This is a genomic window from Streptomyces sp. NPDC096311 (genome assembly GCF_044763085.1).
In the GTDB taxonomy this organism is placed as follows: Bacteria; Actinomycetota; Actinomycetes; order Streptomycetales; family Streptomycetaceae; genus Streptomyces.
This window is the reverse complement of the sequence record NZ_JBIWFN010000009.1, coordinates 200377-257404: the sequence shown is the minus strand read 5'-3', so window position 1 is coordinate 257404 and position 57028 is coordinate 200377. Positions and strand designations below refer to the sequence as shown.

General features: G+C 70.5%; 50 protein-coding genes and 5 tRNA genes (2 of these 55 running past the window's edge). 33 read left to right on the top strand and 22 right to left on the bottom strand.

The features are described from left to right. Positions 1 to 596, top strand: partial view of a hypothetical protein gene (locus ACIRA5_RS24150; RefSeq protein WP_403693614.1) — the 3' portion only. It extends 748 nt beyond the left edge of the window; only the last 596 of its 1344 coding nucleotides appear in the window; its start codon lies beyond the left edge, outside the window; its stop codon occupies positions 594 to 596. Between the two features lie 41 nt (positions 597 to 637). Here ACIRA5_RS24150 and ACIRA5_RS24145 read toward each other — a convergent pair whose 3' ends face one another. Beyond that, positions 638 to 1093 (bottom strand): MarR family winged helix-turn-helix transcriptional regulator, encoded by a 456-nt coding sequence (locus tag ACIRA5_RS24145; RefSeq protein ID WP_403693612.1) that lies wholly within the window; start codon positions 1091 to 1093, stop codon positions 638 to 640. Positions 1094 to 1153: 60 nt separating this feature from the next. On the opposite strand from ACIRA5_RS24145, the gene ACIRA5_RS24140 reads away from it, so the two are divergent. Further along, a complete protein-coding gene (locus ACIRA5_RS24140; RefSeq protein ID WP_403693610.1) occupies positions 1154 to 2191 on the top strand; it encodes an FUSC family protein in 1038 nt (345 codons plus the stop codon). 14 nt (positions 2192 to 2205) lie between these two features. On the opposite strand, the gene ACIRA5_RS24135 is transcribed toward ACIRA5_RS24140, so the two are convergent. Beyond that, the gene (locus ACIRA5_RS24135; protein ID WP_403693609.1) at positions 2206 to 3009 is read right to left on the bottom strand and encodes a response regulator; all 804 of its coding nucleotides are present in this window, start codon (positions 3007 to 3009) and stop codon (positions 2206 to 2208) included. Further along, complete coding sequence (locus ACIRA5_RS24130) at positions 3006 to 4196, bottom strand: sensor histidine kinase (protein WP_403693608.1); 1191 nt, start codon at positions 4194 to 4196, stop codon at positions 3006 to 3008. Before ACIRA5_RS24130 ends, ACIRA5_RS24135 begins: the two co-directional genes overlap by 4 nt. Positions 4197 to 4354: 158 nt before the next feature. On the opposite strand from ACIRA5_RS24130, the gene ACIRA5_RS24125 reads away from it, so the two are divergent. The 4 genes from ACIRA5_RS24125 to ACIRA5_RS24110 are packed head-to-tail and all read left to right on the top strand — an operon-like array spanning position 4355 to position 8119. Continuing rightward, the gene (locus tag ACIRA5_RS24125; RefSeq protein ID WP_403693607.1) at positions 4355 to 5299 is read left to right on the top strand and encodes an ABC transporter ATP-binding protein; all 945 of its coding nucleotides are present in this window, start codon (positions 4355 to 4357) and stop codon (positions 5297 to 5299) included. Further along, the gene (locus tag ACIRA5_RS24120; RefSeq protein WP_403693606.1) at positions 5296 to 6846 is read left to right on the top strand and encodes an ABC transporter permease subunit; all 1551 of its coding nucleotides are present in this window, start codon (positions 5296 to 5298) and stop codon (positions 6844 to 6846) included. Before ACIRA5_RS24125 ends, ACIRA5_RS24120 begins: the two co-directional genes overlap by 4 nt. Continuing rightward, positions 6843 to 7706, top strand: coding sequence for an ABC transporter permease (locus ACIRA5_RS24115; protein ID WP_403693604.1), 864 nt, complete (start codon positions 6843 to 6845; stop codon positions 7704 to 7706). Before ACIRA5_RS24120 ends, ACIRA5_RS24115 begins: the two co-directional genes overlap by 4 nt. Positions 7707 to 7756: 50 nt before the next feature. After that, positions 7757 to 8119 (top strand): DUF4180 domain-containing protein, encoded by a 363-nt coding sequence (locus tag ACIRA5_RS24110; RefSeq protein WP_403693602.1) that lies wholly within the window; start codon positions 7757 to 7759, stop codon positions 8117 to 8119. Between the two features lie 64 nt (positions 8120 to 8183). Here the strand turns inward: ACIRA5_RS24110 and ACIRA5_RS24105 are convergent, their stop codons facing one another. Further along, on the bottom strand, positions 8184 to 8840 hold the full coding sequence (locus ACIRA5_RS24105; protein ID WP_403693867.1) for a class I SAM-dependent methyltransferase: 657 nt from the start codon (positions 8838 to 8840) through the stop codon (positions 8184 to 8186). Between the two features lie 217 nt (positions 8841 to 9057). Between ACIRA5_RS24105 and ACIRA5_RS24100 the strand changes: the two genes are divergently transcribed. The 4 genes from ACIRA5_RS24100 to ACIRA5_RS24085 all read left to right on the top strand — a co-directional run bounded on the left by ACIRA5_RS24100 (position 9058) and on the right by ACIRA5_RS24085 (position 12998). Continuing rightward, positions 9058 to 9993, top strand: coding sequence for an ABC transporter ATP-binding protein (locus ACIRA5_RS24100; RefSeq protein ID WP_403693600.1), 936 nt, complete (start codon positions 9058 to 9060; stop codon positions 9991 to 9993). After that, a complete protein-coding gene (locus tag ACIRA5_RS24095) occupies positions 9990 to 10838 on the top strand; it encodes an ABC transporter permease (protein WP_403693598.1) in 849 nt (282 codons plus the stop codon). The genes ACIRA5_RS24100 and ACIRA5_RS24095 overlap by 4 nt, the downstream gene beginning before the upstream one ends. A gap of 97 nt (positions 10839 to 10935) precedes the next feature. Continuing rightward, positions 10936 to 12306 (top strand): histidine kinase, encoded by a 1371-nt coding sequence (locus ACIRA5_RS24090; RefSeq protein ID WP_403693597.1) that lies wholly within the window; start codon positions 10936 to 10938, stop codon positions 12304 to 12306. Further along, positions 12303 to 12998: a response regulator gene (locus tag ACIRA5_RS24085; RefSeq protein ID WP_403693595.1), complete on the top strand. Its 696-nt coding sequence runs from the start codon at positions 12303 to 12305 to the stop codon at positions 12996 to 12998. Before ACIRA5_RS24090 ends, ACIRA5_RS24085 begins: the two co-directional genes overlap by 4 nt. Positions 12999 to 13099: 101 nt before the next feature. Here the strand turns inward: ACIRA5_RS24085 and ACIRA5_RS24080 are convergent, their stop codons facing one another. Then, positions 13100 to 13711: a YceI family protein gene (locus ACIRA5_RS24080; RefSeq protein WP_403693593.1), complete on the bottom strand. Its 612-nt coding sequence runs from the start codon at positions 13709 to 13711 to the stop codon at positions 13100 to 13102. A gap of 495 nt (positions 13712 to 14206) precedes the next feature. Here ACIRA5_RS24080 and ACIRA5_RS24075 point away from each other — a divergent pair, with 495 nt between their 5' ends. Together ACIRA5_RS24075 and ACIRA5_RS24070 are read left to right on the top strand one after the other, a co-directional pair. Further along, complete coding sequence (locus tag ACIRA5_RS24075) at positions 14207 to 15796, top strand: acyl-CoA carboxylase subunit beta (protein WP_099920491.1); 1590 nt, start codon at positions 14207 to 14209, stop codon at positions 15794 to 15796. Between the two features lie 57 nt (positions 15797 to 15853). Next, positions 15854 to 16048 carry an acyl-CoA carboxylase subunit epsilon gene (locus ACIRA5_RS24070; RefSeq protein ID WP_067370986.1) on the top strand — a complete coding sequence of 65 codons (195 nt, stop codon included), beginning with the start codon at positions 15854 to 15856 and terminating at the stop codon, positions 16046 to 16048. Positions 16049 to 16207: 159 nt separating this feature from the next. Here the strand turns inward: ACIRA5_RS24070 and ACIRA5_RS24065 are convergent, their stop codons facing one another. The 8 genes from ACIRA5_RS24065 to ACIRA5_RS24030 form a co-directional block, all read right to left on the bottom strand. Further along, positions 16208 to 16789 (bottom strand): ATP/GTP-binding protein, encoded by a 582-nt coding sequence (locus tag ACIRA5_RS24065; protein ID WP_026248371.1) that lies wholly within the window; start codon positions 16787 to 16789, stop codon positions 16208 to 16210. Continuing rightward, the gene (locus tag ACIRA5_RS24060; protein WP_054235413.1) at positions 16770 to 17360 is read right to left on the bottom strand and encodes a DUF742 domain-containing protein; all 591 of its coding nucleotides are present in this window, start codon (positions 17358 to 17360) and stop codon (positions 16770 to 16772) included. The genes ACIRA5_RS24065 and ACIRA5_RS24060 overlap by 20 nt, the downstream gene beginning before the upstream one ends. Before the next feature lie 94 nt (positions 17361 to 17454). Beyond that, on the bottom strand, positions 17455 to 17868 hold the full coding sequence (locus ACIRA5_RS24055) for a roadblock/LC7 domain-containing protein (protein ID WP_030948713.1): 414 nt from the start codon (positions 17866 to 17868) through the stop codon (positions 17455 to 17457). 10 nt (positions 17869 to 17878) lie between these two features. Further along, entirely contained in the window at positions 17879 to 21103 is a 3225-nt protein-coding gene (locus ACIRA5_RS24050; RefSeq protein WP_403693590.1) for a nitrate- and nitrite sensing domain-containing protein, read from the bottom strand. 350 nt (positions 21104 to 21453) lie between these two features. After that, a complete protein-coding gene (locus ACIRA5_RS24045) occupies positions 21454 to 22029 on the bottom strand; it encodes an ATP/GTP-binding protein (protein ID WP_054235412.1) in 576 nt (191 codons plus the stop codon). Continuing rightward, complete coding sequence (locus ACIRA5_RS24040; protein WP_054235411.1) at positions 22010 to 22408, bottom strand: DUF742 domain-containing protein; 399 nt, start codon at positions 22406 to 22408, stop codon at positions 22010 to 22012. Before ACIRA5_RS24040 ends, ACIRA5_RS24045 begins: the two co-directional genes overlap by 20 nt. A gap of 111 nt (positions 22409 to 22519) precedes the next feature. Then, on the bottom strand, positions 22520 to 22933 hold the full coding sequence (locus ACIRA5_RS24035; protein ID WP_010984127.1) for a roadblock/LC7 domain-containing protein: 414 nt from the start codon (positions 22931 to 22933) through the stop codon (positions 22520 to 22522). 9 nt (positions 22934 to 22942) lie between these two features. Beyond that, positions 22943 to 26668, bottom strand: coding sequence for a nitrate- and nitrite sensing domain-containing protein (locus ACIRA5_RS24030; protein ID WP_403693588.1), 3726 nt, complete (start codon positions 26666 to 26668; stop codon positions 22943 to 22945). A gap of 598 nt (positions 26669 to 27266) precedes the next feature. Between ACIRA5_RS24030 and ACIRA5_RS24025 the strand changes: the two genes are divergently transcribed. The 10 genes from ACIRA5_RS24025 (at position 27267) to ACIRA5_RS23980 (ending at position 33978) form a co-directional block, all read left to right on the top strand. Next, a complete protein-coding gene (locus ACIRA5_RS24025; RefSeq protein WP_352047765.1) occupies positions 27267 to 27452 on the top strand; it encodes a hypothetical protein in 186 nt (61 codons plus the stop codon). 425 nt (positions 27453 to 27877) lie between these two features. Further along, positions 27878 to 28666 carry a fumarylacetoacetate hydrolase family protein gene (locus ACIRA5_RS24020; protein ID WP_403693587.1) on the top strand — a complete coding sequence of 263 codons (789 nt, stop codon included), beginning with the start codon at positions 27878 to 27880 and terminating at the stop codon, positions 28664 to 28666. Continuing rightward, positions 28659 to 30182 carry a glutamate--tRNA ligase gene (gene gltX / locus ACIRA5_RS24015; RefSeq protein ID WP_403693586.1) on the top strand — a complete coding sequence of 508 codons (1524 nt, stop codon included), beginning with the start codon at positions 28659 to 28661 and terminating at the stop codon, positions 30180 to 30182. Before ACIRA5_RS24020 ends, gltX begins: the two co-directional genes overlap by 8 nt. A 172-nt stretch (positions 30183 to 30354) precedes the next feature. Further along, a complete protein-coding gene (locus ACIRA5_RS24010; RefSeq protein ID WP_403693585.1) occupies positions 30355 to 32592 on the top strand; it encodes a FlgD immunoglobulin-like domain containing protein in 2238 nt (745 codons plus the stop codon). A gap of 36 nt (positions 32593 to 32628) precedes the next feature. After that, entirely contained in the window at positions 32629 to 33360 is a 732-nt protein-coding gene (locus tag ACIRA5_RS24005; RefSeq protein ID WP_403693584.1) for an HAD family hydrolase, read from the top strand. Positions 33361 to 33450: 90 nt separating this feature from the next. Next, positions 33451 to 33522 (top strand) — tRNA-Gln (locus tag ACIRA5_RS24000). Between the two features lie 42 nt (positions 33523 to 33564). After that, a tRNA-Glu gene (locus ACIRA5_RS23995) sits at positions 33565 to 33637 on the top strand. A gap of 62 nt (positions 33638 to 33699) precedes the next feature. Continuing rightward, positions 33700 to 33772, top strand: a tRNA-Glu gene (locus ACIRA5_RS23990). Between the two features lie 32 nt (positions 33773 to 33804). Then, positions 33805 to 33876 (top strand) — tRNA-Gln (locus ACIRA5_RS23985). A gap of 29 nt (positions 33877 to 33905) precedes the next feature. Further along, positions 33906 to 33978: transfer RNA gene (locus tag ACIRA5_RS23980), tRNA-Glu, on the top strand. Positions 33979 to 34078: 100 nt separating this feature from the next. On the opposite strand, the gene ACIRA5_RS23975 is transcribed toward ACIRA5_RS23980, so the two are convergent. Further along, on the bottom strand, positions 34079 to 34723 hold the full coding sequence (locus tag ACIRA5_RS23975; protein WP_388119207.1) for a MerR family transcriptional regulator: 645 nt from the start codon (positions 34721 to 34723) through the stop codon (positions 34079 to 34081). An 82-nt stretch (positions 34724 to 34805) separates the two neighbouring features. On the opposite strand from ACIRA5_RS23975, the gene ACIRA5_RS23970 reads away from it, so the two are divergent. After that, the gene (locus ACIRA5_RS23970; RefSeq protein WP_403693583.1) at positions 34806 to 35339 is read left to right on the top strand and encodes a DUF4188 domain-containing protein; all 534 of its coding nucleotides are present in this window, start codon (positions 34806 to 34808) and stop codon (positions 35337 to 35339) included. A 179-nt stretch (positions 35340 to 35518) separates the two neighbouring features. On the opposite strand, the gene ndgR is transcribed toward ACIRA5_RS23970, so the two are convergent. Continuing rightward, positions 35519 to 36238: an IclR family transcriptional regulator NdgR gene (gene ndgR / locus ACIRA5_RS23965; RefSeq protein ID WP_352047772.1), complete on the bottom strand. Its 720-nt coding sequence runs from the start codon at positions 36236 to 36238 to the stop codon at positions 35519 to 35521. Positions 36239 to 36427: 189 nt separating this feature from the next. Between ndgR and leuC the strand changes: the two genes are divergently transcribed. From leuC to ACIRA5_RS23945, 4 genes are all read left to right on the top strand, one after another. Then, positions 36428 to 37861, top strand: coding sequence for a 3-isopropylmalate dehydratase large subunit (leuC, locus tag ACIRA5_RS23960; protein WP_352047773.1), 1434 nt, complete (start codon positions 36428 to 36430; stop codon positions 37859 to 37861). 6 nt (positions 37862 to 37867) lie between these two features. Next, positions 37868 to 38461 carry a 3-isopropylmalate dehydratase small subunit gene (gene leuD / locus ACIRA5_RS23955; protein WP_075031174.1) on the top strand — a complete coding sequence of 198 codons (594 nt, stop codon included), beginning with the start codon at positions 37868 to 37870 and terminating at the stop codon, positions 38459 to 38461. Between the two features lie 277 nt (positions 38462 to 38738). Further along, a complete protein-coding gene (locus tag ACIRA5_RS23950; protein ID WP_054235400.1) occupies positions 38739 to 38969 on the top strand; it encodes a hypothetical protein in 231 nt (76 codons plus the stop codon). Positions 38970 to 39107: 138 nt separating this feature from the next. Further along, positions 39108 to 39767: an HU family DNA-binding protein gene (locus tag ACIRA5_RS23945; protein ID WP_095852417.1), complete on the top strand. Its 660-nt coding sequence runs from the start codon at positions 39108 to 39110 to the stop codon at positions 39765 to 39767. A gap of 91 nt (positions 39768 to 39858) precedes the next feature. Here ACIRA5_RS23945 and ACIRA5_RS23940 read toward each other — a convergent pair whose 3' ends face one another. Next, positions 39859 to 40062, bottom strand: coding sequence for a hypothetical protein (locus ACIRA5_RS23940; RefSeq protein WP_054235398.1), 204 nt, complete (start codon positions 40060 to 40062; stop codon positions 39859 to 39861). Between the two features lie 90 nt (positions 40063 to 40152). Beyond that, a complete protein-coding gene (gene cofC, locus ACIRA5_RS23935; RefSeq protein WP_403693580.1) occupies positions 40153 to 40800 on the bottom strand; it encodes a 2-phospho-L-lactate guanylyltransferase in 648 nt (215 codons plus the stop codon). 145 nt (positions 40801 to 40945) lie between these two features. On the opposite strand from cofC, the gene ACIRA5_RS23930 reads away from it, so the two are divergent. The 3 genes from ACIRA5_RS23930 (at position 40946) to ACIRA5_RS23920 (ending at position 44054) form a co-directional block, all read left to right on the top strand. Then, a complete protein-coding gene (locus ACIRA5_RS23930; protein ID WP_403693579.1) occupies positions 40946 to 41752 on the top strand; it encodes a lysophospholipid acyltransferase family protein in 807 nt (268 codons plus the stop codon). Then, positions 41749 to 42759 (top strand): NAD(P)H-dependent glycerol-3-phosphate dehydrogenase, encoded by a 1011-nt coding sequence (locus ACIRA5_RS23925; RefSeq protein ID WP_060901226.1) that lies wholly within the window; start codon positions 41749 to 41751, stop codon positions 42757 to 42759. The genes ACIRA5_RS23930 and ACIRA5_RS23925 overlap by 4 nt, the downstream gene beginning before the upstream one ends. Before the next feature lie 137 nt (positions 42760 to 42896). Further along, the gene (locus ACIRA5_RS23920) at positions 42897 to 44054 is read left to right on the top strand and encodes a D-alanine--D-alanine ligase family protein (RefSeq protein ID WP_352047778.1); all 1158 of its coding nucleotides are present in this window, start codon (positions 42897 to 42899) and stop codon (positions 44052 to 44054) included. Positions 44055 to 44111: 57 nt separating this feature from the next. Here the strand turns inward: ACIRA5_RS23920 and ACIRA5_RS23915 are convergent, their stop codons facing one another. Beyond that, entirely contained in the window at positions 44112 to 44606 is a 495-nt protein-coding gene (locus tag ACIRA5_RS23915) for a DUF3515 domain-containing protein (protein WP_403693577.1), read from the bottom strand. Positions 44607 to 44626: 20 nt separating this feature from the next. Next, positions 44627 to 44860, bottom strand: coding sequence for an Lrp/AsnC family transcriptional regulator (locus ACIRA5_RS23910; protein ID WP_028802415.1), 234 nt, complete (start codon positions 44858 to 44860; stop codon positions 44627 to 44629). 206 nt (positions 44861 to 45066) lie between these two features. Between ACIRA5_RS23910 and ACIRA5_RS23905 the strand changes: the two genes are divergently transcribed. Then, a complete protein-coding gene (locus ACIRA5_RS23905) occupies positions 45067 to 46032 on the top strand; it encodes a thiamine-phosphate kinase (RefSeq protein WP_403693575.1) in 966 nt (321 codons plus the stop codon). A 587-nt stretch (positions 46033 to 46619) separates the two neighbouring features. Here ACIRA5_RS23905 and rpmB read toward each other — a convergent pair. Then, positions 46620 to 46805, bottom strand: a complete 186-nt coding sequence (gene rpmB / locus ACIRA5_RS23900) for a 50S ribosomal protein L28 (protein ID WP_003993230.1) — start codon at positions 46803 to 46805, stop codon at positions 46620 to 46622. A 260-nt stretch (positions 46806 to 47065) separates the two neighbouring features. On the opposite strand from rpmB, the gene ACIRA5_RS23895 reads away from it, so the two are divergent. Beyond that, positions 47066 to 48883, top strand: a complete 1818-nt coding sequence (locus tag ACIRA5_RS23895; protein WP_403693574.1) for a DAK2 domain-containing protein — start codon at positions 47066 to 47068, stop codon at positions 48881 to 48883. A 220-nt stretch (positions 48884 to 49103) separates the two neighbouring features. Here the strand turns inward: ACIRA5_RS23895 and ACIRA5_RS23890 are convergent, their stop codons facing one another. Both ACIRA5_RS23890 and ACIRA5_RS23885 read right to left on the bottom strand, forming a co-directional pair. Continuing rightward, a complete protein-coding gene (locus tag ACIRA5_RS23890; RefSeq protein ID WP_403693573.1) occupies positions 49104 to 52196 on the bottom strand; it encodes a tetratricopeptide repeat protein in 3093 nt (1030 codons plus the stop codon). Beyond that, complete coding sequence (locus tag ACIRA5_RS23885; protein WP_403693572.1) at positions 52193 to 54031, bottom strand: HSP90 family protein; 1839 nt, start codon at positions 54029 to 54031, stop codon at positions 52193 to 52195. The genes ACIRA5_RS23890 and ACIRA5_RS23885 overlap by 4 nt, the downstream gene beginning before the upstream one ends. A gap of 166 nt (positions 54032 to 54197) precedes the next feature. Between ACIRA5_RS23885 and ACIRA5_RS23880 the strand changes: the two genes are divergently transcribed. Further along, positions 54198 to 57028: the 5' portion of a helicase-related protein gene (locus ACIRA5_RS23880; RefSeq protein WP_403693571.1), read on the top strand. Its footprint extends 409 nt past the window's final position; 2831 of the gene's 3240 nt are visible here — the first part of the coding sequence; its start codon is at positions 54198 to 54200; its stop codon lies off the right edge, out of view.

The following is a 57028-nucleotide window of genomic DNA, read 5'->3' as shown; positions in this document are numbered from 1 at the left end:
CGCTCGACGCCTACGAACAGGCGAAGTCGTCCATGGCAGCGGCCCGCCGCCCGGAGGACGTACGTGCCGTCACCCAGTCCCTGGAGGACGGCCGCTTCTCCCTCGCGCTCCTGTCCGCCCGTCGCGAGGGCAGGCCCCTGCCCGAACGCCGCGCCCCCTGCTTCTTCGACCCGCGACACGGCCCGTCGGTCGCCGACGCGACCTGGACCCCGGCTGGCGGCGCCCCCCGCGAGGTCCCGGTCTGCGCGGCGGACCAGGCCCGTCTGGCGGACGGCCGCGCCCCGGTGGTCCGCGAGGTCGACACCGATCACGGCCGCCGTCCGTACTGGGACGCCGGTCCGGCCTACGGTCCCTGGGCGGGCGGCTACTTCGGTGGCGGCCTGCTCCCCGGCCTCCTCGTCGGCACCCTGCTCGGCAGCGTGATGGCCACCCCCTCCTACGCGTCCGACTACGGCTCCGGTTACGGAGACTTCGGCGGTTACGGCGGCGGTGACGTCTCCGGCTCCGACTTCGACCCCGGCGACTTCGGCGGCGGTTTCGGGGACGGCGGCGGCGGCGACTTCGGCGGCGGCGGCGACTTCGGCGGCGGCTTCTGAAACGAAGGCTTCTACAGCACAGCCGTCCCGGACAAGGGCTCCTACAGCGCGGCCGTCCCTGACGAAGTCCCTCGAGGCTCGGTATCCGCAAGGCGGTCCATCAGCGCCCCCGCCAGTCGCAACACCTCACATTCGGTCTCGTTCAACGTGCCGAGCGCCTCCGCCAGCCAGGCATCCCGCTCAGCCATGTCATGCTCCAACGCCCGCAGCCCCTCCGCGGTGAGCGTCAGCAGGGACTGGCGCCGGTCCGCGCTGTCGGCCGTCCGCGCGATCAGCCCGTCCGACTCCAGCTCGGCGAAGACCCGGGTCAACGACTGCGGCCGCTGCCGCTCGGCCGCCGCGACCTCGCCGGGCGTCGCCGCCCCGTGCCGACGCAGGTGTCCCAGCACCCCCAGCTGATTCGGACTGAGGCTGCCCTCGCCCCGCTCCTGCCGCAGCCGCCGGTTGAGCCTGACGACACCACGCCGGACCTGGGCCGCATAGGAGAGATGATCCATCCGTTTATCGTAAGCTAAAACTTACTAACCATCACTCTAAATCTCCCTACCATCGGCACTATGCCCGGAAAACACATACGCAATGCTTATGAAGCAGCGCTGACCATGACGGCCGTGCTGCTCTCCTACTCCCTCGCCCTGTGGCTGGAGGAGGCCGCCGCACTGCACACGGACGTCCTCGTCCTCGCGGTCGCGCTGACCCTCACCCTGGCCCGCACCCAACGGACCGCCGATGCCCGCCGACGCCTCATGGCCTGCGTCCTGCTGCCCGCCCTGGCCGGTGCGGCGACCCTGCTCGGCCACCTGATCGCCGACCACTACGCACTCGGCGCCGCGGTGTTCACCCTCGCCATCTCCCTGCCGATCTGGATCCGCCGCTTCGGCACGGTCGCGACGAAGGCAGGCACGCTGATGACCTTGCCGCTGGTCGCCCTGCTCGTCGTCCCCGGCCCCGCGCTGCCGCCCGGGGCCCAGAGCGCGCTGGTGAACTGGGGCTGGTCAGCGGTGATCGGGCTGCTGGCATGCGGCTGCGTCTGGCTGGTCCAGACGTCCGCCGACCGCCTCGGCCCCTGGCACCCCGACCCGGAACCGGACCGCCCCCGACGAGCCTCCCGACTGCGCCCCGTCCCCAGCACCCGCATGGCGTGGCAGATGGCCGCCGCCGTCGCCGCTGCCTTCACCCTCGGACGGCTCCTCTTCGACCACCACTGGCCGTGGATGGTCCTGACCGTGTACGTGGTCGCGAGTGGCAACCGCGGCCGCGCCGACGTCATACGCAAGGGAGTCGAACGCCTGGTCGGCGCCTGCGCCGGCACACTGCTCGCCACCGCGGTGGCCGCCGCCGGCATCACCGGCCGGACCTCCGTCGTCCTGATCTTCGCCGTACTGGCCGTCGCCCTGTGGCTCCGTCCGCTGAACTACGCCTACTGGGCCGCCGGCATGACCACCGCCCTCTCCCTCCTCCTCGGCTACTTCGGCCAGGATGCGCAGGACCTGCTGCCCACCCGTCTCGGGGCGATCGCGGTCGGCGCGGTCCTGGCGGTCGCGTCGGCCTGCTGCGTTCTGCCGATCCCACGCCGCCGGCCCAGCCCCGCCTGACTAACCCCGCCTGACTAACCCCGCAACCCCTGTCCACGCAGTCCCTCCCCTCTCGGTCTCATCCCGCGCTCGCCCTCCCCCCGCGGATCCTGCCGCCCGACCGCCTCCGCAGCCGCCGCACGCGGCACGACCAGCCCCGTCTCGTACGCCGTCACGACCGCCTGCGTACGGTCGCGCAGCCCCAGCTTGGACAGCACCCGGCTGACATGGGTCTTCACCGTCTCCTCGCCCACCTGGAGCCGCGCGGCGATCTCCGGGTTGGACAGCCCTTCCGCCAGCAGCCGCAACACCTCCGTCTCGCGCGGGGTGAGCACGCCGAGCGCCGTCCCCGTCGGCGCCCTGGGCTTGAGCCGGGCGAACTCGGAGATCAGCCGCCGGGTGATGACGGGCGCGAGCAGCGCCTCCCCGGCGGCCACGACCCGTACCGCCTCGAACAGGCGCTCCGCCGTCACGTCCTTCAGCAGGAACCCGCTCGCCCCGGCCGCGAGCGCGTCATACACATGCTCGTCCAGGTCGAAGGTGGTGAGGATGAGCACGCGCGGCGCGTCCCCGGCCTCCGGCCCCATCAGCTCGGCGGTGGCCTGGATCCCGTCCATGACCGGCATCCGTACGTCCATGAGGACCACGTCGGGACGCCGCTCCCGGCAGACCCGCACCGCCTCGGCGCCGTCGCGCGCCGTGCCGACGACGGTGAAGTCCGCCTGGGTGGCGAGAAGTCCCGCGTACCCGGCGCGCACCACCTCGTGGTCGTCGGCCACCACGATCCGCACGGCAGGGACCCGTCCTTCGGCTTCCGGGGCCTCTACGGCTGTCGTCATACGAGAGCCTCCGCCCGCACCGGCAGCCGTGCCTCGACCAGGAATCCACCGCCACGCGCCGGACCGGTGCACAGGGTGCCGCCGACCGTGGCGGCCCGCTCGCGCATGCCGAGCAGGCCGTGCCCGGCGGCCGGGGACGCGGGCCCCGGCCCGTTGTCGCGCACACGGATCGCCAAGTCGTCCTCCCTGTAATGAAGTTCGACATCGACGGCGGCACCCGGAGCATGCCGGCGGGCGTTGGTGAGGGCCTCCTGCACGATCCGGTACGCGGTGACCTCGATGCCCGGGTCGAGCGGGGCGACCGGCCCGCTGACGATCAGCCGCGTACGGGATCCGGAGGCGTCCCGGGACTCGTCGACGAGCTCCATGAGCTGGCGCAGCCCCGGCTGAGGACGCCGGTTGACCCCCGTGTCGGCGTCCTCCCGCAGCACCCCCAGCAGGCGCCGCATCTCCGTCAGCGCGCTCCGCGCGGTGTCCCCGATGGCGAGCAGCCGGGTGGCGCCGTCGGCAGGGAGCCCTGCCGTGGTCAGACGGGCCGTCTCCGCCTGCACGGCGATCATCGAGATGTGGTGCGCGACCACGTCGTGCAACTCCCGTGCGATGCGCGCCCGTTCACCCCGTGCGGCGTGGGCGAGGAGCGTGTCCGCGAAGGCCCGCTCCGTCGCGCTGTGGGCCAGCGCGGCGCTGCGGACGTGGTGCGTGATGCCCGTCGCGGCCGCCGCCGAGGCGAGCGTGGCCACCAGCACGGCCATCACCCGGGTGGTGAGGTCGTCCTGACTGACGAGGGCCAGCACGACGTACGGCACGACGAGTATTCCGCTGAGCCGGGGCGCCCCCGCCCGGCCCAGCCAGTACACCGAGGCGAGCTGGGCCGCCACCCCCGCCAGCGTGAGGGTGCGGAACGGCGCCAGCGCCAGCACGCCCGCCGAGGTCACGGCCACGGCGGCCCCGGCCCGCGCCGGCAGGACCCGGTCGGTGCCGAGTACGAAGGTGAGCGGCAGGGTGGTGCAGACGCCGAGCAGCAGGGCGAGCGACAGGTTCTCGCGCAGGCCCCTGAGTCGGATCAGGACCTCGGCGCAGGCGAGGAGCGCGAGGGCGACCGGGTAGGTCACGGAGGCGGGGAAGTGCCGCAGCAACTTCCGCACCCCCGCGATTCCTTCGCCGCGTCGCGCCGTGTCCTCGCCCATGCCGCCATTGTGCCGTCGGACGCGCCGCGGCGCGTCACCCTGGGGTTTCTCCCTCACACGAGGGACCCGGCCGACGATCCGTCCCTCGTGACAGGGGCGCCGAAGACGGCTCCGTGGCGGGACGACGCCGAGGCCCGCCCGTCCCTAATCTCGCTGGCATGAGCGATGCAACGATCGAAGTCCAGGACCTGCGCAAGCGGTTCGGGCGGACCGTCGCGGTCGACGGACTCACTTTCACCGTCCGGCCGGGACAGGTCACCGGTTTCGTGGGTCCGAACGGGGCGGGCAAGTCCACCACCATGCGGGCCGTGCTCGGCCTGGACACTCCCGACGAGGGGCGCGCCCTCATCGGCGGCCGTCCCTACCACGCCCTGCGGTCACCGCTGTTGGAGGTCGGCGCGCTCCTCGACGCGGCCGCTCTGCACCCCAGCCGGCGCGGACGCGATCATCTGCGCTGGCTGGCGCACTCGCACGGGCTGTCCCTGCGCCGTGTCGACGAGGTGCTCGAACAGGTGGGCATGGACCAGGCCGCCCGCCGCCGCGCGGGCGGCTACTCACTCGGTATGCGCCAGCGCCTGGGCATAGCGGCCGCGTTGCTCGGAGACCCTCCGGTGCTCCTGCTCGACGAACCGGTCAACGGCCTTGATCCTGAGGGCATCCAGTGGATCCGCGGCCTGCTGCGCCGACTGGCAGGGGAGGGCCGCGCCGTCCTGGTCTCCAGTCACCTCATGAGCGAGCTGGAGGACACCGCTCACCACCTGCTGGTCGTCGGCCGTGGCCGCCTCATCGCGGACACCTCCGTCGCCACCCTGCTCGCCGCCGCGTCCGGCGACCGCGTGGCCCTGCGCACGGGCGCCCGCACGGAGGCAATGGAGCTGCTCACCCGAAAGGGCGGCACGGTCGCGGTCACCAGCGCCGACACCCTCACGGTCACCGGTCTGCCCGCGGAGCGGATCGTCGCGCTGCTCGCCTCGGCCGGCGTCCCCTTCGCCGAGGTCGGCGCGCACCGGGCCTCGTTGGAGGAGGCGTACATGGAGCTCACCAGGGACGCGGCGGAGTTCACGTCGACTCCGGACCTGACGGACGGCGAGGTGACCCGATGACCTCGGCCTTCACTCCCTACCGCTCCCCGCTCAAGCCCGCCCGCGAGGGATTCGGGCGCCTGTTGCGCGCGGAATGGAGCAAGTTCTGGACGGTACGCGTGTGGGTGCTGGCGCTCGTCGTGGCGGCCGCGGTCACCGTCGCCATCTCGCAGCTCGCCGCGAGCGGCTCCGTCGACGACTCCAACGAGCACCCGCTCACCGTCGGGCCCGACGGCACCCGCGTCAACGACACCTTCCACTACGTCCACCAGTCCCTCCCGGCGGACGGCGGCGTGACGGTCCGCGTGTCCGACCTGAAGGGCGGCGGCGGCCGGGACCCGGAGCCGTGGGCGAAGGCCGGCGTGCTGGTCAAGGCGAGCACGAAGGCCGGCAGTCCGTACGCGGCCCTGATGCTCACTCCCGACCACGGCGTCCGCCTCCAGTGGAACTTCACACACGACAAGGCGGGCAGTGCCGCGTCCGGCACGGCCCCCCACTGGCTGCGCCTGACCCGCTCGGGCACCCGCCTGACCGGATACGAGTCCTCCGACGGCGTCCACTGGACCAAGGTCGGCGCGGTCACCCTGCCGGAGCTGCCGAACACGGCACAGGCGGGCCTGTTCGTCGCCTCACCGCTGCACAACAATCTGCGCCGCTCGTTCGGTGGCACGTCGGAGACGGCCGGTAGCGCGACCGCAGGGGCGACTTTCGACCACCTGGCCCTGAGCGGTGCCACCGCGACCGGCTCGGCCGCCTGGACGAGCACGGACGTGGGCGCCCCCGATCCGAACGACCCGGACACCCCGCAATCCGGCCCCGCCCGCGCCGAGCCCGGCACCACCGCAGTCTCCGCGACCGGTGTCTACACCCTCACCGGCCAGGGAGACATCGCCCCCGACGAGACCGGCAGCGACATCGTCCAGATGAGCTTCCAGGGCGTCTTCGTGGCCGTCCTCTTCATGGTCGCCCTGGGGACCCTGTTCATCACGACCGAGTACAAGCGCGGCATGATCCGTACGACGTTCACGGCGACCCCGCGCCGGGTGCGGGTCCTCACCGCGAAAGCCCTGGTGATCGGGGGCATCACCTTCGCCGTCAGCCTGCCGACCGCGGCGATCGCCTTCCTTCTGGCCCAGCGCACGATGCGTTCCCAGGGCTTCGCGCCACCCGCCTACCCCGACCTGTCACTCCTCGACTCACCCGTTCTGCGGGCGGTGGTGGGCAGCGCGGCACTGTTGTCCCTGGTGGCGGTCCTCGCCCTCGCGCTGGGAGCGATACTCCGCAACAGCGCGGGCGCGATCACGGCCGTCGTGGTCCTAGTGATCCTGCCGCAGATCCTCGCCTTCGCTCTTCCGCTCCCGGTCGGGCAGTGGCTGCTGCGGGCGACGCCGGCCGCGGCTTTCGCGGTCCAGCAGGGCAAGGCGTACTACCCCCAGGTGCAGCACAACTGCCTGCCGGAGACCGGCTGTTACCCCATGGCCCCGTGGAACGGCTTCGCCGTGCTGTGTGCCTACGCGGCCGTGGCGCTCGCCCTCGCGGCCTGGCGCCTGCGCAGGAGGGACGTATGAGGCGTGCGAGGCCGGCACTCAGCACCCACCCCGCGGGGCCCGCACCCCACCCTCTCCTCCGCACACAGTCCGCACTTCGCGCACTCCACGCCGAGTGGACCAAACTGCGCACGCTGCCCAGCAGTTGGCTGCTGCTGGCCGCGACAGTGGCCCTGACCTTCGCGGTGGGCACGGCCGCGGTGTCCTCGGTCAGCACCCGGGAGTGCGCGAGCGCCGCGGCCTGCCACGAGGACACGGTGAAGCTCGCCCTGACGGGTGTGTGGCTCGGCCAGGCGACCGTCCTCGTCCTGGGCGCCCTGTCGATGGGGGCGGAGTACGGCACGGGCACGGTACGGACGACGCTGACGGCGATCCCGCGCCGGGCGACGGTCCTGGCGTCGAAGTCGGCGGTGCTGGCCGCGGCGACGGGTATCGCGGCCGGCACGGCGATCCTCGCCTCCCTCGCCACGGCCCGCTGGATTCTCCCGGCCAACGGCTTCACCCCCGAGGCGGGCTACCCCCTCCTCTCCCTCACCGACATCCCCACCCTCCGGGCTGCCCTCGGCTCCACCCTCTGCCTGATCCTCGTCGCCCTCCTGGGCCTGGGGCTGGCGGTCCTGCTCCGCGACAGCGCGGCAGCGATCACCACGGGCCTGGGAGTCCTCTACGTGGTCCCGCTCATGTCGGACCTCCTGGGCTCACCCACCTGGAAGGACCGCCTCGAACGCTGGGCCCCCATACCGGCTGGTCTCGCCATCCGCGCGACGAAGGACCTCGCCCGCCTGCCGATCGGCCCCTGGCCGGGGCTGGGGGTGCTGGCGGCATACGCGCTGGGGGTGCTGCTGGTGAGCGGCGCGATATTCACACGCCGGGACGCGTAGCCGGGAAATCCGTGGCCCGCAGGGCGCCTTCACACCTAGCCTCGATCCCCATGAGCACCCTACAGACGATCCACGACGTACCCGTGATGATGTGTGCCGCCGAGGGCGAGGTCATCGGAAGCGAGGGCGACGTCCTGGATCTCATCGGCAACGCGTCCTACCAGGGTGCCCAGTGGGTGGTCATTCCCGCCGAGCGGTTCGACAAGGCCTTCTTCCAGCTGCGTACCCGCGTGGCCGGTGACATCGTCCAGAAGTTCGCCAACTACCGGATGGCACTGGCCGTCCTCGGCGACATCTCCCGTCACATGGAGGCCAGTTCGGCGCTGCGGGACTTCGTCCGTGAGTGCAACCGGGGGCGGCAGACCTGGTTCCTCACCGATGTCGAGGAACTACGGGAACGCCTGAAGGGCTGACGAGTGACGGGCTGACGGCTGAAGGGCCGGGCCTGTTGCGCCGTGGCGTTGTCGGCATCCGGCCTCATGACCGTTCCGGCTTTCGGGCGAGGAACGTGGCGACCGTCCTCTTGGCTCCCTCGCCGGGCTCCTGCACCAGCCGCGCGGTGACGACGAGCCCGGCCCGCTCCAACAGCTCGGCAACCCGGTCCGGCGGCAACAGGTAGGACTCGAAGGACACCGGATGGCCGCCGTACGCCTGCGTCGGACGCAGACGTTCTCCGGCTCCCACGTAACCGGCGATCATCAGACGGCCGCCGGGCGCGAGCGTGCGACGGAATTCGGCGAACACGACGGGCAACAACTCGGGTGGCGTGTGGTGGACGGAGTAGTAGGCGAGGATGCCGCCGAGCTCGTCGTCCTCGAGGGGCAGCTCGGTCATCGACCCGACGGTGAAACGCAGACCCGGGTGGGCCCGACGGGCCAGCTCGACCATCCCGGGCGAGAGGTCGATGCCGAAGACGGACACCCCCAGGTCGGCGAGATGGGCCGTCACCCGGCCGGGCCCGCATCCCAGGTCCGCGAGGGCGCCGATGTCGGCCGTCCGCACCATCTCGGCGAACGCGACGAGCATCGCGCGCGACAGCGGATCCAGCTGCGCCGGGGTCTTGACCTGTTCGGCGTAGTCGGCGGCGACCCTGTCGTACGACTCCCGGACGGCGGCGAGGTAGGCGAGATCCATCACACGGGCGACTGTAGGGGAGGGCCCTCGACCTCCGTAACCACCAGGGCGTATGCGGGAGGTGACGTCATCCCCCACGCGTGGCCCCGTGGTACCTCGGTACTACCTGCCGCACCCCATTGAGCTCCCGGGTACCACGGATCCCGGTCCGCGGGCCCCTAGCGTGGCGAGTGAGCAGTCTGGCGGGGTCAGGCCCCCCGAGCGTGAGGGAAGAGCGATGATCGAGGCACATCAGCTGACGAAGCGGTACGGGGAGAAGACGGCGGTCGACCGGCTCGACTTCGTCGTCAGGCCCGGCACGGTCACCGGCTTCCTGGGCCCGAACGGCGCGGGCAAGTCCACCACCATGCGCATGATCGTCGGACTGGACGCGCCGTCCGGCGGCAGCGTGACGGTCAACGGCAAGCACTACGCCGAGCACACCGCGCCGCTCCAGGAGGTCGGCGCGCTGCTGGAGGCCAAGTCGATCCACCCCGGCCGCTCCGCGTTCGACCACCTGATGGCGCAGGCCTACACCCACGGCATTCCGCGCCGCCGGGTGGAGGAGGTCATCGAGCTGACCGGTCTGCAGTCCGTGGCCAAGAAGCGCGCGGGCGCCTTCTCCCTCGGCATGGGCCAGCGGCTGGGCATCGCCGCCGCGCTCCTCGGCGACCCGGCCACCATCATGCTCGACGAGCCCGTCAACGGACTGGACCCCGAGGGCGTGCTGTGGATCCGCAACCTGCTGACCGGACTCGCGGCGGACGGCCGTACGGTCTTCGTCTCCTCGCACCTGATGAGCGAGATGGCGCTGGTAGCCGACCACCTGATCGTCGTCGGCCGCGGGCGCCTGCTCGCCGACACCACCGTGCAGGACCTGGTCCAGCAGGCCGGCGGCGACACCGTGACCGTGGCCTCCGATCAGTCGGCCCGTCTGCGCGAGGTGCTGGCCGGCCCCGGCGTCGAGATCACCGGCGAGGTCGGCTCCGAGGAGCTGCACGTGACGGGCCTGTCGGCGCGGGCCATCGGTCTCAAGGCCGCCGAGCACGGCATCCCCCTGTTCGAGCTCAGCTCCCGGACCGTCTCGCTGGAACAGGCGTTCATGGACCTGACCCGTGACGCCGTCGAGTACCACGCCACCGCCACCGTCGAGGCCCCTGGGAGGGCGGCATGAGCACCATCACCGTCACCGACAGCTCCGCGCCCGCACCGGCGCGGACCGTACGTCCCGCGTACAAGGTCACCGGCCGGCGCGTGCTGCGCTCGGAGTGGGCCAAGCTGTGGTCCCTGCGCTCCACCTGGATCACCCTCGGTCTGGGCCTGCTGTTCCTGGTCGCGTTCGGCGTGATCGCCGCCGCGCACTACAAGTCCCAGATCAACTCCGGTGAGCGGCTGCGCCCGGACGACGCCACGGCCACCGCGCTCAGCCTCTCCGTGTTCGGCACGAACTTCGCCCAGCTGGCGCTCGGCGTCCTGGGCGTCCTGGTCACCGCCGGCGAGTACTCCACCGGCATGATCCGCTCCACGCTGGCCGCCGTCCCGCGCCGCCTGCCGGTGCTGTGGTCCAAGTCGGCGGTGTTCGGCCTGGTCGCCCTCGTCGTCTCCACCCTCGGCGTCTTCATCGCGTTCGTGATCACCAGCGGGATCGTCTCCGGCACCCCGGCGGCCCTCACGATCTCCCACTCCGGTGTCGTGCGCAGCCTGCTGGGCGCGGGCCTCTACCTCGGCCTGGTCGGCGTGATCGGCACCGCTCTGGGCGCCCTGCTGCGCTCGGTCGCCGGCGGCATATCGGTCCTGGTCGCCTCGCTGATGCTGATCCCCGGCCTGATCTCGCTGCTGCCCACCTCGTGGCAGGACAACATCAGCCCGTACCTGCCCAGCAACGCGGGTGAGTCGATGTTCGCGCTCACCCACGACTCGACGACCCTCGCGCCCACAGCCGGGCTCCTGGTCTTCCTCGGCTGGACCGTGCTCGCTCTGGTGGGCGCCGCCTACCGCCTCCTGCGCACCGACGCCTGACGCCTGATGAAGAGGCACCCGGAGAGACACGCGGACAGGGAGGCGGCCGGACACACAATGGACAGGTGACACCCATGAACGCGGACGAGTGACCCCCATGAGCATCGACGACACCGCCCACCCAGGGGCACCCTCCGACCTGCCCCTCGCGGAGGCGGAGCTCCCGTGGAACCACCCCCTGGCCCATGGGCTGTCCCGGCTCGGCCGACGGCTCAAGCAGGGCGACCGGAACCATCCGTGGGTCCTGGACACGGGTGTGATCGTGGTCGTGGCGCTGATGTTCTGCGTGCCGGACCTGGTGCACGACGACGACGGCCGACGACACGCCTTCGACACCCAGGTCACCCACCTGCCCTGGCCGGTGACCGTCGCCCTGCAGGCCGGACTGGTCCTGCCGCTGCTGTGGCGGCGGCGAAGGCCGGCACTCGCCTTCGCGGTGATCGCCGCGGTGCTCTTCCTCCAGGTGGTGCTGGGAGTCTGGCTGCGCGCCGACGTCGCCCTGCTGATCGCCCTCTACAGCCTGGTGCTGCACGGACAGCTGCGGCGGCTGCCCGTGGCCTGCGCGGTCACCGCGACCGCCCTCGGCCTGGTCGCCCTGCGGCTGCCGTCCGCGGTGTCCGTCCTGGACGCGCTGTTCTTCCTGTTCAGCATGATCACCGCGGCGGTCGCGCTCGGTCTGGCCGTACGGATCCGCCGCGCCCAGCTCGCCGTCCTGCGTGACCGCGCGACCCGCCTGGAGATCGAACGCGACCAGCGCAGCAAGCTCGCCGCCGCCGCCGAACGCACCCGGGTGGCCCGCGAGATGCACGACATCGTCGGCCACAACCTCTCCGTCATCATCACGCTCGCCGACGGTGGCGCGTACGCGACCGACATCGCACCGGAACGCGGCAAACAGGCCCTGCTGCTCATCGGTGACACCGGGCGTCAGGCGCTGGGTGAACTGCGCCGCATGCTCGGTGTGCTGCGCGAGCAGACCCAGACCCCCGCCGCGCCCCAGCTCAGCCCCCAGCCGGGCATCGCGGACATCGACGCCCTGTGCGCCCGGATCCGCGCCGCCGGTCCCCAGGTCGTCTACCGCACGGGCGGCGAGCTGGACACCCTGGACCGCGGGGTCCAGCTGACGGTGTACCGCATAGTGCAGGAAGCACTCACCAACGCCCTCAAGCACGCGGGCCACGACACCCGTGTCGAGCTCGCGGTCGGCGTCAAGGACACGCGGCTGCACATCGAAGTCCACGACACCGGCCGGGGCGGCGGTACCGTCCCTCCCGGGCCGTCCCAGGAGGAAGGACACGGACTCGCCGGCATGAGAGAACGCGCAGCCCTCTACAGCGGGACCGTCACCGCAGGGCCCGCCCCCGGCGGGGGATGGACGGTGCGGGCCACCCTCGACCTCTCCCCGCCGGCCGAGACCCTGGCCGGGACCGATGTCATCCCGCCGGCCGCCACAGGCGGTGCGGTGTGACCACCGTGCTCATCGTGGACGACCAGCCATTGCAACGCCTCGGCTTCCGGATGCTCCTGGAGAGCACCCCCGACACCGAAGTCGTCGGCGAGGCGGCCCACGGCGCCGACGCCGTGCGCAGGGCCGCCGAACTGCGCCCGGACGTGATCCTCATGGACGTACGGATGCCCGGCATGGACGGCATCGAGGCCACCCGTCGCGTGGTCGCCTCCGGTGACCGCTCCCGCGTCCTCATCCTGACCACGTTCGACCTGGACGAATACGCCCACGCGGCGCTGCGCGCGGGAGCCAGCGGATTCCTCCTCAAGGACGCCCACCCCGAGGAACTGCTGGCCGGCATCCGCGCGGTCGCGGCGGGCGACGCGGTGATCGCCCCGGCACTGACCCGCCGCCTCCTCGACGCCTACGCCAAGCACCTGCCCCGGGATTCGTCCGGCGGGCCGGGTGCGTCGGGTCCAAGGGTGGCGGAAGACCCACGCGTGCGCGCTCTCACCGAACGGGAGTACGAGATCTTCGTCGCCATCGGCCAGGGCTGGAGCAACAGCGAGATCGCCGAGCGTCTGGTCGTCGCGGAATCCACCGTGAAGACCCATGTCGGCCGGGTCCTGGCGAAGGTGGGAGCCCGCGACCGCGTCCAAGCGGTCATCCTCGCCTACGACCTCGGCCTCGCCCACCCGAACCCACCCGACTAGCGGGGCGGCGGGGCGGCGTACGCGGATATGCCGAGCGCCCGCCCTCCCGCTGGGGGAGTCAGAGGGCGGGCGCGCTCAGGGCACCGGCGTGAGCCGAGGACTCAGGCGTTCTTGATCGCCGAGATGTCGAAGGTCAGCTTGATCTTGTCGGAGACGAGGACGCCACCGGTCTCCAGGGCCGCGTTCCAGGTGAGGCCCCACTCGGAGCGCAGGATCTCCGCCTTGCCCTCGAAGCCGACGCGCTCGTTGCCGAAGGGGTCCTTCGCGGAGCCGTTGAACTCCAGGTCGATGGAGAGCGGCTTGGTGACGCCGAGGATCGACAGGTCGCCGGTGATCCGGTAGTCGTCGCCGCCGAGGGCCTCCGCCTTGGTGGAGCGGAAGGTCATCGTCGGGAACTCGTCGGTCTTGAAGAAGTCGGAGCTCTTCAGGTGGCCGTCACGGTCCGCGGAGCCCGTCTCGATGCTGTCCATCTTGACGTCGATCGTGGCGGTGGACTTGGACGGGTCCGTGCCGTCCAGCTGCAGGGTGCCGTCGAAGTCCTTGAAGTAGCCCTTGACGTTCGTCACCATGGCGTGACGGGCGACGAAACCGATCTCCGAGTGGGACGGGTCGATCGTGTATGCGCCGGTGAGCGCGGCGAGTTCGGGGCTCACAGCGGCGGGGGCCGTGGTCGCGGCGGGGGTGTCGGTGGTCTTGCGGCCGAAGATGCCCATGACGTGCTCCTAGGGGGACGGGTCGCGGTTTCGTCGGGAAGCCGAAAACCGCGGCAGAGAGTTTGTTGAAGATTCAACGAGGTCAACAAGGGAGACAGTAGACCTATTCCGTTCAAGTTTCAACATCATCCGCCATGTGTTTACGACGTTACGTTGCGCTTCGCCGACCCGCTTCCCGGCGGTCACTCCCTGCTCTCCCGTGGCAGTCCGCGTATCCTCGCTCCACCTGCACAGGGGTCGGGCCGAAGGCGCGGTGTACTCCGAACGGGTCCCGTTCAAGGCTCCGTGTCACTCTAGGGATGGCATGGGCCCCTCACGAATGTGAGCGGGCTCTCAGCCCGCGACTTTGTGTGACCTCTACAAGCCAGATGCCCTCTGAGCAGTCAGATCGCCTGCATGCCGTCACGGTTCTGTTCAGGGGTACCAGGAAAACGGGCCGGAGACTGTACGGAGTCGACGGCCCGGTTTTCTTGTTCGACTTCGTATGGTCGCTACATGACCGTTTTGGATGAGGCCGCACCCTCAGGCGAACCCACGGACGCACGCGGGCGCGTGGCCGAACTGCACGCGATCCGTGCGGCGGCGCTGCGAGGACCCAGCGAGAAGGCGACCGAGGCGCAGCACGCCAAGGGCAAGCTGACCGCCCGGGAGCGCATCGAGCTGCTTCTCGACCCCGGGTCCTTCCAGGAGGTCGAGCAGCTGCGCCGGCACCGGGCGACCGGGTTCGGCCTGGAGGCCAAGAAGCCGTACACCGACGGTGTCGTCACCGGCTGGGGCACGGTGGAGGGCCGTACGGTCTTCGTCTACGCGCACGACTTCCGTATCTTCGGCGGCGCGCTGGGCGAGGCCCACGCCACGAAGATCCACAAGATCATGGACATGGCCATCGCGGCCGGTGCGCCGCTGGTCTCCCTCAACGACGGCGCGGGCGCCCGCATCCAGGAGGGCGTGAGCGCGCTCGCCGGCTACGGCGGCATCTTCCAGCGCAACACCAAGGCGTCCGGCGTCATCCCGCAGATCTCGGTGATGCTCGGCCCGTGCGCGGGCGGTGCGGCGTACTCGCCCGCGCTGACGGACTTCGTGTTCATGGTGCGTGAGACCTCGCAGATGTTCATCACCGGCCCCGACGTCGTCAAGGCGGTCACCGGTGAAGAGATCACCCAGAACGGGCTCGGCGGCGCCGACGTCCACGCGGAGACCTCCGGTGTCTGTCACTTCGCCTACGACGACGAGGAGACCTGCATCGCCGAGGTGCGCTACCTCCTGTCGATGCTCCCGCAGAACAACCGCGAGAACCCGCCGCACGCGACCTCGCAGGACCCCGCGGACCGCCGCTCGGACGTCCTCCTGGACCTGGTCCCGGCGGACGGCAACCGGCCGTACGACATGACGAAGGTCATCGAGGAACTCGTCGACGACGGCGACTACCTGGAGGTCCACGAGCGCTGGGCCCGCAACATCATCTGCGCGCTGGCCCGTCTGGACGGCCAGGTGGTGGGCATCGTCGCCAACCAGCCGCAGTCCCTCGCGGGCGTGCTGGACATCGAGGCCTCCGAAAAAGCTGCGCGCTTTGTCCAGATGTGTGACGCTTTTAATATTCCGATCGTCACCCTCCTGGACGTTCCCGGATTCCTGCCCGGGGTTGACCAGGAGCACGGCGGGATCATCCGGCACGGCGCCAAGCTGTTGTACGCGTACTGCAACGCGACGGTGCCGCGGATCTCGCTCATCCTGCGCAAGGCGTACGGAGGTGCCTACATCGTCATGGACAGCCAGTCCATCGGGGCCGACCTCACCTACGCCTGGCCCACCAACGAGATCGCGGTGATGGGTGCGGAAGGTGCGGCCAACGTCATCTTCCGCCGGCAGATCGCCGAGGCCGCCGACCCCGAGGCCATGCGCGTACGCATGGTCAAGGAGTACAAGGCCGAACTCATGCACCCCTACTACGCGGCCGAGCGGGGCCTGGTCGACGACGTCATCGACCCGGCGGAGACCCGCGAGGTGCTGATCCGCTCCCTGGCCATGCTGCAGTCCAAGCACGCGGACCTGCCCTCCCGCAAGCACGGCAACCCCCCGCAGTAACCCTGCGGATCCTCCGCGGTACCGCCGCGGAAACCTCTCTCACGGAGACTGAAACCTATGGACACCCCTGACATCCGCGTCGAGAAGGGCCACGCCGAGCCCGAGGAAGTCGCCGCCATCACGGCCATCCTCCTGGCCCGCGCCGCCGCCCAGCCGGACACCACCCCCACCCACCGTGGCCGTGCGAAGGCCGGCTGGCGCCGCCTGGAGCGCGAGCCCGGCTTCCGTGCCCCGCACAGCTGGCACGGCTAGCCCGCGGCGCCTCAGCAACGGGGAAGGGCCCGCTCTGTGAAGAGCGGGCCCTTCCCTTTGTCTTTGTCCCAGGGCGAAGGACTCCCAGAGCGAAGGAAGGGGCGCCCTGTCCACCGTGTGGAGAGGGCGCCCCTTCCGTTGCTTCGCCGCGCGGAGGCGCTACCGCAGACGTGCCATCAGGGCGTGCTCGACCAGCGTGATCAGCGCCGACTTCGCGTCGGCGCGATGCCGGGCGTCCGTCGTGATGATCGGCGTGTCGGGGCCGATCTGAAGGGCTTCACGGACCTCGTCCGGGTTGTAAGGCTGGTTGCCGTCGAAGCCGTTGAGGGCGATGACGAACGGCAGGCCGCTGTTCTCGAAGTAGTCGACCGCGGGGAAGCAGTCGGCGAGACGGCGGGTGTCGACCAGGACGATCGCGCCGATGGCGCCGCGGACCAGGTCGTCCCACATGAACCAGAAGCGGTCCTGACCGGGGGTGCCGAACAGGTACAGGATCAGGTCCTGGTCCAGGGTGATGCGGCCGAAGTCCATGGCGACGGTGGTCGTCGTCTTGTCTCCGGTGTGCGTGAGGTCGTCGATGCCCGCGGACGCGGACGTCATGACGGCCTCGGTGCGCAGCGGGTTGATCTCCGAGACGGCCCCGACGAACGTGGTCTTGCCCACGCCGAAGCCGCCCGCCACCACGATCTTCGCGGACGTGGTGGAGCGGGAAGGCCCTCCGCTAGAGCTTGCGAAGTCCACTGAGCACCCTTTCGAGCAAAGTCACGTCTGGCTGGCCGCCGGCGTTCTCGTCGCCGCCGGGCTGATGGATGGCGACCAGGCCCGCCTCCGCCAAGTCGGCGACGAGAATCCTGGCCACACCGAGAGGGATCGTCAGCAGCGCCGAGATTTCGGCCACCGACTTGATCTCCCGGCAGAGGTTGCAGATCCGCTGATGTTCGGGCAACTGGCCCTGCATCTGGTGCGGTTGTGCGGTGGTGTGCACCAGCGCCTCGATGGCGAGCTGGTAGCGGGGCCTGGTGCGGCCGCCCGTCATCGCGTACGGGCGCACCAGAGGGTTGTTCGACGATCCCGCGGGCGCCGCCTCGGGGGTGCGTCGCTGAGGCTGCACAGGCTGAATGCGCGGCGCCGGCGGCTGGTCGTACGGCGAGGGGCCGGGGCCCTGCGGTGCGTACGGCTGCTGGCGTCGGTGACTCGGCGCGGAGGGGAAGTTGTATCGGTTCGGGTTCTGTGAACCGTCACCCTGGCCCTGCCCCTGGCCGGGGCCGTACGACCAGTTGCCCGAAGACGAACCGCCTGGGGGTGTTGCCACTTTCTCCTCCTCCGACTGTGCCGGGCACCCATCACTGTGGGACCGCGTCCCGAAACCTTACGGCCCCGGGACGCCAAAACGCACGGTCTGTCTGTTAGTTGAGAAGGCTCCCTTGGAGCTCCGCTCGAAGATCGGGGGTCAGAACCGTACCGGCACGGTCCACCAGAAGGGCCATCTCGTACCCGATGAGACCGATGTCCGCTTCGGGATGTGCAAGGACCGCGAGCGAGGAACCATCAGAAATGGACATGAGGAAGAGGAATCCTCGCTCCATCTCCACAACTGTCTGGTTCACGCTGCCGCCCTCGAAGATGCGGGACGCGCCCGCGGTCAACGAGGTCAGCCCGGACGCGACGGCCGCGAGCTGGTCGGCGCGGTCACGGGGAAAGCCTTCGGACATCGCCAGAAGGAGTCCGTCGGCGGAGACCACCACCGTGTGGGACACCCCGGGGGTGTTGTCCACGAAGTTGGTGATCAACCAGTTGAGGTTCTGCGCCGCCTGGCTCATCGGGCTCACACTAACGCTCCTGGTTGTAGGTGCTGTCAGGACCGAAGCCCTGGCCGTTCGTGTCACTACCTGCATTGCGTCCCTGCTGGACACCGCGGCGCAGGTTGCTCAGCCTGCCCCGGATGTCCTCGGGAGCGCGGGAGACCTGGGGGCCGCCCTGTGGGGTCGTTTCCGCGGTTCCCTCGACCAGATTGGCCTTGGGCACCCGCCGGGGAAGACCGGACGAGGTGACCCCGCCCGCCTTGGGCTTCTTGAGCTGCTCGGCGCGCTGCCAGCGGTTGTCGTTGGACGTACGCCAGTCGTCGTCGCCATTGCTCGCGGTGGCCGCAGGCGGTGCCTGAACCCCCTGGGTGCCCTGGTCCACGGGCCGCTGGCCGTTGGTGCCACTCGCGGAGGATCCGCGGCGCGGCAGCCCGGCGTCGGTCAGCGCATGGGGGGCGGAGGAGGTCGGTCCCGGACGGCTGAAGCCTACGCGGTCCTGCTCACTCACGTCAGCGGCCTGCGAAGAGTCCGCTTCGGGAGCGTACTCGGACGGGTAGCCGCTCCGGTACGAGTCCTGCTGCGGCCAGTCGTCCTGGTAGGACGGCTCGTCGAAGGTCGAGAAGGTGTCCGAAGCGGAACTCCGGGCTCCCGTGTGCTCCTCCTGGACCGGCTCCGCATACGCGGGTTCCGGGTAGCCGCCGTTCGACGGGAAGTACGTCTCGTCGTACGTCCCCTGCTGCGGTTCCTCGTACCCCGTCTGCTGGTCGTACGAGGCCTGCTGCTCCTCGTAGGCACCCTGGCCGTTGTCGTACCCGGGCTGCCCGTTGCCGTAGGCGGCCTGAGCGTCGTCGTACGCGGGCTGGGGGGCCTCGAAACCCTCCGGGTACCTCGGCGGCTCGATGGCCTCCGGCTGACCCTGTGCCTGGGCCTCCAGGGCCGCACGGCGCTCCTCACGCATCAGCGAGCGCCCCACGGGGTCCAGCTCGCGGATGTCGTCGGGGACCTCCGTGTAGCGGCTGTCGTCGAATCCGAGTTCGGCGGCGGTGCGCATCGGCTGGGCCTGGGACTGGAAGGCTTGCTCCGGCTGGAAGCCCTGCGGCTCCGGGATGATCTGCGAGACGGTGAACTCGTCGCGCTGGAGCTGCTGTTCGCCGCCGCCACCACCGTGGGTGATCGCGTCGGGGAGCATGACGAGGGAGGTCGTACCGGCCTGCTCGCCGGAGGGGCGCAGCTGGACGCGGATGCCGTGCCGGTCGGACAGCCGGCCGACCACGAACAGGCCCATGCGCTGCGAGATCGCGGCGTCCACGGTCGGCGGGTTGGCCAGCTTGTGGTTGATGTCCGCGAAGTCCTCGGCGGTGAGGCCGATGCCCTTGTCGTGGATCTCGACCATGATGCGGCCGTCGGGCAGCCGGGTCGCGGTGACGCGGACCTTGGTCTGCGGGGAGGAGAACGTGGTGGCGTTCTCCAGGAGCTCGGCGAGCAGGTGCACGAGGTCGGTCACGGCACGGCCGTGGATCTCGGCCTCCGGGACGCCGGAGAGCTCGACGCGCTCGTACTGCTCCACCTCGGAGGAGGCGGCGCGCAGGACGTCCACGAGGGGCACCGGCTGGTCCCAGCGGCGGCCGGGCTCCTCGCCCGCGAGGACGAGGAGGTTCTCGCCGTTGCGGCGCATACGGGTCGCGAGGTGGTCCAGGCGGAAGAGGTTCTCCAGCTGGTCCGGGTCGGCCTCGTTGTTCTCCAGGTCGGTGATGAGGGTCAGCTGGCCCTCGATCAGGGACTGGTTGCGGCGCGACAGGTTGGTGAAGATCGCGTTGATGTTGCCTCGCAGGAGGGCCTGCTCGGCGGCCAGCCGGACGGCCTCGCGGTGGACCTGGTCGAAGGCGCGGGCGACTTCGCCGATCTCGTCCGTGGTGGTGATCGGGATCGGTTGGACGCGGGTGTCGACACGGCCCGGGTCGGTGCGCGAGAGCTGGTCGACCAGCATCGGCAGACGCTGCTCGGCGACCCCGAAGGCCGCGTTGCGCAGCTGGCGCATCGCGCGGCTCATCTGGCGGGCCATGAGCCCGGCCAGGATGAAGGCGGCGAGCAGGGAGATGACGACGATGGCGCCGTTGATGTAGGCCCGGCGCTGGGCGTCGGAGGCGATGTTTCCGGCTTCGGTGACGGCCCGGTCGATGAGTTCGTTCTCGACCTGGCTGTAGCCCTGGAACTTGAGGGTGGCGGCAGCCATCCACGTCTCGGGGGTGATGCCCTGCGCGGCGAGCTGGGTGGGCGTGGCGCCGCTGGCGATCGCCTGGATCATCCCGTCCATGGCGGGCGGCGTCACGAAGGTGCCGCCCGCGGCCTCGGTCTTGCTCTTGGCCGCGGCCAGCTGGCTCTTGCCCTCGGCGGTCTTCTGCTCCATGACCGTGCTGAGCCGGGCGGCGTCCGCCTCGGTACCACCGGCGACGTACTCCTGAAGAGCGATGTTCTCCAGGTATGCGTACGAGGTGAAGGAGGTGACCTGCAGTGCGTGGTTCTTCGTGTCGGTGCTGGGCTTGACCAGCAGGTGGGTGCCGATCGAACGCTGCAGCGACTCGGCGCCCTTGCCCAGTCCGATGGCGTACACCGTACGGCCGTAGCTCGTGATGTTGCCGGTGCCCAGGCCCAGCTCGTTCGAGAACTCCGAGAGGAGATGCTCGATGGTGACGTAGCCCTCTTCGGTCTTCACCGGGTCCATGGACTTGGTGAAGGCGGCCTTGCGGATCTGGTCCAGCTGGGGCTCGGCCTTCACCACCAGGCTCAGCCGACGCTGAAGACCCGCCGTGGACGGCATGCCGACTACTTCCTTGTGGAAGGCGTCGGCCATCTGGTCGGTGGTCGCGCGGACCTTCTTGACCGTGGCGTTGTTCCGGTAGCCCTTGAGCAGTGGCTCGGCGGACACGTCGCGCTCGTTCATCAGAGCCTCGGCGTAGTCGCTGGCGGCCGCCACGATCTTCGCGACCTTCTCGGCGTCGCGGGCCTGCTGCCAGGTGTCGATCGAGCTCTTCACCTGGAAGCCGCCCATGATGAGGCCGACGATCACGGGTATGAGCAGGATCGCGTTCAGCCTGGTGGGTACGCGCCAGTTACGGGGGGACAGACGACCGCCGCTCGGCGCGGGCGCCGGCGTGGGCTCCGCGACGGGCACCTGTGCGGGCGCCGCGCCGCGCGGCGGCGGGGTGAAGTTGCCCCGTGCCGACGGCTCGGGACCGTTCTTGCTTCGCCTCACTCGACCAACAACCTCTCGGCGTCGGCACCTACGTTGTGCCGCGGTGTCTCCAGCGCCCTTGACTACTGGGCAGTTCAGCGCATTCCAGCACGTCAGGCAGCGCCCTTCCAAACACTCGGAACCGCTCGTTCCGGGTGACGTATCCCCTAGATAAAACGGTCATAAAGAGCGAGCCCCGTCAAAAGACGGGGCTTTTGTGAGCGCAGCGACACCGAACGACCGCGATGCGTGTCGGTGTCCACCGAATTCCATGTCGAAACGTTATGAACACTGTGGCCGACCGTGTCAAACGACACAGCCGGCTCCAATGTCCCTACGACAACTGTCTTATGAAGCTGTCGACTTGAGTGCTACCGCAGACGTGCCATGAGCGCGTGCTCGACCAGCGTGATGAGTGCGCTCTTCGCATCCGCACGGTGCCGGGCGTCCGTCGTGATGATCGGGGCGTCCGGTCCGATCTGGAGCGCCTCGCGCACCTCTTCGGGGTTGTAGGGCTGATGTCCGTCGAAGCCGTTGAGGGCGATGACGAACGGCAGGCCGCTGTTCTCGAAGTAGTCGACCGCGGGGAAGCAGTCGGCGAGACGGCGGGTGTCGACCAGGACGACGGCACCGATGGCGCCGCGGACCAGGTCGTCCCACATGAACCAGAAGCGGTCCTGACCCGGCGTACCGAAGAGGTACAGGATCAGGTCCTGGTCCAGGGTGATGCGGCCGAAGTCCATGGCGACGGTGGTCGTCGTCTTGTCTCCGGTGTGGGTGAGGTCGTCGATGCCCGCGGACGCGGACGTCATGACGGCCTCGGTGCGCAGCGGGTTGATCTCCGAGACGGCGCCGACGAACGTGGTCTTGCCCACGCCGAAGCCGCCCGCCACCACGATCTTCGCGGAGGTGGTCGTCCGACCTCCGTCAGAGCTTGCGAAGTCCACTGAGCACCCTTTCGAGCAAAGTCACGTCCGGCGCGCCGCCGTTGTTCTCATCGCCGCCAGGCTGGTGAATGGCGACGAGTCCGGCCTCCGCGAGGTCCGCGACGAGGATCCTGGCCACGCCCAGCGGCATGGACAGGAGGGCCGACACCTCGGCCACCGACTTGACCTCACGGCAGAGGTGGCAGATCCGCTGGTGCTCGGGGAGCAGCCCCATCAACTGCGCGGGGTCGGCCGTAGTGCTGATCAGTGCCTCGATGGCGAGTTGGTACCGCGGCCGGGTCCGGCCGCCGGTCATCGCGTACGGACGTACCAGCGGCTGGTCGCCCTCATCCCCGTACGGCTGTGCGTACGGATCATGAGAGGCGGTGGGCGGGGTCATGAATCCTCCGGGCGGGACAGCAAGTCGGTCATTCGTGCCGTCTGTTGGGGCCGGTGGGGGGATTGTGGCGGCCGGACGGTGATTTCGTGCAGTCTCTAGAACCAGGGCCCTTTAGTGGAGCAGACTTCCCTGGAGTTCAGCGCGCAGGTCCGGCGTGAGTACGGCACCCGCCCGGTCGACGAGCAGCGCCATCTCGTAACCGACAAGGCCGATGTCGCACTCCGGGTGGGAGAGGACCGCCAGGGACGAGCCGTCCGAGACGGACATGAGGAAGAGAAAGCCGCGCTCCATTTCGACGACCGTCTGGGCCACCGTGCCGCCCTCGAAGATCCGGGAGGCCCCGGCGGTCAGCGAGGTCAGGCCGGAGGCGACGGCCGCAAGCTGGTCGGCGCGGTCGCGTGGGAATCCTTCGGACATGGCCAGAAGGAGCCCGTCGGCGGACACGACGACGGTGTGGGACACCCCGGGGGTGTTGTCCACGAAGTTGGTGATCAACCAGTTCAGGTTCTGTGCCGCCTGGCTCATCGGGCTCAACTAACGCTCCTGCTGGTGAGTGGGGCTGGGGAAGCTGCCGGTCTGGCCGGTACCGGCCTGTCGACCCTGCTGAATGCCCCTACGGAGATTGGTCAGCCGGCCGCGTACGTCATCAGGCGCACGGGAGACCTGCGGACCGGTTTGGTGCTGTTGCTGCTGTGCCGTGCCCGCGACGAGGTTGGCTCGCGGGACGCGGCGCGGCAGGCCTGAGGTGGTGACCCCGCCCGCCGACGGTTGACGGACGCGTTCTGCCTGCCGGACGAGGTCGTCGTTCGGCGAGGTGCGCCAGTTGGCGGAGGCCGGTGCGGCGGCCGGCCGTTGCGGTGGTGCTGTGGGGGTCTGAGGCGGCTGCTGCGCGGGCTGCGAGCCGTTGGTGTGGACGCCGTTGTTCTGGGCGCCGTGGTGAGCTCCGTTGGGGGAGCCGTTCTGGGAGCCGTTCGCCTGACCGTGGAACCAGTTGGTCTCCAGCGTGTCGTACAGCGGCGTACGTCCGTCACCCGGCCCCGTCGCCGGCGGCAGCGCCTCGGGCTCCTGGGGCCGCGTGGGCCGCTGCTGCGGGGGCGCCGGACGCTCGAACTGGCCGGTGGACGAGGGGTCCTGGCGGTTGCCGTAGCCGGGCGTCGCGAACTGGCCGGTCGACGAGGGGTCCTGGCCGTTGCCGTAACCCGGCCGGGCGAACTGGCCGGTGGACGACGGGTCCTGGGAGGCGCCGTAGCCCGGGGTCGCGAACTGGCCCGTGGTCGACGGGTTCGGGGCGGCCGGAGCCGTGCCCGAGGAGCCGTACACGTCGGGGCGGACGAACTGACCGTTGTTCTGCCCGTTGTTCTGCGGCGTGTTCATGCCGGGGCGCGGGGCGTCGAAGTCGGGACGGGGGAACCCCGAGGTGGCTGCGGGACCCTGGCGGTCGTCGATCCGCGGCATCTCCGAGGTCGCCGCCGGGTCCTGCCGGTCGTCGATCCGGGGCATGCGCGAAGTGGAGTCGGGTTCCTCGTGACCGCGCGGGGTGTCGAGGGACGCGCGCGGCACCGGCGGCTGTGCGTTGTCGTCGCTCCAGCTCGGCCGGGACTGCTGCGGGCTGCCACCGGGCAGCTCGGCACGCGGACCACCGCGTCCGGGCAGCTGCGGCCTGCGACGGCCGCCGCCCTTGTTGCCCGCGGGCTGCTGCGGAGGAGTGGCCGCGGGGCCGCTGTTGTCACCGAAGTCGAAGCCCTGGCGGGGCGCGGGTCCGTCGCCGAAGCCTTGGGGGGTACCGGTTCCGGCAGCCTGCAGGCCCTGCGGTCCCTGTCCGAAGGCACCCGCACCGGCCGGGGCCGGCCTGCCCTGGTTGCCGGGACCCTGCGGTCCACGCGCCGCACCCGGGGCACCCGGGCGACCGCCCTGGTTGCTGCCGGGGAGCGCAGCTCGCGGACCCTGACCGGCGCCGACCTGTCCGCGCTGCGGCGGGGCACCGAGCAGACCGCCACCACCGGCGGGGGCACCCGCCCCGAGGGACGGACCGCCACCCTGGCCGCCGCGGCGGGCCGCCGCGACACCGGCCGAGGCCTGTGCGGCGGCCGGACCACCGGAACCGCCCGGACCCGGCTTGCCCGGAGCCTTCTTGCCGCCCTGGGCGACATCGACGGGGAGCATGACGAGCGCGGTGGTGCCACCGGAGTCGGACGGACGCAGCTGGATGCGGATGCCGTGCCGCTGCGACAGACGACCGACCACGAACAGACCCATGCGGCGGGAGACGGAGACGTCCACGGTGGGCGGCGAGGCGAGCCGCTCGTTGATCGCGGCCAGGTCCTCGGGGGAGAGGCCGATACCGGTGTCGTGGATCTCGATCAGCACGCGGCCGTCGGGCAGCGCGTGACCGGTGACCTTGACCTTGGTCTGCGGGGAGGAGAACGAGGTGGCGTTCTCGAGGAGCTCGGCGAGCAGGTGCACGAGGTCGTTGACTACCCGGCCGGCGACCTGCGTCGTCGGGACCGAGGACAGCTCGATGCGCTCGTACTGCTCCACCTCGGAGGCGGCGGCGCGGAGCACGTCGACCAGCGGGACCGGGCGGGTCCAGCGGCGGCCGGGCTCTTCACCGGCGAGAACGAGGAGGTTCTCACCGTTACGGCGCATGCGGGTCGCGAGGTGGTCGAGCTTGAAGAGGGAGGACAGCTGGTCCGGGTCGGCCTCGCGGGACTCCAGCTCGGAGATGAGCGAGAGCTGACGCTGGATGAGGCCCTGGGAGCGGCGCGAGAGGTTGGTGAACATCGCGTTGACGTTGCCTCGCAGGAGGGCCTGCTCGGCGGCCAGTCGTACGGCCTCGCGGTGCACGTCGTCGAAGGCCGCGGCCACCTGGCCGATCTCGTCCCGGGAGTGCACACCGACGGACTCGACGGAGGTGTCGACGTCCTGCGGGTCGGACTCGGAGAGCTGCTTGACCAGCTCGGGCAGGCGGTCCTGGGCGACCTTGGTCGCGGTGTCCTGGAGCCGGCGCAGCGAGCGGATCATGGAGCGGGCCACGACGAAGGCGCCGACCAGCGAGACGCCGAGGACCAGCAGGATCAGCGCACCGGAGATGATCGCTTCCTGCTGGGAGGCGTTCTTCAGCTCACGGGCCTTCTGCTCCATCTGGTTGAGCAGCGTCAGCTCGATCTTCGACATCTGCTCGATCTTGGCCGTGTCGTCGTCGACCCAGTCCCTGTACGAGCGCTGGTCCTGGGTCCGCAGACCGCCCGTCGAGCCGAGCACGCGGTTGGCGTACGCGTCGGCCGACTGGATGGTCGGGTTGCCCTGGTCGATCGGCTTGGTGAGGTCTTCCGCCCCGGAGCCGTAGATGCTCGCGAAGCTGGTGCGCTCGGAGGCCTCGCTGTCCTGCGCGGAGTTCGCGTACAGCCGGTCGTTCTCGGAGAGGGTGCCGAAGGTGGTGTTGTTCGCGGGCAGCGCGGCGGCGATGACGGCGCGCTGGACGGAGGCGTACTCCTTGGCCGAGGAGAAGGCCGACAGGGCGCGGGTGCGCGAGATCATCTCCGGGTTGCTGGTCGCCTCGGCCATGTCCTGGGAGAGGCCGATCAGCTGGGTGATGAGGCGGTGGTACCCGTCGACCGTCTGCGAGGAGTTCTTGGAGTCGCTGTAGGCGCCGTTGCGGATGGTGCTCAGCTTGTTCAGCTCGCCGGCGATGGCCACGAGGCTGTCACGGACACCGGTGAGCTGTCCGTTCGCGCTGGCGGTGTCGATCTCCTGCGTGCCCTGGATGAACTGCTGCTTGGCGACGTCCGTCGCGTCGCGGACACCCTTGACCGTGATGTCGTTGGGCTTCGCGCCGTGCGCGAGCGGGCCGGCCGACTGGTCGCGCTCCTTCTGGAGGGCGGCGGCGAGCTCGGTCGCCTGCTGGGTCATGTCGGTCAGCAGCTTCATGTTGTCGAGCTGCTGGATGTCGTCCATCGACTGGTTGATGCGCAGGGCACCCAGGGTGGTGGCGGCGACCACGGGGAGCGCGAGCAGCGACACCAGACGCGTGGAGATGCGCCAGTTGCGCAGAGCTATTCGGGGGCCGGGGCCGGGGGGACCCTGCGGCTTCGCGGGTGGTTGGTCGGGAGTCGTCGCGCCGGGGCGCGCGGAGCGCTCACCGCCGCCGAGCTCTGATTGTCCCGGGTTCTGGGCGTGCTGGGGCGAGGAACCGCGGTCGGTCCCGCCGTGCGGCTCCGGCTCCGCCGAAGCGCTGCCATCCCTCTTGAAACGTCCCTGCACTAGCGTCGCAACCTCTGGACCAGGCGCCCCTCCGCGAAAACGGCGGGACGGTGTCGGCGTCGTTCAGGGGCGCAGATACGCCCCCAGGTGTGGTCGTGAGTGACCGGCGCTGCTCCCCCTTCCCGCCGCCACCCGGCGCTGAGTCGCGCCCCCTGTGCGCCGGTTGGATCCCGCGGCGGTCCGTGGAATTCCAGCACAGTGCAGGATCTCCAACAAGGCCCATGTACCAGGCTGTGACCACCGTGACAGCTTGTGAGGGATGCGTTACGAGACGTAGAAAGTGATCTCATACATAAGGGGCGTATGCCTACGAGCCATGGGCGCGCGAGGGGTGTCCCAGTCGCGATGATCAGGAGCGGAATGTTGGGTTCAGTAGAGCAATGTCCGTTTCGTCGCGACGAGTTGGCGGCCTGAATTGACCGGTTTGCCTGCTAGTAAGTGAGGAAACTCACATGGCGATCATGCGGTCTTCACGGCTCCGACCGGGAATTGCATGTTTAGCCTGACGCTTTACAGGGATGGCAAATCCGACAACCCGCGCCGACCAGGCGGTCCTTGACCTCCCGCGGCGCCCACCACCACGAGGTCTAGGACAACAGTGAAGACGACGATGATGTTCCGCAACATAGCCAACCCGCGACGCACCACGCTGGCGCACCTCGAGGACGCCGACGCGCTGCAGACGCCGGAGCAGCCGGAGCACTCGGTCGACCTCCCCGCCCAGACCGCCAACCCCCGCCGCACCATCCTGATGGAAGCCCCGGTCACGGCCGCCGCCGAGTAGTACGCACGCGGAGCGCCGCCGACTCACCGCGGCGACGGACGGCCGCCACCCACGGCGTGCGGCCGCCATCCACGGCGTGCGGCCGCCATCCACGGCGTGCGGCCGCCATCCACGGCGTGCGGCCGACCGGCAAGGCGGCTGACCGCCGGGCACCACCCGCGCATCGCGGTTCTCCGGCACACGCGGCCGAGGGGCGATGTCACCCGCGGCCGAAGGCCGGTGTCACACGCGGCTTGCGGCCCACCGGCAGCGCGGCCAGGGGCCGACCGCCACCCGGTCGACGGCCGCCCGCTCCATGTCGTCGGGGGGCCGATGTCGCACACGGCTTGCGGCCCACCGGCGGATATACGCGAGGCTCGCCCCCCTCCCCGCGTTAGCCTGGAGCGTCAGACTCCAGCCAGCTCAGTGAGGGGCGCAAGGATCCCGTGCGCATCGCCAGGTTCTCCATCGACGGCAACGTCGCTTTCGGCGCGGTCGAGGGCGACAAGCCGGACGAGCTCGTCCTCGACATCATCAAGGGCATTCCGTTCGCGGACTTCGAGCTCTCCGGTACGAAGGTCCCGCTGAGCAAGGTGCGGCTGCTGCCGCCGGTGCTCCCCAACAAGGTCGTGGCCTTCGGCCGCAACTACGCGGAGCACGCGAAGGAACTCGGCAACGAGGTGCCCGACGCCCCGTTCGCCTTCTTCAAGCCGTCGACCTCGGTGATCGGCCCCGGCGACGAGATCCAGTACCCCTCCTTCTCCAGCGAGCTGCACCACGAGGCCGAGCTCGCCGTGGTCATCGGCCGCATGTGCCGCGAGGTCCCGCGCGAGCGCGTCAAGGACGTCATCCTCGGTTACACCTGCGCCAACGACGTCACCGCGCGCGACGTCCAGAAGCGCGAGAAGCAGTGGGCCCGGGCCAAGGGCTTCGACAATTCCTGCCCGCTCGGCCCCTGGGTGGAGACGGACCTCGACCTCGCCGCGATCGCCGAGGGCATCACGATCCAGTGCACGGTCAACGGCGCGCAGCGCCAGCTCGGCCGCACCAGCGAGATGATCCACTCCATCGAGGACCTGATCGTCAACATCACCGAGGCCATGACGCTGCTCCCCGGCGACGTGATCCTCACCGGCACCCCGGCTGGGGTCGGTCCCCTGAACGTCGGCGACGAGGTCGCCGTCACCATCGAAGGCATCGGCACTCTCACCAACAAGGTGATCAAGCGTGGCTAACGCGAACTCCCCCAAGTCCTCGACTCCGCTCGGACAGGGGGTGCCCCCACGCGTACGTTTCTGTCCGTCCCCGACCGGCAACCCCCACGTGGGCCTGGTCCGCACCGCCCTGTTCAACTGGGCGTTCGCCCGGCACAACGAAGGCAGCGGAGCCAAATTCGTATTCCGCATCGAGGACACCGACGCGGCCCGCGACTCCGAGGAGTCGTACAACCAGCTGCTCGACTCGATGCGCTGGCTGGGCTTCGACTGGGACGAGGGCCCGGAGATCGGCGGCCCGCACGCGCCGTACCGCCAGTCGCAGCGCATGGACATCTACAAGGATGTCGCCCAGAAGCTGCTGGACGCAGGCCACGCGTACCGCTGCTACTGCTCCACCGAGGAGCTGGACGCCCGCCGCGAGGCCGCCCGCGCCGCCGGCAAGCCCTCCGGCTACGACGGCCACTGCCGCGACCTCACCGACGAGCAGACGGCCGCCTACGTGGCCGAGGGCCGCACGCCCATCGTCCGCTTCCGGATGCCCGACGAGGCGATCACCTTCACGGACCTGGTCCGCGGCGAGATCACCTACCTCCCGGAGAACGTTCCGGACTACGGCATCGTCCGGGCGAACGGCGCACCGCTCTACACGCTGGTCAACCCGGTCGACGACGCCCTGATGGAGATCACCCACGTCCTGCGCGGTGAGGACCTGCTCTCCTCCACCCCGCGGCAGATCGCCCTCTACAAGGCGCTGATCGAGCTGGGCGTGGCCAAGGAGACCCCCGCCTTCGGCCACCTGCCGTACGTCATGGGCGAGGGCAACAAGAAGCTCTCCAAGCGCGACCCGGAGTCCTCGCTCAACCTCTACAGGGAGCGCGGTTTCCTCCCCGAGGGTCTGCTGAACTACCTCTCCCTGCTCGGCTGGTCGCTCTCGGCGGACCGCGACATCTTCTCCATCGACGAGATGGTCGCCGCCTTCGACGTCACGGACGTGAACCCGAACCCGGCCCGCTTCGATCTGAAGAAGTGCGAGGCGATCAACGCCGACCACATCCGCCTGCTCGACGTGAAGGACTTCACCGAGCGCTGCGCCCCCTGGCTGCGAGCCCCGTTCGCCCCCTGGGCCCCGGAGGACTTCGACGAGGCGAAGTGGCAGGCGATCGCCCCGCACGCCCAGTCGCGGATGAAGGTCCTCTCCGAGATCACGGACAACGTCGACTTCCTGTTCCTGCCGGAGCCGGCCGTCGACGAGGCCTCCTGGACGAAGGCCATGAAGGAGGGCAGCGACGCCCTGCTCCGCACGGCCCGCGAGAAGCTGGACGCCGCCGACTGGTCCTCCCCGGAGTCCCTCAAGGAGGCCGTCCTGGCCGCCGGTGAGGAGCACGGCCTCAAGCTCGGCAAGGCCCAGGCACCGGTCCGTGTCGCCGTCACCGGCCGCACCGTGGGCCTGCCGCTCTTCGAGTCCCTGGAGATCCTGGGCAAGGAGAAGACCCTGGCCCGCGTCGACGCCGCACTGGAGCGGCTCACCGCATAGGCACATGGTGTACGCACAGGGGGGCGGTGTCCGGTTCGGACGCCGCCCCCCTGGTGTGCGCCGATCCGTCACCCGGAGTTCACCATTTCCGTCAACTCCCGCTCTGGCGGAGCAGTTGTATGTCCCCCGTGCTCATGATGCGTCTGTGCACCATGTCTCAGGGGAGGGGAACGTGACCCGTTCACGAAGACTTGCCGCAGTGGCCCTCAGTGGGGTCGTGGCCCTGTCGTGCGCCGTGCTCACCACGCCCGCGCACGCCGCGCCGAGTGTCGACACACCCGTGGCCACCGTCCAGCTGAGCAGCACGCTGCCGACCGAGATCGACTACACCTGGGCGGGATCCTCCGGGTTCCGCTACCGGCTGCCCGAGAGCTCGGGAACGCTCCAGTGGGCCGACTACCCGGGTGTCACGCCGCCTGCGCACGCGGGCCCGGACGACCTGACCAGCGGCACCGACGTCATCACCAGCGTCTCCGGCGCCACCGTGACCCAGCAGCACCGCTCCACCGGCGTGAGCGCCACGGTCACCGTCCCGTCCGGCCAGACGTACCGGGCCGCCTCCGGCTGGAGCGTGCTCACCCAGGACGCCGCGGGCGCCCCGCACGTGCTGCGTGCCGCCGCCGACGGCACCACCACCGATCTTCCGGTGACCGGGCTCCCCGACGCTGCCCAGCTGACCGGCACTTTCGTCACCGGCGGCTCGGTGCGCCGCCTCGCCGTCGTCTACACCCTCGACGGCGCCACCGACGTGGGGCTCGTGGACCTCGCGGACGGGACCTTCCGTACGTACCTCACCGGCGTCGGCAACGCGCCCCGGATCGTCTTCAACGACCGCTGGGTGGTCAACGGCACCAAGGCGATCCGCGTGGACTCCGCCCCCGGTACCGCCCCCAGCACCATCACGGCGTCTTTCCTGGGCGAGGCGCAGGCCGTGGTCGGCGACCAACTCCTCACCGGCAACGCGATGTTCCTGCCCGGCGGCGCCACCCCCGAACTCACGGCCGTCTCGCTCACCGACAACACGGCCCACACCCTGCTCGCCAACTCCAAGGGCTCCTTCCTGGCCACCCCGGACGGCGGCGCCCTTGCCACCGCAGGACCGTCGAGCGTCGACTGGCATGTGTACCGGGTCACCCCCGCCGGGGACGGCTCCGCCACCACCGAGAAGGCGCTCGACCTGCCCGCCGCGCAGGCCGCGCTGGACGGCATGACGCTCGCCGGGGGCGAGCTGCTGATGTACGGCAACACGACGCACACCGGCGGCATCTACGGCTTCTACGGCATCCCGCTGGACACCGCCGGCAGGTCCACCGGCCTGCAGTCCCGTCACGGCCCGACACTCCAGGGCTCGACCTGCCCGGGCGGCGACGCCGCGTGCCCGCAGCTCGAAGCGCTGGGCGACGGCCGGGTGGCCTACCTCTGGACCGACGCCCAGGGCGAGGAGCATGTCCTGGCCGTCGGGCTCGACGCGACGACCATCGCCGACGAGCCCACCGGCGACGCGGGCGGCCGCATCGGCACCGGCACCGGGCGCTACGTCCTCTACAACGGCGGCACCCCCGGCAGCCAGCGGGTCGCCGACTTCCCGCGCGGCGCCACCGCCGGCGGGACCGCGCTCGACCGCACCCGCACCGCAGCCGCGGTCTGGGGCCAGCGCCTGTGGACCCCCGGCAGTACTCAGGGCACCGTCGTGGCGTACGACCTCAAGGCCAAGAAGAACGTCGCCACCGTCGACACCGGGGCCCCCTGCACGCCCAGCGAGCTCCAGGCCGTCAACGCCTGGCTGTACTGGAGCTGCGGCTCGGCCGGCCCCGCGGGCGTCTACGACCGTGCCGCGAACCGCGCCATCACCGTTCCGTCCGGGCAGGCCCGCCTCGCCGACGGCTATCTCGTCCGTGAGAACCGCACCACGCACGAGCTGCTGCTCACCGACTTCCACACCGGCACGGCGACCACCCGGACCGTGGCCGTGCTGCCCACCGCGGACCAGAACACCGGCGGCAGCACCGGCCGCTGGGCGGTCGACCGGTTCGGCGGCAACGTCGCCTACCTCACGGACAGGCGTCAGGTGGCGATCGTCACGGCGGGCGTGCCGACCTCGGCGCTCGCCCAGATGGAGGCACAGACCGACCCGCAGCCGGGCGGCCCCACCACCGCGAACCCCTGGCGGCCCGTGTGGCAGCTGAACAAGCCCTCGACATGGCGGCTGACCCTGAGCAACGCCTCCGGCACCGTCGTGCGCACCCTTACCGGCGCCTCCACCGCCGCCGCGGTCCGCCCCGCCTGGGACGCCCGTACGGACTCCGGCACTTTCGTTCCGCCCGGTACCTACACCTGGAAGCTGACCGCCGAGCCGCGCGACGGCCAGGGGCCGGCCCTCGCCCTGACCGGTACGACCACTGCCGGCTGAGGGACAGCCACCCGCGCCCGGGGATACGGTCGGTGCATGAGCATCGACGCGGTGGTCTGGGACATCGACGACACGATCTTCGATTACACGGCCGCGGACCGGGCGGGCATGCGGAACCATCTGGCGGCCGAGGGCCTGCTCGGCGGCGCGTCCGTCGAGCAGGCCCTCGCGCGCTGGCGCGAGGTCACCGACGCGCAGTGGGCGCGGTTCTCGGCGGGTGAGACGGACTGGCAGGGCCAGCGCAGGGAACGCGTCAGGGTGTTCCTGGAGGAGCCGCTGAGCGACACCGAGGCCGACGCCTGGTTCGACCGTTACATCACACACTACGAGTCCGCCTGGAGCCTTTTCCCGGACGTCCTGCCCGTCCTGGACAGCCTCGTCGCCAGCCACCGGCACGCGGTCCTGTCCAACTCCAGCCTCCTCGTGCAGGACCGCAAGCTGCGGGTCCTCGGTGTGCACGACCGCTTCGAGGCGATCCTGTGCGCCGCCGAGCTCGGCGTCTCCAAGCCCGCCGCGGCCGCCTTCCACGCGGCCTGCGAAGCCCTGGAACTGCCGCCGCACCGGGTCGCCTACGTCGGTGACCACCCGGAGATCGACGGACGGGGCGCCGCCGAGGCCGGCCTGCTCTCCGTCTGGATCGACCGGGACGGCACTCGCACCGCCGCAGGCGGTCCACCCATGGGTCCGCACCGGATCGCCTCGCTGGCCGAACTCCCCGCGATCCTCGGCGTCGATACCCGTTTTGGAGCGCCGTCCACCTTCAGGTAATGTTCTTCCTGCGCCACCGAGTGCGGGCCGAAGGGCCGGGACTCGGAGGCGCTAGCTAAAACAAGATCCCCGCAAGGGATTGAGTTTCAGTGGCCTATGGTGTAATTGGCAGCACGACGGTTTCTGGTTCCGTTAGTCTAGGTTCGAGTCCTGGTAGGCCAGCTCGCAGAGCTCATCTGCAAACGCGGAGATCAACTCCGCAACGCCCCCGTTGTGTAGCGGCCTAGCACGCTGCCCTCTCACGGCAGTAGCGCCGGTTCGAATCCGGTCGGGGGTACAGATCCTTCCCAGGAAGACAGTCCGGGTCGCACCCGCTGTCTCTCATGCAGGATCGCTAGGGCCCCCGTTGTGTAGCGGCCTAGCACGCTGCCCTCTCACGGCAGTAGCGCCGGTTCGAATCCGGTCGGGGGTACTGGTCTAAACCATTTATGGTCTAAACCACCATGGGCTATGGTGTAATTGGCAACACTCCGGTTTCTGGTACCGTCATTCTAGGTTCGAGTCCTGGTAGCCCAGCTCGGATCTGCGGAAACGCAAGATCCAAGGCCCCCGTTGTGTAGCGGCCTAGCACGCCGCCCTCTCAAGGCGGTAGCGCCGGTTCGAATCCGGTCGGGGGTACAGAGTCCTACGGGCCTCCACTTCGGTGGGGGCCCGTAGGCGTTTCCGAGCCGGCCCGCGCGCCGTCGTACGGCCCGACGCGCCCGGCCCGTACGACCGCTCACTCGATGCCGTACCGCCGCGCCGACTCCTGCTCCTGCGCCAGCCGGTGCAGCGCCCGCAGCACCGGCTCGAAGAGCACGGCCGAGGCGACCGCAGTCTCCACCCGCTCCGCGTCGGATGTGTGTGTCTCCAGGTAGTCCAGGTCCCGCATCGCCACCTGGTGCATCAACTCCGCGTACGGCGCGAGGAGTTCGGCGTCCCAGGAATAGCCGAGCCGGATCAGCGTGGCCACCGCCGCCACCAGCGAACGGTGCACGGGGGAGAGGGGCGCGAGCTCCCGTGCGGTCTCCCAGCCCAGGTCCGCCAGTAGTTGGTCCACCTCGCGGCGTGCGGACCGGACGGCCGGGTCCTGATCGTCGGGTTCGGGCTCCTGTGGCAGCGCCCACAGGGCCGCGCCGAGCCGGATCGTCCGGCCCAGGGACTCGTCGTCGACGTGTCCGAGAATCTCCCGGGCCGTGGCCACCGGCACCCGGCCCACCTGGATCAGTGCCCGCACCAGCCGCAGCCGGCGCAGATGGCTCTCGTCGTAGTCCGCCGTCGTCGTGTTGACCTGGCGCCCGGGAGTCAACAGCCCTTCCCGCAGGTAGTACTTGATCGTCGCGGTGGACACCCCGCTCCGCTCGCTCAACTCCGACAGCCGCATCTCTTGCGCCCTTCCTTGGGTGGCGGCACTATCCAAGCATGGCGCCATTGGATAGCGCCGCTCGCCAATGGAGGGGGACGAGATGTCCGGTACCCGGGTGACCGCAGGCCGTACCACCGCAGCAGCCCAGGGGGACGTGGTCGTCCTGCTGATCGGCATGCGCGTCAACCACTTCTGGGCGGTGCACCAGTGGGTACCGGTGTTCTTCGCCATGCTGCGCATGGTGCGGGACCTGGAGAAGGACGGCAGCCGAGGTCTGCTCGGCCGCGTTCTGCTGACGGCGTCACCACGGACGTACTACGTCGTCCAGTACTGGGAGTCCAAGGAGAAGCTGTACGCGTACGCGTCGGCGCCCGACATGTTCCATCACAAGGTGTGGGCGATCATCAACCGCAAGGAACGGGCGGGGAAGGTGCGCCAGCACGTGGGGATCTGGCACGAGGCGTATGTGGTGCCGGAAGGGTCGTACGAGTCGATCTACGCGGACATGCCGCCCTTCGGGCTCGCGGCCGCGTACGGGGCGTTGCCCGTGGAGAAGCGGGGGCGGCGGGCGGCGGACCGGTTCGCTCATCGGTCGCCCAAGGCGGGAGCGGAGGCCGGGGGAGTGGCGGGTTGACCGGATGGTGAGGGCCCGCTGCGGCTGATTGAGCGGCTCCCCGCGCCCCTGGGGGGTGACGGTCGATCGGGCTGTGCGGGGACGAGAGGAGAGGTGTTCGGGGGATGAGCCTGCCGCGGCGTTGAGGCCGGCTCGTCCCCCGGTGTCGTACTGGACCGGTGTCGTGCTGGAGGTGTCGCTCAGCCGCCCGTGCGGCGGAGGGCCTCGGAGAGGCGGGCGGCGGCGTCGATGACCGCCTGGGCGTGCATACGGCCAGGGTGTCGGGTCAGGCGCTCGATCGGACCGGAGACCGAGACGGCGGCGACCACCCGGTTCGAGGGTCCGCGCACCGGCGCGGAGACCGACGCGACCCCCGGCTCGCGCTCGCCGATCGACTGGGCCCAGCCCCGGCGCCGTACGCCCGAGAGCGCCGTGGCGGTGAAGCGGGCGCCCTGGAGACCGCGGTGCAGACGCTCCGGCTCCTCCCAGGCCATCAGGATCTGCGCCGAGGAACCGGCCTTCATCGTGAGCGTCGAACCGACCGGGACCGTGTCCCGAAGGCCGGACAGGCGCTCGGCCGCGGCGACGCAGATGCGCATGTCGCCCTGGCGGCGGTAGAGCTGGGCGCTCTCGCCCGTGACGTCGCGCAGGTGCGTGAGCACCGGGCCGGCCGTCGCGAGGAGACGATCCTCGCCCGCGGCCGCGGCCAGCTCGGCGAGGCGGGGGCCGAGAATGAAACGGCCCTGCATGTCACGCGCCACCATGCGGTGGTGTTCAAGTGCCACGGCGAGGCGATGTGCCGTGGGTCGTGCCAGTCCGGTCGCCGCGACCAGTCCCGCGAGGGTGGCCGGACCGGACTCCAGAGCGCTCAGGACAAGGGCTGCCTTGTCCAGAACGCCGACGCCGCTACTGTTGTCCATGCAACGATACTCGCGTCTCACTCTGTGAAACGCAAGTTCAATTTTCGGTGGAACGCGCCACCCTTGTAGACACAGCGGCCCGCGGACCAACGGGCCCGGTGGAGGGCGTCCGGACGAGGGGTACGGACGCCGCCGCCCCGGAAATCTCTAGTTGGGCCGGCGCCACACAGGCCGGCCGGAGGGAAAGCGATGGGTAGGACACTCGCGGAGAAGGTCTGGGACGACCATGTCGTCCGGCGCGCCGAGGGCGAGCCCGACCTCCTCTTCATCGATCTGCACCTGCTGCACGAGGTGACCAGCCCGCAGGCCTTCGACGGCCTCCGCCAGGCGGGGCGTCCCGTGCGCCGTCTCGACCTCACCATCGCCACCGAGGATCACAACACCCCGACCCTCGACATCGACAAGCCCATCGCGGACCCGGTCTCCCGGGCCCAGTTGGAGACCCTGCGCAAGAACTGCGCCGAGTTCGGTGTACGGCTGCACTCGCTGGGTGACGTCGAGCAGGGCGTCGTCCACGTGGTGGGACCGCAGCTGGGTCTGACCCAGCCCGGCACCACCGTGGTCTGTGGCGACTCCCACACCTCCACGCACGGCGCCTTCGGCGCGCTGGCGTTCGGCATCGGCACCTCGCAGGTCGAGCACGTGCTGGCCACCCAGACGCTGCCGCTGGCCCGCCCCAAGACCATGGCCATCACGGTCGACGGCGAGCTGCCCGACGGCGTCACCGCCAAGGACCTGATCCTGGCGATCATCGCCAAGATCGGTACGGGTGGCGGCCAGGGCTACATCCTGGAATACCGCGGCTCCGCCATCGAGAAGCTCTCGATGGAAGCCCGGATGACCATCTGCAACATGTCGATCGAGGCCGGCGCCCGCGCGGGCATGATCGCCCCCGACGAGACCACCTTCGAGTACCTCAAGGGCCGTGCACACGCCCCCGAGGGTGAGGAGTGGGACGCCGCGGTCGCGTACTGGAAGACCCTGAAGACGGACGAGGACGCGGTCTTCGACGCCGAGGTGGTCATCGACGGCCCGTCGCTGGCGCCGTTCGTCACCTGGGGCACCAACCCCGGCCAGGGAGCGCCGCTTTCGGCGTCCGTCCCCGACCCGGCTTCGTACGAAGACGCTTCGGAGCGCATGGCCGCCGAAAAGGCCCTGGAGTACATGGGGTTGACCGCCGGACAGCCGCTGCGCGACATCAAGGTCGACACCGTCTTCGTAGGTTCCTGCACCAACGGTCGCATCGAGGACCTGCGCGCGGCCGCCGCGATCGTCGGGGGCCGCAAAGTCGCCGACGGCGTACGGATGCTGGTGGTCCCCGGCTCCGCGCGGGTCGGTCTGCAGGCCGTCTCCGAGGGCCTGGACGTGGTCTTCAAGGAGGCCGGCGCCGAGTGGCGGCACGCGGGCTGCTCGATGTGCCTGGGCATGAACCCCGACCAGCTGGCCCCCGGTGAGCGCTCCGCGTCCACCTCGAACCGCAACTTCGAGGGCAGGCAGGGCAAGGGCGGCCGTACGCACCTGGTGTCGCCGCAGGTCGCCGCCGCCACCGCCGTACTCGGCCACCTGGCCTCCCCGGCCGATCTCGCCGACTCGTCTGCCGCCCGCACGCCCGCTGGAGTCTGAGAAGTCATGGAAGCATTCACCACGCACACCGGCCGGGCCGTTCCGCTGCGCCGCAGCAACGTCGACACCGACCAGATCATCCCTGCCCACTGGCTCAAGAAGGTGACCAGGGACGGTTTCGAGGACGGGCTGTTCGAGGCCTGGCGCAAGGACTCGTCCTTCATCCTCAACCAGCCCGAGCGCAAGGGCGCCACGGTCCTGGTCGCGGGCCCCGACTTCGGCACCGGCTCCTCTCGCGAGCACGCCGTCTGGGCGCTGCAGAACTACGGTTTCAAGGCCGTCATCTCGTCCCGTTTCGCGGACATCTTCCGGGGCAACTCGCTCAAGAACGGCCTGCTCACGGTGGTTCTGGAGCAGAAGATCGTGGACGCGCTGCAGGAGCTGACGGAGAAGGACCCCGAGGCCGAGATCACGGTCGATCTGGAGGCCCGCGAGGTGCGCGCCGAGGGCATCACCGCCGCCTTCGAACTCGACGAGAACGCCCGCTGGCGGCTGCTGAACGGGCTGGACGACATCTCCATCACCCTCCAGAACGAGGGCGACATCGCGGAGTACGAGGCCAAGCGGCCGTCGTACAAGCCGAAGACGCTCCAGGTCTGACGCCCGGGCCGCTTCGCGGCTGAGGCAGGGCTGATTTCAGCCACCGCAACACCCCTCTGTACCCCCAATCGTGGACGGTTGGGGGTACAGCTGTGTCTGCCCCCGGACGCCCCCGGATCGCCCCTTCGGGGGGCTTCAACTCCCCTAGTTACAAAGGAGATTGCCTGGGTACGCGCCTCTTGGGCGCGCGGTGCTCCGGGGTGCTCAGGACCCTCTCCAGGGGCGGCAGTTACCCCCTGGGCAGGCGACAACTCGCCCCAGATGGCACAATCTGTGCATGGAACACGACGGCCAACTCGAGCTCTATGCGGCAGTCGCGGCCCAACTGAAGGAAGCGCACACAAGAGTGCGCGCACTGCAAGTCCCGGAGGGCGTACGGATGGCGCTGACCCGGAAGCTGCTGGTCATTACGGCCGTGGCCAAGCACGATCTCGCCGACGCGACAAGGCGGCTGGAGCGGTTCACCACCGACCTCGACGAGGGTCGATTCCTCGAAGGGGATCGCTGAGGAACTCCGCGACAGCCCGAGTTCGTTGCGGCACAAGGGTGATTAGCCCGTTTCGTGTTTGATTTGCGGTATATATCTGCCTAACGTGCGAAAAAGCTTGAACGCATTCGTTCGGGCAATGTCTCCGAAGGGGAAGACGTGAACAAGGCGCAGCTCGTAGAAGCGATTGCCGACAAGGTCGGCGGGCGTCAGCAGGCCGCCGACGCGGTCGACGCCGTACTGGACGCGATCGTCCGTGCAGTTGTCGGCGGGGACCGGGTCTCGGTCACCGGCTTCGGTTCCTTCGAGAAGGTCGACCGTCCGGCTCGTTACGCCCGCAACCCGCAGACCGGTGAGCGTGTTCGGGTCAAGAAGACCTCCGTGCCGCGCTTCCGCGCCGGTCAGGGCTTCAAGGACCTGGTGAGCGGCTCGAAGAAGCTCCCGCGTGGTGGCGAGGTCGCGGTCAAGAAGGCGCCCAAGGGCAGCCTGACCGGCGGCGCCGCGGCGACCGTGAAGAAGGCCGCGGCCAAGAAGGCCACCACCGCCAAGAGGGCGACGGCCGCGAAGAAGACCACCGCCGCCGTGAAGAAGACGGCCGCGAAGAAGACCACCACCGCGGCGAAGAAGACCACGGCGACCGCCAAGAAGACGACCGCCAAGAAGACCACGGCGACCGCCAAGAAGACCGCGGCGAAGAAGACCACCGCCAAGAAGGCGACGGCCAAGAAGGCCCCGGCGAAGAAGGCGACCGCCAAGAAGGCCCCCGCCAAGAAGTCGGCGGCTCGCAAGACCACCGCCAAGAAGGCCACCGCCCGCTAGCAGCAGGGGCGCAGGGCAACCCACGCGCCGGGCCGGACTCCCACGGGGAGCCCGGCCCGCGGCGTGTCCGGGACCTGGCGCGAGGGCCTGGTCAGAAGGTCTGGAGCGTCACCAGGGTGATCCGGCGGGCTTCGCCGTCGCCCTCGGTCTCGATGCGCACGCGCTGTCCCGGGCGCAGCAGCCTGAGGCCACCGGCGTCGAACGCCGCGCCGTCGAAGGGCACCGGCGTGCCGTCGTCGAGCAGCACCTGCCCGCTACGGGTATCGGGGTCGTACGTGTACGCGGTCGCCTGCATACCGAAAGCCTATCCAGCGCCGGTGTACGCCGCCGGTGGGTCCGGCGGACCGGGCTTCGGTGCACGCCGGTTCACGCGGCCGAAGGGCGTTCAGGCGCCCGGTTGGCCCGGGATCAGGAGTTTCGCCGCCAGTGTGGCCGTGCGCGGGCCCACTCCCAGGGCGAGCGCCGCGCGCAGATCGTCGCCGGTGTCCACGTCCTGGCGTACGGAATCCACCGCGGTGAGGAGGAGTTCCGCTGCTCCCGAGGCGCGATGACGGGCTCGGGAATCGATGCCGAAGGCGGGATGCAATTCACGGCCGGGAGATGCGGCCAGCAGAGTGGTGCCGATTGCGGCCGCATCGGAGAGAAAAGCACGCGGGAATTCGGCGGCGGCATCGAGTACCCGGGCCAATTCCAGGGGGCGCAACGCGGGCAGATCGGCGTTCAGGGCGGCCACGGCGCATTCGGGACTTCGGGTGCGTACGGCCGCCGTCCCGTGCGCCAGCGCGACGTTCAGACCGCCGCCCGGCTCGTCCGGCACGATCCACGCCCCCAGCGCGGCCAGCTCCCGCCCGGCCAGCGCGTCGTCCGTGACGACCGCCACATCATCGACCGCCGCGCAGGCCAGCGCGGCAGCCACGGTGTCCTGTGCGAAGGCGAGGGCGAGTCCGGGGCGCACCGCGTCGGCGGCGGTGTCCGAGAGCCTGCTCTTGGCCCGCGCCAAGGCTTTGAGGGGGATGACCAAGGTCCACTGCACGAGCGCTCCGTTCCTCCCTTGTCGCGCCCATTGTGACCCGGCACCCCTGGCGGTCCGGACGTCGGGGCGTACGGTGTTCTCGACAGACAGGCGGCCTGGGGCGACACTTGTGCGGCCCCCCAGGCCCTAAGAGGAAGGTGTCCGCGTGCCCCGCCGCAGAATCGGCTTCTGGTACCGCTTCGCAGCGGTCCTCTGCAAACCACCACTGGTGGTTCTGATCAAGCGGGACTGGCGCGGAATGGAGAACATTCCGGCTGAGGGCGGATTTATCACCGCGGTGAACCACAATTCGCATGTGGACCCGTTCGCGTATGCCCACTATCAGTACAACACCGGGCGTGTTCCGCGTTTCCTGGCCAAGGCCGGGCTTTTCCGGAAGGGATTCGTGGGGGCCGCGATGCGCGGCACCGGACAGATCCCCGTGTACCGCGAGAGCACCGACGCGCTGAGCGCGTTCCGGGCCGCGATCGACGCCGTGGAGCGCGGCGAGTGCGTCGCGTTCTACCCCGAGGGCACCCTCACCCGTGACCCCGACGGCTGGCCGATGACGGGCAAGACCGGTGCCGCCCGGGTCGCCCTGCAGACCAAATGCCCGGTGATTCCGGTCGCCCAGTGGGGTGCGAACGAACTGCTGCCGCCGTACGCAAAGAAGCCCAACCTCCTTCCGCGCAAGACCCACCACGTTCTCGCGGGCCCTCCGGTGGACCTGTCGCGTTTCTACGACAAGGAGATGAGCCCGGACCTCTTGAAGGAGGCCACCGAGGTCATCATGGCCGCCATCACCGCGCAGCTGGAGGAGCTCCGCGGCGAGAAGGCCCCTGTGACGCCCTACGACCCGCGCCAGGTACGGATCGAACAGCGCAGGCGTACCAGGGCCCAGGAGCAGGCTCAGGAGCGGGCACAGGCCCAGCAGCAGGCGCAGGCACAGCAGGAAGAGGGGCAGAGCACGTGAGCAAGCCGGTCAAGGCGGCCGTCTTCGGGACCGGATCGTGGGGTACGGCCTTCGGCATGGTGCTCGCCGACGCGGGGTGCGAGGTCACCCTGTGGGCGCGGCGCGCCGAGCTCGCCGAGGCGGTCAACTCCACGCGTACGAACCCGGACTACCTGCCGGGCGTCGAACTCCCCGAGAACCTGCGGGCGACGACCGACGCCGCCGAGGCCGCGCGTGACGCCGACTTCACCGTGCTCGCCGTGCCCTCGCAGACCCTGCGCGGGAATCTCGCCGAGTGGACGCCGCTGCTGGAGCCCGACACGGTCCTGGTCTCCCTCATGAAGGGCGTCGAACTCGGTTCCGCGATGCGGATGAGCGAGGTGATCGAGGATGTCGCCAAGGTCGGCGCCGACCGTATCGCCGTGGTCACCGGACCGAACCTGGCCCGTGAGATCGCCGCCCGGATGCCGGCCGCCGCCGTGGTCGCCTGCACTTCCGAGGCGGTCGCCCAGCGTCTCCAGGCCGCCAGTCACAACCCGTACTTCCGCCCGTACACCAACACCGACGTGGTGGGCTGCGAGCTGGGCGGCGCGGTGAAGAACGTGATCGGTCTCGCCGTCGGCATCGCGGACGGCATGGGCCTGGGCGACAACGCCAAGGGCTCGCTGATCACGCGCGGACTCGCCGAGACCACCCGGCTCGGCGTCGTCATGGGCGCCGACCCGCTGACCTTCTCCGGACTCGCGGGCCTCGGCGACCTGGTGGCCACCTGCTCCTCGCCGCTGTCGCGCAACCACACCTTCGGCACCAACCTCGGCAGGGGCATGACGCTCCAGGAGACCATCGCGGTCACCAAGCAGACCGCCGAGGGCGTCAAGTCCTGTGAGTCGGTGCTGGATCTGGCCCGCAGGCACGGTGTCGACATGCCCATCACCGAGACGGTCGTCGGCATCGTCCACGAGGGCAAGTCGCCGGTCGTCGCCGTCAAGGAGCTCATGGGGCGCAGCGCCAAGGCCGAGCGCCGCTGAGGAGCCACGCCGCGGCGCCGGGAACCTACGCTCCGCAACGGCTCGTACGACGCTGAGCGACCACCCGTGCGACGCTGGACAACGGCCGCGGTGGGGCGCTGACTCAGCGCCGTACCAACGGGTACTCTCAACGCGATATGAGCACCGAGAACCTCTCCCAGAGCCCTGAGCAGCCGCCTCGCAAGCCGCGCGTGGCCGTCGTCTTCGGCGGCCGCAGCTCCGAACACGGGATCTCCGTGGTCACGGCCGGCGCCGTCCTGCGCGCCATCGACCGGACGAAGTACGACGTCCTGCCGATCGGCATCACCCGGGACGGGCGTTGGGCGCTCACCGCCGACGAACCGGACCGGATGGCCATCGTCGACCGGCGCCAGCCGGACGTGGAGCAGCTCGCCGAGTCGAACGAGGGCGGCGTGATCCTCCCCGTCGACCCGGCCAACCGCGAAGTCGTCTACAGCGAGCCCGGATCGGTCCCCAAGGCCCTGGGCGAGGTCGACGTCGTCTTCCCCGTGCTGCACGGCCCCTACGGCGAGGACGGCACCCTCCAGGGCCTCCTGGAGCTCTCCGGAGTCCCGTACGTCGGTGCGGGTGTGCTCGCCTCGGCCGTCGGCCAGGACAAGGAGTACATGAAGCGGGTGTTCACCTCCTTCGGGCTGGCCGTCGGCCCGTACGTGGTGATCCGGCCCCGCGAGTGGGAGCGTGACGAGTCCGCCGCCCGCAAGAAGATCATCGACTTCGCGGGTGAGCACGGCTGGCCGCTGTTCATCAAGCCCGCGCGTGCGGGCTCCTCGATCGGCATCACCAAGGTCGACTCCCTCGAAGGCCTCGACGAGGCGATCGAGGAGGCCCAGCGCCACGACCCGAAGATCATCGTGGAGGCGCTGCTGCGCGGCCGCGAGATCGAGTGCGGGGTGCTGGAGTTCGAGGACGGTCCGCGCGCCAGCGTGCCCGCCGAGATCCCGCCCGTGCAGTCGCACGCGTACTACGACTTCGAGGCGAAGTACATCGACTCGACCCCCGGTCTCGTGCCCGCCCCGCTGACCCCCGAGCAGACCGCCGAGGTCCAGCGGCTCGCGGTCGACGCGTTCGAGGCCGCCTCCTGCGAGGGCCTGGTGCGCGCGGACTTCTTCCTCACCGAGGACGGCGAGTTCGTGATCAACGAGATCAACACCATGCCGGGCTTCACGCCCATCTCCATGTACCCGCAGATGTGGCAGGCGAGCGGCGTGGCCTACCCGGAGTTGGTGGACCGCCTGATCGGGGCGGCGCTGCGCCGCCCGACGGGGCTTCGGTAGACCTGGGGCACCGGGGCTCCGCTCCAGGGCACACGCCCCCGCGCGCACGTGTGTACGTCAGTCGGCGATCCCTTCGGGGATCGCCTTCTTGATGGGCGCGGCCAGGTCGACGAGCGCGTTCGACCCGTCCCGCTGGACCCACTTCTTGGGCACGCTGACCTCGACGTACGCGCGCCGCAGGCTCGTGGTGAAGCGGTACGACCCGTCGTCCTGCTTCTCCATGAGCCAGCCGACGCCGTTCACCTCGCCGCTGAGCGCGTTCTGGTCGCTCATCTTCGCGGGTCGTTCGACACCGCAGCGCAGTATGATCGCCGGGCTTCCCCAGCCCGCGGTCAGCGCGGACCGGGGCTCGGGATCGTTCCGGTCGAGGCCGTCGATCTTCTTCGGCAGCACCTTGTCCAGGTTCTGGCACAGCCCGGTGACCTTCGCCCCCGGGCTGGGAACCGCGGCCGATCCGCCGTCGTCTGCTGAGGAGCAGCCTGTCGCGGCGATCAACAGGGCGAGAACGGGCAGCCCGAGGTGAGTGGTGTGCCGGTGACGGGAGAAGTTCACCGGCCAAGGGTAGACGGGGGCTAGAGGTGCACCACCGGACAGGTCAGCGTACGGGTGATGCCGTCCACTTGCTGGACTTTCGCGACCACCATGCGGCCGAGTTCGTCGACAGTGTCGGCCTGGGCGCGCACGATCACGTCGTACGGTCCTGTCACGTCCTCGGCCTGGATCACCCCCGGGATCTTGCTGATCGTCTCGGCGACGGTCGACGCTTTGCCGACCTCCGTCTGGATCAGGATGTAAGCCTGTACCACGGAACCTCCAGGGCGGCCACGAGGATCATGTGGGGAAAAGGAACGCCACGGTATCGCGTCGCCGCTCGCCACGGGGAGACCCGCGGTGGCTGGGGCTTGCGCGCCGGGGTGCACGGACTGCACAAGTTGACGGTCAACTCGACCGTACCGAGGACAGAGACGGCTCGCGACCGGGCACGGGTAGCGGCAGAGGGAGCAGTACGATCATGAAGGGCACCGTGGGCGAGTTGGGGGAGTTCGGGCTCATCAAGGAGCTCACCTCGCGTCTCACCACCACCCCGGCGGTCCGGGTCGGCCCCGGCGACGACGCCGCGGTGGTGGCCGCGCCCGACCGCAGGGTGGTGGCGAGCACCGACATCCTCCTGGAGGGGCGGCACTTCCGCCGCGACTGGTCCACGGCGTACGACGTCGGGCGAAAGGCGGCCGCGCAGAACCTCGCGGACATCGCCGCGATGGGCGCCGTGCCGACCGCGCTGCTGCTCGGTCTGGTCGTCCCGGCCGAACTCCCGGCCACCTGGCCCTCCGAGATGATGGACGGGCTGCGCGACGAGTGCCAGGTCGCGGGCGCGTCCGTGGTCGGCGGCGATGTCGTGCGCGGCGACACCATCATGATCTCGATCACCGCGCTCGGCGATCTGCGCAACCACGAGCCGGTCACCCGGGGCGGCGCCCAGCCCGGTGACGTGATCGCCGTGACGGGCTGGCTGGGCTGGTCCGCGGCCGGGCACGCGGTGCTCTCCCGCGGCTTCCGCTCACCGCGCGCCTTCGTCGAGGCCCACCGTCGCCCCGAGCCGCCGTACCACGCGGGCCCCGCCGCCGCCGGGCTCGGAGCGACGGCGATGTGCGACGTGAGCGACGGGCTGATCGCCGACCTGGGCCACATCGCCGAGGCGAGCAAGGTGCGCATCGACATCCGTTCGGGCGCGATCGACATCCCCTCCCAGATGAACGACATCGGCCAGGCCGTCGGTGTCGACCCCATCCAGTGGGTGCTGTCCGGCGGGGAGGACCACGCGATCGTGGCGGCCTTCCCACCGGACGTGAAGCTGCCCGCGCGCTGGAAGGTGATCGGCGAGGTCCTCAACCCCTCGGCGCTGCCCCAGGTCACGGTGGACGGCGCGCCCTGGACCAGCAAGGGCGGTTGGGACCACTTCGGGGACATCGAGTCGTAGCCGCCCACCCCGTCGGAGCAAGGCCGCGGCTCGGGAGTGGTCGCCCTCGGTGAGGGCCGCGGTTCCGTCGTGGGAGAGCCGCTCGAAGCGGTGGGCGTCGACGGCGTCGGGGGAGACGGCGATGCGGTAACCGGTGGGGTCGGCGTCGATCCCGGTGTCGGGGCCGGGCCGTCTGCGCAGCCGGGAGACCTGGGACTGGAGGGCGTTGGCGGCCCCGGCCGGCGGATCGGCGCCGTACAGACCGTCGGTCAGCCGCTCCGTGGAGACGGTCCGGCCGGCGTCCAGGAGGATCAGGGTGAGCAGCGCGCGGGGGCGGGGGCCGCCGGGGTCCAGGGGGCTGCCGTCCGTGGTGCGGATCTCGAGGGGGCCCAGGATGCCGAAGCGCATTCGGCAGATCTGGCAGGTCCGCAAGCCGGGGGCTACGCGCGCGTGGGACACCCCATGCCCGATACGGCACAGCGGAAGGCAGCATGAGGACAACGAAAAACCGGCCCACCGTGAGGTGGACCGGTTTCTAGCGAACCAGCAGTGGCCGCGCGCATGCGGGTCCCCCCTGCTCGCGGAGTCGAGAGCTTGGGGGAGTTGCCTCAGCGCGAGACCTTGCCGGCCTTGATGCACGAGGTGCAAGCGTTGACGCGCTTCGGCGTCCCGCCGACCACGGTACGGACGCGCTGGATGTTGGGGTTCCAGCGACGGGACGTACGGCGGTGCGAGTGCGAGATGTTGTTGCCGAAGCCCGGCCCCTTGCCGCAGACATCGCAGTTGGCAGCCACGGGTCACTCCAAAGACTTCAGATGCTCTTACGGTTGATCCCGGCATGCCGGAATCAAGATCTAGGATCTGAGTGGCGGTGCCAGGGGGAAGACCCGATCGAATCGGGCAACTGGAGCAGCATACAACGACTGCGTCCGGAGAACGAAACTACCATGGCTGCCCCGGGGCCCACCCCGGCCCTCCTTGGGGTCCCCCTACCGCCAGTAACCCATTCTGGGACTACGCTGCGTGCCACGTCCAGATGCTCAAGGAGGCGCAGGTGCCGCAGGTGCCGCAGACATTGGATGCTCTCGCGGTGCGCACCTGGTGCGGCCTCGCGCTGGAGGCGCTGGGGCGGGCGCGCGAGGAGATCGACGCCATCAATGTCTACCCGGTCGCGGACGGGGACACCGGGACGAATCTGTATCTGACGGTGGAGTCGGCGACAGCGGCGGTGGAGGCGGTTTTCGCGGGCTACGAGACGGTGACGGGGGTCGGTCCCACGGGGTCCGCCGCCTCCGCGGCCGTTTCCACGGCGGTCACCGGGGCCGGCCTGCCCACTCTCGCCGACGCCGTGCGGGCGATGGCGCACGGGGCGCTGATCGGGGCCCGCGGGAACTCCGGGACGATCCTCGCGCAGCTGCTGCGCGGCATGGCGCAGGTACTCGCCGCCGACGGTGCGACCGGTGGTGCGACCGGTGGTGAGACCGACGGTGCGACCGATGGTGAGACCGCTCACACCGACGGACAGGCCCTCCGGCTGGCCCTCCGACAGGCCGCCGACTCCGCACGCGAAGCCGTCGCGCACCCCGTGGAGGGCACGGTCCTCACGGTCGCCACGGCCGCCGCCGAGGCGGCCACCGGCACGGAGGGCGACTGCGGCACGGTCGCGTGCGCGGCGTACGAGGGAGCACGGGCGGCCCTCATGGCGACCCCCGGCCAGCTGGCCGTGCTGGAGCGCGCCGGTGTGGTCGACGCGGGTGGGCGGGGGCTGCTGGCGGTGCTCGCGGCACTGGCGGAGACGTTCACGGGGGAGTCCCCGGGTGCCGGACGGGTGGCGGGCGAGGTCCACACGCGCGTGAATGGCGTGGACGGCGGAGTGGACCGTGTGGACGGCGTGGGCCCTGTGGATGTGAACGGCGTGTGCGTGGACGGCCGGCCCGGGGAAGAAAGCCCGGCCTTCGAGGTGACCTACCTGCTGGAGGCGGAGGACGCGGACGTGGCGCGGCTGCGGGCCCGGCTCGACCGCCTCGGCAACTCGCTCGTCGTGGTCGGCGGGGACGGGCTGTGGAACGTCCATGTGCACGCGGACGACGCCGGTGCCGCCGTGGAGGCGGGGGTCGAGGCCGGGCGGCCGTACCGGATCCGGATCACGCACTTCGGGCTCGGCGACGCCCACACGGCGGGCGCGGCCGGGCGGCCGCCCCGGGAGCGGGCGCAGCGGGCCGTGGTGGCGGTCGTGCCCGGCGAAGGGCTGGCCGGGCTGTACGCCGAGGCCGGGGCGACCACCGTGCTCGCGCGGCCCGGGGAACCGCCCGCCAGCGGGGAACTCGTCGAGGCCGTACGCCGGGCCCACGCGCGCGAGGTGGTGCTGCTGCCCAATGACGCCGACCTGCGTCACACCGCGGCGGCCGCCGCCGAGCAGGCCCGTACGGAGGGCGTCCGGGTCGCGCTGATCCCGACCCGCTCCGCGGTCCAGGGCATCGCCGCGCTCGCCGTCCACGAGCCCGAACGCCGCTTCGACGAGGACGTCGTCGCCATGACTTCGGCGGCGGGCGCCACGCGTTACGCCGAGGTCGCCGTCGCCGAGCGTCAGTCCTGGACCATGGCCGGCATCTGCCAGGCGGGCGACGTCCTCGGGCTCATCGACGGCGATGTCGCCGTGATCGGCTCCGACATCACCGCCACCGCCGAAACCGTCCTCGACCGCATGCTCGCCGCCGGCGGGGAGATGGTCACCCTCGTCCTGGGCGACGAGGCTCCCGGCTCCATCGCCGCCCACCTCGAAGCGCGGGTCCGGGAGTCGTACTTGGCCGTGGACACGGTGGCGTACCGGGGCGGTCGACAGGGCGCGTTGCTCCTGATCGGGGTGGAGTAGCCGCCGGGGGGTGCGCCGTTCCTCTCGGCCCGAGCGGCCTCGTCCTCAAACGCCGGACGGGCTTCAGGCTTTTAGGAGCGCGGGGAACTGCGCGACCAACCCCCACTCACCCGCAGACAAAAATCCCACCTGGGGGTCTGGGGGCGGAGCCCCCAGGGACGGGACGGTGGCGGGGGCGAGCCCCCGCCACCGTCCCGTCCCTCGTCCCGCGGCTTCCCCCTCACGCCTTCTCCGTCACGCCCAGCATGTTCTCCGCCTCGGCCCGACGTGCCTCCGCGGTCTCCCCGTCCACACCCGCGTACGCGGAAAGCACCGCACGCGCGCGTGCGGCCGCCGCCGCGGGCCGGAGCAGATCGGCCTCCAGCCACCCCGCCGCGAGCTCGGCCCCCGTGCGCGCGTCGAGGGCATCGTCTCCGAGGGACGCGAAGACGGAGATGGCCCGCGTGTACTGGGCCAGAGCCTCCTCCGCGCCCTCCGGAACGGAACGGGCGATCAGGTCACCGAACTGCCGATGGGTGTGACCGAGTTCGGCGACAAGGCGATGACGGGCCTCCGCGGTATCGGAGTTCTCCAGGGCGTCGGTGGCTGCCACGGCCTCCGAGGCCTCCACAGCCTCGGCCCCGACGGAGGACGACACCGCCCGAAGCCCCTCCTCGCACTCCCGCACCGCCGTCGCCATCGACTCCCGCGCCCCGTCCAGCCCCGAGTCCGTACGCAACGCGACCCACGCCCGGGCCCGCAGCGACCGGATCAGACCGTGGACGTTGCCGAGGCCACGCCACAGGTCACCGGCGCGCGCGTACGCCTGCTCGGCCTGCGCGGGCAGTTCGGCGTGGCCGAGCGCCTCGGCGGCGAGATGGGCGAGCATCGCGTGGTCACGCTGCTCGGGCCAGTGCCGGGCGATGTCCGCGGCCCGCAACCAGTGCTCGGCCGCCGCACGGTGTTCGCCGAGCTCGGTGAGACAGTCGCCGAGCCACCACCGCGTCTGCACGATCGCACCGTCGCCGTGCATGTCGGTGGTCAGGTCGGGCAGTGCCGACTCCAGGATCTCCGCGGCCTCGGCCCACCGCCCCTGACGGAGCAGGAACCCGCCGAGCTGGTGCCGGGCCCAGGCGCCGAGCGTGGGCCCCTCGCCCGCCTCGTCGGCCCAGTGCGCGGCCTCCAGGGCGTGTTCCGAGGCGGGCCCGGACTGCCCGGTGGCGCCCAGGACCTCGGCGAGCTGCAGGTGCAGCTGCGCGTGCCCCATCGGCTCCAGGCGAGACCCTCCGTGCTCCAGCGCCGCGCGGGCGGCCCGCTCGGCCTCCTCCGCGTCGCCCAGGTGCCGGGCGATCCCGGCGAGCCGGGACTCGTACTCGACGGCGAACCACGGCAGCCCCGCCGCCACGAACGCCGCCGCGGCCTGCCCGAGCAGCTCCGCGGCGGCCTCGGCGTCCCCGGCGTGCGCCGCGAGCTCCCCGAGCATCGCCCGCGCCTCCGCGGCCCGCGAGGCCATCCGCACGTCCGAGAGGTGCGGCTCGGCCAGCGCCAGCAGCTCCCGCACGGCCGCCTCGGCGGCACCCACGACCTCGTCCACGCCGGTCCCGGAACTGGCTCTCCCGGAACCGACCGTCCCGGAAGCCGTCCCCTCGGAGGCCGCCGCCCCCGACTCGCCCTCGTCCGCGTCCTCCTGCACCAACAGCATCAATATCCGCGCCCGTCCCACCAGCACGGACGCCGCCTGGGACACCCCCGTCCCGCCGTCCGCGAGGAGGGCGAGCACCCCCTCGTACAGCTTCGAGACGGTCGCGAGCGCTTCCTCGGGCCCGCCGGTGAGGGCGAGGACGTACGCGGCACGGGCACGGGCCGCGAGCGCCTCGCCGGGGTCGCCCGCCTCGGCGTAGAGCTCGGCCGCCTCATGGAAGAGCTCGATGCCCTCGGGACCGCGTTCCATCGCCGCGTGGTCGGCGATCTCCGCGCGGTCGCGGACGTCCAGTTCCTGGCCCTCGGCGGCTCGTGAGACCGCCGCCCAGGCCTCGACGGCGTCCGGGCTCCGGGTCGCGGACAGCCGCCGGGCCTCGGTGAGCAGCGCCGAGAGCGAGGACGGGTCCGAGCCGGCGTCCGACTCCACGACGGCGGCCGACGATCGGGCCGAAGCCGAAGCCGAAGCCGAAGCCGCACCCGCCGTGGAACCCGAAGGCGAGAAATGTCGCGCGGACCGGGACCGCACCCCGAGCGGCAGGCGCTCGACCAACGGCGGCTGATCCATCCGCCCGCGAGCCCGCTCACTGACGTACGACGTGCCGTTGCGCGCGTCGAAGAGCGCCGCCAGGGAAAGGGCCTGCCCGCGCGCGTGGACGGCGAGCCCGCTCGCGGTCCACTCCCGGCCGGCCGGTCCCGGCACCGGCTGATCGCCGAGACCGAGCCCGGTCAGGCGGTCCATGAGGAGGGCGGTCACGGCCATGAAGTCGAGCTTGCTGCGCGGGTCCCCGGAGTCGGTGAAGTAGGCGGGCCGCTCCGCGAGCAGCTCCAGGGCGCGCGCCTCGTTGCCGGAGAGTGCGCAGAACTCCACGTGGTCCGCGTACGCGCCGCGCATGCTCTCCATGGGGCGCACCAGCCGGAAGCCCCGCAGGTGATGGGCGCGGGCCTCGTCCAGGCGGCCCAGACGCAGCAGGGGGACCAGGGAGGACGCGAGGACGGTGTGCGGCTCGTGGGCGCACGTGTACTCGCCCTCCAGAACCGGGCGCCACAGTTCCAGCGCCTCCTCGTCGGCGTCGCGCTCCGCCCGCCACCACCCCTGACTGTGGAGTTCGCACGCGTGGCAGTCGGCCATGGTGTCCCGGTCGGCGGCCAGCCAGGCGGTGTACGCCCGCTCGGCGCGCCCCAGGTCGCCCAGGTGGGCGGCGACGCTGAACTCGGCTCCGCGCACGGCCCGTTCGGAGTGTCCGGCCAGCCGGTAGCGGTGCTCCATCTCGCCGAGCCACTTCTCTATGGAGGCGAGCGGGATGTGCGGCTGGTCGAGCATGCCGGCCGACATCCACTTGAAGACCCAGTGCAGGGAGTGGGTCTCGTACTCGTCGAAGTCCTCGGGGCGCTCGTCCCACATGCGCAGCAGACGCGCGAAGGGGACGAACATCTTGTCCTTCTCGGAGCTGTAGTTGTAGACCTTCAGCTGGTGTCCGAGCGCCTCGATCACGGCGAGCGGGATGTTCAGCTTCTCGGCCTCGACGAGCAGTTGCTCCGCGCGCGCGTTGCGTGCGGGACCCTCCGGCTGCTCCTGGTTGTCCGCCATCGCCTGGCGCAGGGTGTCGAAGTCCATGCCCATGGCCTGGCTCATCGGAGGTCGTCCTTCCCGGGCTCGGTGTGGGTGGCCCACTCCAGGAGGCCGATGAAGGCGCGGTTGAGGAGCGCGGAGTCGGCGGGCCGCAGGGGGCGCTGCGTCATGAGGAGGGCCTGTCCGTAGAGGGACTCCGTGGCGGTGCCTATCAGCTCCGGGTCGCGCAGTGAACTGATCTTTCGGATCAGTGGGTTGAGGTGATTGAGGACCAGGCGGGCGCGGGGCGCGCTGCCGCGCAGCGAGCCGAGAATGCCCGCCCACAGGTCGTCGGCCTGCTCCTCGGCCTCCGCGCGGGCCTGCTCGTGGCGGGCCGCCCGGTCGTCCAGGTGCAGGGCGGGCACGGAGAGCGGGTGGAAGGCGCGCAGCACCACGTCGCAGCCCAGCGGGTCGAGCTTGGCCCGGGCGGCCATCAGGAAGCCCGAGAGGGCCAGTTCCTCGGCCGGGTCGACGGCGTCCAGGTGCGCCGTCACGGTGTCGGCGTCCAGCTCCGAGACGACCGTCCCCGGACGCACCGAAGGCAGCGCCTCCACCAGCTCGCTGTCGTACGTGTAGCCGCCGTTGATCACCCCGATGCCCTGCGCGGAGGCGATGGGCGCGACCTGCCGGTACTCCTCCACGGTCCGCGTGAAGTGCACCACCGGGTGACGCAGCGCGAACTCCTCCAGGGACAGCCGTCCGTCGGTCGTCTCGAAGGGCAGCCACGGCAGCATCGTGCGCAGCATCTCGGTGTCGTGCCGCGCCAGGGACTTCACGCCCAGGTGGTGGACCGACAGGAAGGCCGCCAGACGCTCCGGGTCGCCCGCCGCGAGCCCCGTCAGCCACGACCGGATGCGCTCGCCCAGGGCCTCGCGTACGGCCGCCAGGGTCTCGTCCTCGTACAGCGACTCGCGCGAGGCGGTGGGCCGCAGGCTGTCCGTGTCCAGGACGCAGCGCACGAAGAACGCCCAGTCGGGCAACAGCTGTTCGGCCCGCTCGGTGAGCAGCATGCCCTTCAGGTGCACCCGATGGCTCGCGCGCTGGGCGGGGCTGACCGCCGACGGCAGGACGTACGCCACGCCGCGGACTCCGGCGAGCGGCACGTTCAGGTCGATCGTGTCCAGCGGCGTGAAGCCGAACAGGTCGTGGCAGTGACGGGCCAGGGCCACCTTGCGGGTGGTGGGGCTCGGATGGGTGCGGTCCCAGGGCGCAGGAAGCTCCGCGATCGCCTCGTCGCCGACGCGTACGTCGTACGGCAGCAGCGAGCCGAAGTCCCGGGCCAGGGAGCGGACCCGCTCCTCGGTGAGCCATTCGCCCGCTCCGGCACGCGCCACCAGGTGCACGGTGGTACCCGGTTCGGGACGGGCCTCGTGCGGCAGCGTGCGTACGGTGTACGAGCCGTCGTCGGTCGCGGTCCACTCCACGGGCGCCGCGTCGGGCGTACGCGCGCTGCGGCTGACGACGCGGATGCGTTCGGCGACCACGAAACACGCCAGCAACCCGATGCCGAACTGCCCCAGGAAGTCGGAGCGCGCCGCCTGCAGGCCGTCCTCCCGCTTGGAACTGCGGCCGATCGTGGCGAGGAGGCTGTGCACGTCGGACTCGGTGAGCCCGATGCCGGAGTCCTCCACACGCAGGGTGCCGCCCTCGGCGTACAGGCGCACGGCGGCAGGGGCCTCCGGATGCTCCGCCCGTCGGGCGGTGATCGCGTCCACGGCGTTCTGCAGCAGTTCGCGCAGGTAGACCTTGGGACTGGAGTAGAGGTGATGGGAGAGCAGGTCCACCAGACCACGCAGGTCGACCTGGAAGGTGTGAGGTGACTGGGATGCCTGTGATGACTGTGAGGTCTGGGAGTCCATCGTCGCTGCGCCGAGGGTGGGGGGACGTGCGACGGCGCGGGGTCGGGCGGTCCCGGGGGACGGTGACCGCGAAGAGGGCCGGAGCGCGTCATCCTAGGCCCGGAACGAGCCGTCTGACCAGCGGATTTCCGGGACGTATACGGCAATGTCAGTGGTGTGGTGTGCAATGGATCTCGTGCCCGCGCTCGATGAACCACTGAAGAAGGTACTCGGTCCCCCCACCGCGAAGGTGATGGCCGAGCACCTCGGCCTGCACACCGTCGGCGACCTGCTGCACCACTACCCGCGCAGATACGAGGAGCGCGGGCAGCTCACCCACCTCGCCGACCTGCCCATGGACGAGCACGTCACGGTGGTCGCCCAGGTCGCCGACGCGCGCCTGCTCACCTTCGCCTCCGCCAAGGCGCCCCGCGGCAAGGGCCAGCGCCTCGAAGTGACCATCACCGACGGCAGCGGCCGCCTCCAGCTGGTCTTCTTCGGCAACGGGGTGCACAAACCCCACAAGGACCTGCTGCCCGGCACCCGCGCGATGTTCTCGGGCAAGGTCTCCGTCTTCAACCACCGCCTCCAGCTGGCCCATCCGGCGTACGAGCCGCTGCGCGCCGACAGCGACGACGCCGCCGAGACCGTCGACTCCTGGGCGGGCGCGCTCATCCCGATCTACCCGGCCACCGCCAAGCTGGAGTCCTGGAAGATCGCCAAGTCCGTGCAGACGGTGCTGCTCAGCGCCCAGGAGGCCGTCGACCCGCTGCCGGACTCCCTCCGGGATGGCCGCGGCCTGGTCCCCCTCCCCGAGGCCCTTCTGAAGATCCACCGCCCGCACACCAAGGCGGACATCCACGACGCCCGCGCCCGTCTCAAGTGGGACGAGGCCTTCGTCCTCCAGGTCGCCCTGGCCCGCCGCCGCCACGCCGACGCCCAACTCCCCGCCGTGGCCCGTCTCCCCAAGCCGGACGGGCTGCTGACCGCCTTCGACGCCAAGCTGCCCTTCACCCTCACCGAGGGCCAGCAGAAGGTCTCCAAGGAGATCTTCGACGACCTCGCCACCGAGCACCCGATGCACCGGCTGCTCCAGGGAGAGGTCGGTTCGGGAAAGGCTCAGCCGCTTGACTCCCTGGTCCTGACGCCTGCGGGCTTCAAGAGAATGGGGGATGTCTCAGTCGGGGACGCTGTTGTCACTCCCGTGGGTGACATCGCCCTGGTCGACGGAGTCTTTCCGCAGGGCGAACGCGATGTCTGGCAGCTTGTCCTGTCCGACGACTCCACGGTGGAGTGCGATGACGAGCACCTGTGGATCGTCGGCACCAGTTGCGCCTGGGACCGAGGTCAGGAGCCGAAGGTGCTGACCGCCCGGGAGATCAGAGCGGACATCCACAAGGCGAACGGCTCGTCGAAGTGGTACCTCCCGGCGGTCACGCCAGTGGATCTCAGCGATGGAACAACGCCGCCTCTGGATCCCTATCTCTTCGGGCTGCTTCTGGGGGATGGATCCTTCAGGCACTACCTCCGTATGTCGACAATCGACGAGGAGATTCTGGCGGCTGTCCGCTTCGCCTCGCCTCCGGACTGCGAACTGGTGGCGGTGCCCGGCTCGCGCTGTGATTACACCCTCAGGCTTTCGGGGCCAAAGGGGGGCACACGAAGGAATCCGGTGATCAGTGCGCTGCGTGCGCTCGGGCTTTGGGGGGCGGGTTCGCACGACAAATTCCTTCCTCCCGTCTTCAAGAACACCTCGATCAAGGACCGTCTCGCCGTACTGCAGGGGCTGATGGACACGGACGGGACTGTGGACGCCCAGGGCATGAGCGTCTCGTTCTGCTCGGTCTCCAGGCGGCTGGCCGATGATGTGGCCTGGCTCGTCCGGTCGCTCGGGGGACGTGCGCGGGTCCTGCCGAAGAAGGCCGCCTTCAACGTATCGATCGCCTTGCCCGAGGAGTACGGCCCATTTCGGCTCGCCCGGAAGGCAGACCGGATGCGCCCCCGGCCGAAATACAACACTTTCCGACGCGGGATTCGCGCAGTCGAGTACGTGGGGCGCAAGCAGGTCCAGTGCATCAGCGTCGCTCACCCGAGCCACGCCTACGTCACCGACAACTTCACCGTCACTCACAACACCATGGTCGCCCTGCGCGCCATGCTCGCCGTCGTCGACGCGGGCGGGCAGGCCGCGATGCTCGCGCCGACGGAGGTGCTCGCCCAACAGCACCACCGGTCGATCACCGAGATGATGGGCGAGCTGGCCGAGGGCGGCATGCTCGGCGGCTCCGAGCACTCCACCAAGGTCGTGCTGCTCACCGGTTCCATGGGGGCGGCGGGGCGGCGGCAGGCGCTGCTCGACCTGGTCACAGGCGAGGCCGGGATCGTGATCGGCACCCACGCGCTGATCGAGGACAAGGTGCAGTTCCACGAACTGGGCATGGTCGTGGTGGACGAGCAGCACCGCTTCGGTGTCGAGCAGCGCGACGCCCTGCGCGGCAAGGGCAAGCAGCCGCCGCACCTCCTGGTGATGACCGCCACGCCCATTCCGCGCACGGTCGCGATGACCGTCTTCGGCGACCTGGAGACCTCGGTCCTCGACCAGCTCCCCGCCGGGCGTTCGCCGATCTCCAGCCATGTCGTCCCCGCCGCCGACAAGCCGCACTACCTCACGCGCGCGTGGGAGCGCGTGCGCGAAGAAGTGGAGAAGGGCCATCAGGCGTACGTGGTCTGCCCGCGCATCGGCGACGACATCGACGAACCCGCCGACGCGAAGAAGGCCAAGAAGAAGTCCCCCGAGGACGAGGCCGAGAAGCGCCCGCCGCTCGCCGTCCTGGACATCGCCGACCAGCTCGCCAGGGGACCCCTCCAAGGACTCAAGGTCGAGGTCCTGCACGGCCGTATGCAGCCCGACGACAAGGACGCCGTGATGCGTCGCTTCGCCGCGGGCGACACGGACGTCCTGGTCGCCACGACGGTCATCGAGGTCGGGGTGAACGTACCGAACGCCACGGCCATGGT

Coding starts and splice junctions, on each gene's coding strand:
- ACIRA5_RS24145 (WP_403693612.1), bottom strand. CDS start 1,093: ATGGATCATCTCTCCTATGCGGCCCAGGTCCGGCGTGGTGTCGTCAGG.
- ACIRA5_RS24140 (WP_403693610.1), top strand. CDS start 1,154: ATGCCCGGAAAACACATACGCAATGCTTATGAAGCAGCGCTGACCATG.
- ACIRA5_RS24135 (WP_403693609.1), bottom strand. CDS start 3,009: ATGACGACAGCCGTAGAGGCCCCGGAAGCCGAAGGACGGGTCCCTGCC.
- ACIRA5_RS24130 (WP_403693608.1), bottom strand. CDS start 4,196: ATGGGCGAGGACACGGCGCGACGCGGCGAAGGAATCGCGGGGGTGCGG.
- ACIRA5_RS24125 (WP_403693607.1), top strand. CDS start 4,355: ATGAGCGATGCAACGATCGAAGTCCAGGACCTGCGCAAGCGGTTCGGG.
- ACIRA5_RS24120 (WP_403693606.1), top strand. CDS start 5,296: ATGACCTCGGCCTTCACTCCCTACCGCTCCCCGCTCAAGCCCGCCCGC.
- ACIRA5_RS24115 (WP_403693604.1), top strand. CDS start 6,843: ATGAGGCGTGCGAGGCCGGCACTCAGCACCCACCCCGCGGGGCCCGCA.
- ACIRA5_RS24110 (WP_403693602.1), top strand. CDS start 7,757: ATGAGCACCCTACAGACGATCCACGACGTACCCGTGATGATGTGTGCC.
- ACIRA5_RS24105 (WP_403693867.1), bottom strand. CDS start 8,840: ATGGATCTCGCCTACCTCGCCGCCGTCCGGGAGTCGTACGACAGGGTC.
- ACIRA5_RS24100 (WP_403693600.1), top strand. CDS start 9,058: ATGATCGAGGCACATCAGCTGACGAAGCGGTACGGGGAGAAGACGGCG.
- ACIRA5_RS24095 (WP_403693598.1), top strand. CDS start 9,990: ATGAGCACCATCACCGTCACCGACAGCTCCGCGCCCGCACCGGCGCGG.
- ACIRA5_RS24090 (WP_403693597.1), top strand. CDS start 10,936: ATGAGCATCGACGACACCGCCCACCCAGGGGCACCCTCCGACCTGCCC.
- ACIRA5_RS24080 (WP_403693593.1), bottom strand. CDS start 13,711: ATGGGCATCTTCGGCCGCAAGACCACCGACACCCCCGCCGCGACCACG.
- ACIRA5_RS24075 (WP_099920491.1), top strand. CDS start 14,207: ATGACCGTTTTGGATGAGGCCGCACCCTCAGGCGAACCCACGGACGCA.
- ACIRA5_RS24070 (WP_067370986.1), top strand. CDS start 15,854: ATGGACACCCCTGACATCCGCGTCGAGAAGGGCCACGCCGAGCCCGAG.
- ACIRA5_RS24055 (WP_030948713.1), bottom strand. CDS start 17,868: ATGAGCCAGGCGGCGCAGAACCTCAACTGGTTGATCACCAACTTCGTG.
- ACIRA5_RS24040 (WP_054235411.1), bottom strand. CDS start 22,408: ATGACCCCGCCCACCGCCTCTCATGATCCGTACGCACAGCCGTACGGG.
- ACIRA5_RS24035 (WP_010984127.1), bottom strand. CDS start 22,933: ATGAGCCAGGCGGCACAGAACCTGAACTGGTTGATCACCAACTTCGTG.
- ACIRA5_RS24005 (WP_403693584.1), top strand. CDS start 32,629: ATGAGCATCGACGCGGTGGTCTGGGACATCGACGACACGATCTTCGAT.
- ACIRA5_RS23975 (WP_388119207.1), bottom strand. CDS start 34,723: ATGCGGCTGTCGGAGTTGAGCGAGCGGAGCGGGGTGTCCACCGCGACG.
- ACIRA5_RS23970 (WP_403693583.1), top strand. CDS start 34,806: ATGTCCGGTACCCGGGTGACCGCAGGCCGTACCACCGCAGCAGCCCAG.
- ndgR (WP_352047772.1), bottom strand. CDS start 36,238: ATGGACAACAGTAGCGGCGTCGGCGTTCTGGACAAGGCAGCCCTTGTC.
- leuC (WP_352047773.1), top strand. CDS start 36,428: ATGGGTAGGACACTCGCGGAGAAGGTCTGGGACGACCATGTCGTCCGG.
- leuD (WP_075031174.1), top strand. CDS start 37,868: ATGGAAGCATTCACCACGCACACCGGCCGGGCCGTTCCGCTGCGCCGC.
- ACIRA5_RS23950 (WP_054235400.1), top strand. CDS start 38,739: ATGGAACACGACGGCCAACTCGAGCTCTATGCGGCAGTCGCGGCCCAA.
- ACIRA5_RS23940 (WP_054235398.1), bottom strand. CDS start 40,062: ATGCAGGCGACCGCGTACACGTACGACCCCGATACCCGTAGCGGGCAG.
- ACIRA5_RS23920 (WP_352047778.1), top strand. CDS start 42,897: ATGAGCACCGAGAACCTCTCCCAGAGCCCTGAGCAGCCGCCTCGCAAG.
- ACIRA5_RS23905 (WP_403693575.1), top strand. CDS start 45,067: ATGAAGGGCACCGTGGGCGAGTTGGGGGAGTTCGGGCTCATCAAGGAG.
- ACIRA5_RS23890 (WP_403693573.1), bottom strand. CDS start 52,196: ATGAGCCAGGCCATGGGCATGGACTTCGACACCCTGCGCCAGGCGATG.
- ACIRA5_RS23885 (WP_403693572.1), bottom strand. CDS start 54,031: ATGGACTCCCAGACCTCACAGTCATCACAGGCATCCCAGTCACCTCAC.